Raw genomic sequence first — 56,779 nt, 5'->3', positions numbered from 1 at the left:
GCAAGTTTCTGTGGAAACCACTCAAGGTTTAGAGCGCCAGTTAACAATCACGGTTGCGGCAGACAAAATTGATACTGAAGTAAAAAGCCGTTTACGTGATCTGGCCAAGCGTCAGCGTATCGACGGTTTCCGTCCGGGTAAGGCTCCGGTTGCACTGATCCAGAAGCGTTATGGTCTGGCAGTATTACAGGAAGTGGCCGGCGAACAAATGCAGCGCCATTTTTACGAAGCCATTATCGCTAACAAGCTGACACCAGCGGGCAACCCAACTTTTGCACCAGGCCAGTTAGAACAAGGCAAAGATTTAGAATTTAAAGCCACTTTTGAAGTGTATCCGGACGTTGAAGTTAAAAATCTGGACAAAATCGAAGTGAACAAGCCAGTGGTTGAAATTGCTGACGCTGACTTAGACAAAATGCTGGAAACCTTGCGTAAGCAACACGCTAAGTGGGAAGCAAAAGCTGATAAAGCGGCAAGCGCAGATCGTGTTGTAATCGATTTTGTAGGCTCTATCGACGGTGAAGAGTTTGACGGTGGCAAAGCAACTGATTTCACTCTGGAACTGGGCCAAAACAGAATGATTCCTGGTTTTGAAGATGGCATCGTAGGTAAAAAAGCCGGTGAAGAAGTTACTGTTGACGTAACATTCCCGGAAGAGTACCACGCAGAGAACTTAAAGGGTAAGGCTGCCAGCTTTGCTGTAACAGTAAAAGCTGTTGAACAACAGGTTTTACCTGAGCTTAATGATGAATTTGCTACCTTGTTTGGCTTGGAAACCGCCACTGTTGATGCGCTAAAGGCTGAAGTGCGTAAAAACATGGAACGTGAGTTAAACCAGAATATTAAAGCTAAAGTAAAAGAGCAGGTTATTAAAGGTCTGTTGGCGAACAACGACGTTGACGTGCCACAAGCGCTGATCAAAGGCGAAGTTGAAGTGTTGCGCAAGCAAGCATTGCAGCGTTTTGGCAACAACCTGGATCCTAAGCAATTACCAGAGTTGCCAGCCTCATTGTTTGAAGAGCAGGCAAAAGATCGTGTTAAAGTAGGTTTGTTGTTGGGCGAGGTTATCAAAAATAGCGAACTGAAAGTAGATGATAAAAAAGTGCAGGCGTTAATAGAAACTGCTGCTTCTGCTTATGAAGACCCGCAAGAAGTGATTCAGTACTACAACAGTAACAAAGAGCTGCTGCAAAGCATGCGCAATGTGGCGTTGGAAGAGCAGGCCATAGACGTTATTCTGGCTTCAGCTAAAGTAACTGAACAAAAAGCGGCTTTTGATGAGATTATGAATCCTAAGGCAGCCAACTAGGATTGACTTCTGTTGGCTTGACAGCTTTAATGGCTCGAACAACTGTTCGGGCCATTTTATTTTCTGCCCCCGCAAAAACCCAGTCTGAAAGAGGGAATTCTGTAATATGTCTATGCCACATCATCTGAATGACATAGTTAATGCTCTGGTGCCTATTGTTATTGAGCAAACCGCAAAAGGTGAACGCTCTTTTGATATCTATTCACGTCTGCTAAAAGAACGGGTGATTTTTCTGACCGGTCAGGTCGAAGACCACATGGCGAACCTTATTGTGGCGCAATTATTGTTCTTAGAGTCGGAAAATCCGGAAAAAGACATCTATATTTATATTAATTCTCCAGGTGGCTCGGTAACGGCTGGTTTGTCAATATACGACACCATGCGTTATATCAAGCCGGATATTGCTACGGTGTGTGTTGGTCAGGCCGCCAGTATGGGTGCATTTTTACTATCTGGTGGTACTAAAGGTAAGCGTTACTGTCTTCCTAACGCCCGAGTAATGATTCATCAACCGTTAGGCGGTTTCCAAGGCCAGGCAACTGATTTTGAGATCCATGCGCGGGAAATTTTAAGTATAAAAGAAAAGCTAAACCGGTTAATGGCAGAGCACAGTGGTAAGAGCTATGAGCAGGTGTGTAAAGACACTGAGCGTGATAACTTCTTAAGTGCGCAGCAAGCCTTGGATTATGGCCTGGTCGATGCCATATTAACCAATAGAGAATCGAAGTAACCATATTGGCCGCTCTGCATCACAGAGTGGCAACGTAGTGAAAGAGGTAGTTACATGTCTGATCACCGCACTGACGGCGATAAGAACGGTAAACTGTTGTACTGTTCTTTTTGTGGCAAATCACAGCATGAAGTGCGTAAGTTGATTGCAGGCCCACAGGTATACATTTGTGATGAATGCGTTGATTTATGCAATGACATCATCCGTGAGGAAATTAAAGATATTTCCCCAAAACGGGATGCGGATAAATTGCCCGTGCCGCGTGAGATCCGTACTCATCTGGATGATTATGTTATCGGCCAGGAACATGCAAAAAAAGTACTGGCGGTTGCGGTATACAACCATTATAAACGCTTACGTAGTGCCCAGCATAAGCAAGACGTTGAACTGGGTAAAAGTAATATCCTGCTAATCGGGCCTACCGGTAGTGGTAAAACTTTGCTGGCAGAAACCTTAGCCCGTTTGCTGGACGTGCCTTTTACTATGGCAGATGCGACGACGTTAACTGAAGCCGGTTATGTTGGTGAGGATGTTGAAAATATCATCCAGAAGCTACTGCAAAAATGCGATTATGATGTTGAAAAAGCACAGCGTGGAATTGTCTATATCGATGAGATAGATAAGATTTCCCGTAAATCGGATAATCCGTCTATTACACGTGATGTATCGGGTGAAGGTGTGCAACAAGCGTTGCTTAAGCTGATTGAAGGCACTGTGGCATCAGTACCGCCGCAAGGTGGACGCAAGCATCCTCAGCAGGAATTCTTACAGGTTGATACCTCAAAAATTCTGTTTATTTGTGGTGGCGCTTTCGCCGGGTTGGATAAGGTTATTGAACAACGCTGCGCTAAAGGTTCAGGCATAGGTTTTGGTGCTGAAGTGCGTAGTAAAGAATCTAGTCGCAGTTTAAGCGAATCGTTTCGTGATGTTGAACCGGAAGATTTAGTAAAGTATGGCCTGATCCCTGAGTTCATTGGGCGTTTGCCGGTAGTGGCGACGCTGACAGAACTAGATTTAGATGCATTAGTGCAAATTCTAAGTCAGCCGAAAAATGCGTTAGTGAAACAGTTTGCTGCGTTGTTTGCTATGGAAGATGTGGAGCTGGAGTTCCGTGAGGATGCGTTAAAAGCTATCGGACAAAAAGCTATGGAACGCAAAACCGGTGCCCGCGGGCTGCGTTCTATTGTCGAGGGTGTACTGTTAGATACAATGTATGAGCTGCCTTCGATGCAGGACGTGTCTAAAGTCGTGATTGATGAAACTGTGATCCGTGGTGAGAGTGATCCCATTCTTATTTATCAAAGTAGTGAGCCAGTGGCGGCTGAATCACATTAAGCCGTGATTTTACTGAAAAAAGGAGCTGAATTAGCTCCTTTTTCGTATCTGCAATTGAAGTTTTTAAAACGAACCCCATATACTGAATCATATTTGCGCCTGCAGTAACTAAATTTCAAGAGAGGATCAATGACATCTGAACACGCTGAACGTTTGCATATGCCGGTGTTGGCGCTACGCGACGTTGTAGTTTACCCGCATATGGTTATTCCGCTGTTTGTCGGACGAGCTAAGTCTATCAAGTGCCTTGATGCCGCTATGGAAAATGATAAGCAGATTTTCCTGGTAGCACAAAAAGACGCTACGCTGGATGATCCCACTGCTGACGATCTGTATCAGGTTGGTACCGTTGCGACCATCTTACAACTGCTGAAATTACCGGATGGCACGGTAAAGGTGTTAGTCGAGGGCAGCCGCAGAGCGCGTCTGACTGAGTTTACAGAAACCGATAAAGCCTTCACTGCATATGTTGAGATGATTGAAACTGCTGAGATAGATAGCCGCGAGCAGGAAGTGTTTTTGCGTTCAGCTATTAACCAATTCGAAGGTTACATCAAGCTAAATAAAAAAATTCCGCCAGAAGTGCTTACAGCGCTTAGCGGTATTGATGAGCCTGCGCGTCTGGCAGACACCATGGCCGCGCATATGCCATTGAAGGTCGAAGATAAGCAAAAAGTGCTGGAAATCTTCAATGTCACTGAGCGGTTAGAATACCTGATGGCGATGATGGAGAGTGAGATAGACATCCTGCAGGTAGAGCGGCGAATTCGTAGCCGGGTTAAAAAGCAAATGGAGAAAAGCCAGCGCGAGTATTACCTGAACGAACAAATGAAAGCCATCCAACGTGAATTAGGTGAGTTGGAAGATGCGCCGGATGAGTTTGAAACCTTAAGCAAAAAGATTGCTGATGCACAGATGCCGGCAGAAGCGGCTGATAAAGCTAAAGCAGAACTGCAAAAGCTAAAGATGATGTCACCTATGTCAGCTGAGGCGACAGTAGTGCGTAGCTATATTGACTGGCTGGCGCAGGTACCCTGGAAAGCGCGTAGCAAGGTTAAAAAGAATCTGGCAGTAGCAGAGCAAATTCTGGATGCCGATCACTACGGCCTGGAAAAGGTAAAAGAGCGTATTGTTGAATATCTGGCGGTGCAGCAGCGGGTTAATAAGCTAAAAGGCCCTATTCTGTGCTTAGTAGGCCCGCCGGGCGTAGGTAAAACCTCACTGGGGCAATCGGTAGCAAAAGCAACCGGCCGTAAATATGTGCGCATGGCGTTAGGTGGTGTGCGTGATGAAGCAGAAATTCGCGGTCATCGCCGTACCTATATCGGCTCCATGCCGGGTAAAATTATTCAAAAAATGGCGAAAGTAGGGGTGCGAAACCCGCTGTTTCTGCTAGATGAGATTGACAAGATGGCGTCAGATTTCCGTGGTGATCCGGCGGCGGCGCTATTGGAAGTATTAGACCCAGAGCAAAATACGGCCTTCAGCGATCATTATCTTGAAGTGGATTATGATTTGTCAGATGTCATGTTCTTTGCGACATCAAACAGTCTGAATATTCCGGCGGCTCTGTTAGACAGGATGGAAGTTATTCGCCTGGCCGGTTATACCGAAGACGAAAAACTGAACATCGCCAGACAGCATCTGATAAACAAACAGATTGGTCGTAACGGTTTGAAAGTAGATGAAATTGCTATCGAAGACAGCGCTATTATCGGTATTATCCGTTATTACACCCGTGAAGCCGGTGTACGTAGTTTAGAGCGTGAGATTTCAAAACTGTGCCGTAAAGCGGTAAAACAAATACTGCTGACAAAAGACCTGAAGCAGGTGGTGATCAACCAACAAAACCTGGAAGAATTCTTAGGTGTACAGCGCTATGACTATGGTAAAGCCGAAGACAGCAACCGGATTGGTCAGGTAACCGGCTTAGCCTGGACTGAAGTTGGGGGGGATTTACTAACGATAGAAGCTGCATCGGTTATCGGTAAAGGTAAATTAACCTATACTGGTTCGCTTGGCGACGTGATGAAAGAGTCCATTCAAGCGGCGATGACTGTGGTTCGCAGCCGGGCAGAGTTGCTGCGCATAAATGCCGACTTCTATGAAAAACGTGATATCCATGTGCACGTGCCAGAAGGTGCTACCCCCAAAGATGGCCCCAGTGCTGGTATTGCTATGGTCACTGCATTGGTATCAAGCCTGACGGGTAACCCGGTACGAGCTGATGTAGCCATGACAGGTGAGATTACTTTGCGTGGTGAGGTGCTACCCATTGGCGGATTAAAAGAGAAGCTACTAGCGGCGCATCGTGGTGGTATTAAGCGGGTACTTATTCCGCATGATAACGTTCGTGATTTAAAAGACATCCCGGAAAATGTGAAAGGTGACATCGAAATTTGCCCGGTAAAATGGATTGACGAAGTGTTACAACTGGCGCTGCAAGAGCCGCTTGAGCGCGTTTCGCCTGTAGAAACAACAAAAAGTACTGCCAAAAGCAAAAAAACGGAAAAAAATCCGGTATAGGGGCTTTTCATTCCTGTTGGCTGTGCTAACTTATGGAAAGTTTCGACCAAGCCCTTGTTATACAAGGGCTGCAGTCAAAGCCAGAAATATTAGTTTTGTCGCTTCTTTTGCTTGCAAGCATAAAAGATGCTTGTTATAACGATCGGGCTAATTTACAGAACTAGTAAAGTGTAGTTGTTGAAAATAATAACAATTGAAGGGGATGATATTGTGAACAAGTCTCAACTTATCGACAAAATTGCTGCTGGTGCAGACATTTCTAAAGCGGCAGCTGGTCGTGCTTTAGATTCGTTCATTGACGCTGTTACTGAAGCTCTTAAAGAAGGCGACTCTGTAGCATTAGTTGGTTTTGGCACTTACAGCGTACGCGAGCGTGCAGCCCGTACCGGCCGTAACCCACAAACTGGCGCTACTATTCAAATCGCGTCTGCGAAAATTCCTTCTTTCAAGCCAGGTAAGGCGTTAAAAGACGCTTGCAACTAAGCTGTGATAGTGTCGCTTGCGGCACATACAGTTTGGGAGCGCAATAAAGATAACTTATCGGTTTCGCAATGCCTCCCAAGGCTTCTCTAAAAAAAGCGCATCTGCTAAGATGCGTTTTTTTTTACGGCAATGACCACGGCGTCAATGCCTCCTTGCCGCGTAAAGTTGAATAAAGAGATGACACTAAGATGTTAGAAAAAATCAGAGAAGGCTCACAGGGAATTATTGCCAAGTCTATTTTAGGCTTAGTGATCCTGACATTTGCCCTTGCGGGTGTTGGTAGTTATTTAAGCACGCCGGCAGAGCAAAATGTTGCTGAAGTAAACGGCGAAAAAATCAGCAGGGCGGATTTTGATCAAGCGTTTCAAAATGAGCGCGCCCGAATGCAACAGCAGTTTGGCGAAATGTATGCTGCGTTAGCTGCAGATACAGCTTATATGAACAATTTTCGCAATGATGTGCTTGAGCGTCTGATCAACGAAAGGCTTGAGCAACAACTTGCCACTAAATTGGGTTTACGCGTCAGCGACGAGCAAGTACGTGAAGCCGTGCGTGGCATGTCAGAGTTTCAGATTGATGGTGTTTTTAACAACGACCGCTATTTAGCGTTACTACGCCAAGCAGGTTATCAGCCGGACCAGTTCCGGGAATTAATGCGCTCGCAAATGACGCGTAATCAATTGCTATTAGGTATGGTTGGTAGCGAGTTTGCTACTGCGGCTGAAATGCAGTTGTTGATGAAGTTACAACAGCAGCAACGTGATATTGCCTTCTTGCGGTTTAACGCGGCTGATTTTGCAGACCAGGTGGAGCTTACCGAGCAGCTGTTGCAAGACTATTACATTACGAATTTGTCACAGTTTGAAACCGCGCAAAAGGTTGCGGTTGAATATATCGAGATCTCCTCTGCATTATTGGCGTCTGATGTTCCTGTAACAGTCGAAGAAGTTGATGCTTATTACCAGGCGAATAAAGCACGTTACAGTCGGCAAGAACGTCGTCAGGTTGCGCACATTATGCTGGAATCAGAGCAAGATGACGCTGAAGTAAAAGCACAGGCCGAGGCTTTATTAGCACAACTTAATGCCGGTGCCGATTTCGCTGAGCTGGCGAAAGAAAAGTCCGCTGATACCTTTTCTGCGGAAAATGGTGGTGTGTTGGACTGGTTAGCTGCCGGTGATATGGATCCGCAGTTTGAGCAAGCAGCGTTTGCTTTAGCGGCACAGGGCGACCTGAGCGGTGTGGTAAAAAGCGCCTATGGCTACCATATTATTAAGCTGCAGGCACTGGAGCCAGCCCAGATTACACCTCTGGCAGAAGTTGCTGACGATATTTCCCAACGGATCAAGCAAGAACGTGCTAGCAGCGCTTTCTACGAGTTGCAGCAGCGTCTGGCTGAGGTCAGCTTTGAAGTACCTGACACGTTAGAAGAGGCCGCTCAGGTTACTGGTCAAAAGGTCATCACTACACCGCTGTTTAGCCGCAGTGAAGTGACACCACCTCTGGCAACACCGGCAGTACTGAATAAGGTTTTTGATGCTGGTTTTATCGCTGAAGGTTTAAACAGTGAGCTGATTGAGCTGGATAAGGAACATGCCATAGTTGTTCGTGTTAAGGAACAGCTACCAGCACGTACGCAAAGTTTGGACGAAGTAAAAGTTCAGGTTGAAGCCGCAGTAAAAGCAGAGCAAAGCGCGTTGTTGTCGAAGCGTCAGGCTGAGAAGGTGCAGGTAGTCGCATTAGAGACAAGTTTGGCTGCGCAGGCTGAGCAATTAGGTAAGACGTTAGAAAGTGCTTTATCAACGCCGCGCTTTGGTGGTTCACTTGATGGTCAAATTCGGGCTAAAGCTTTTGCGATGCCACGGCCAAAGGCAGATCAAGCCTCAGTGGAGCTGGTTGAGCTGATTAACGGCGACGCTGTGTTAGTAACCGTAACGGCGGTGACTGATGCTGAAGTGGCCGCAGTTGCTGATGCAGCTCAGTTAGAATCGCTCGCAGATCAACAGGCGGAGAAAGTATACCGCGCAATGATAGCCGCGATAAAAGCGGATGCGGATATCAGCCGTAATCTGCGAGCAATGCAAAGTACAGAACAGTGATATCTGTCTGGTGACTAAAAAAACCGTAGCTCGCTACGGTTTTTTTATGCCTGTGAACTACTGATAAGCTTACGAGTATAGTCATATTGCGGGTTGCTAAAGACCTCATTGGCGGCGGCGTAATCAAGCATTTTACCTTGATACAGTACTAATACATCGTCGGCGATATGTCGAACCAAACGTAAATGATTCGAGATTAACAAGTAAGCCAGGCCGGATTTTTGCTGCAATTCCAGTAATAAATTTACAATTTGTGCACGTAACGAGGGATCAAGTGCGGTTAAAGCTTCATCCAGAATTAATAATTTGGGGTCCAAAATTAATGCTCGGGCCAGAGCCACACGCTGCAGTTGACCGCCGGAAAACATATGCGGATAGTAATCTGTATGTTCATTTAGTAAACCCAGCTGTTTCAGCGTCAGACGTACTTTCTGTGCGCGTTGTGTGACATCAAATACGGTATTCAACCGCAAAACATCATCCAGCATTTGGCCAATTTTCTGGTTGGGGTTAAGTGATTTAGCTGCATCCTGAAAAATAAAGCGGATAGTATGGTTGTATTGCCGGTAGTGACTGGTAGTTACCGTATCACCCGCTAACAGGATATCACCGTGGTCAGGCTTTTCTATGCCCACCAGTAAGCGCGCAAGTGTGCTTTTGCCTGAACCTGTTTCACCAACTATTGCCAGTGTTTTACCGCTATGTAATGTAAAGCTAATATCTTGCAGAGCCTGTACCGTGCGATAGCGAAATAAGCTGGTTTGCTTTCGGTAACTTTTACTCAGTTGCTGTACGTCTAATAGTGGAGTCATTATGTTTTACCAATTAATGGAAAGTGGCAACTGTAGTAATGGTTTTGTAGTCGTTCTATGGCAGGCGTTTTTACGCATTCTTTCCGGGCATTTGGGCAGCGCGGCCCCAGCCGGCACCCAATCGGTAGATGTTGTAGCACTGGTATACTGCCAGGCAAGGCATACAAAGGGGTTTTTGGTACCAGGTCTGGTTGAAACTCCGGTACACTTTTTATTAGTGCATTGGTGTATGGATGAAATGGCTGTTTAAGGATTGCGGCGGTTTCTCCGGCTTCAACTAATTGGCCGCAGTAAAGTACACTGAGAGTTTGGGTGTAACGGGCGATACTCTCTAATTCATGACTGATAAGCAGCACTGAGGTACCTTTGAGCTGATTAATGCTGCTAAGTAAACGGAACAACTGTGCTTGAGTAGTACTTTCCAGTGCAGTGGTTGGTTCGTCGGCAATCAACAGCTTTGGACTTTTGGCAACGGCCATAGCAATCATAATTTTCTGGCAAATCCCCTCAGATAGCTGATAAGGATAGCTTTGCAGCACAGCTTGGTGGTCTCGTATACCGACTTTATGCAGTAAAGCTATGGCTTTATGACGGCGCAGATAATGTCTTTTCCACCATGGCCCCTCCAGCACATGCCCCGGGATAGCCTCTTCCAGTTGTTCAAGAATAACTGCCGTTGGGTCAAGGCTGCGGCTAGGCTCCTGATAGATCATGGCGATATCTCGGCCAATAATCTTACGCTGTTGCTCGTAGGGTAGGTTGATTAAGTCTTTACCTGCCCAGTTGAAGCGGTCTGCGGTCACTTGCCAGCGCTTGTTTAGCACGCCAACAATAGCCTTAGCTATTAAACTCTTGCCAGAGCCTGACTCGCCAACCAAACCTCTGGTCTCGCCTTCGCGTAAGCTGAGATTTACCCGGTCTACTGCCCGGATCAAGCCATTAGCTGTCGACAGTTCAATGGTCAGGTTTTTTATGTCAAGTAGCAGCATTAGCTATCCCGCCGTTTCTTAATCGCATTTCGCAGCCCGTCACCCACCAGATTGACACATAATACTGCCAGGAAGATCAGCAATCCGGCCATTGCAACACCTGATGGCGCCAGATAGATTAAATCCAGTGAGTCTGCCATCATGGCGCCCCATTCTGCGGTGGGGGTTTGTGCGCCAAGACCAAGAAAACCCAAGGCGGCAATATCAAGAATGGCAGTAGACAATGCCATTGTTGCCATCAAGGTAAGTTTTTCCCATATGTTCGGCAGGACGATGCGACTAAATATTTGTAAGTTATTAGCCCCATCAAGGCTGTAAGCAATGACGTAGTCCTGATTTAACTGTTCGGCGATGGCATTGCGGATGCCATGAACAAACTGTGGCAACAGAGCCAACATGATTGCCCAGGTGGTGTTTAATAAACCTGGGCCGAGGATAGCGACGATAATGATAGCCAGCAACAACGACGGTATTGTTAGTGCTAAATCTAATATATGGTTAAATACGCTGGATTTTACCCCCCGGCTCATGCCCGCCAGAGTGCCCAACAGCAGCCCCATCAATAGTGCGCCAATTACGGTAATAACGGCTATACCAAAAGTATAACGTGCGCCTATTAGCAAACGGGAGAAAATATCCCGGCCCAGATCGTCTGTGCCAAGTGGGTATTGCACTAAACCAAGTTCTGACCATGACGGTGCTAGTAACAATAGACTGTCGTTTTGCAGGTACGGATTATGTGGCGTTAACAAAGGTGAGAGTATCGCCAGTACGAAGAAAGCTGTGAACAGCACTAAGCCAGCAACAGCACTGTGCTGAGCGGAAAAATCTCGCCACAACTGCCTGGCTGGTGAACGGGCAAGTAACTCCGCAGAAATTACACCAAATTGTGCCATTTTAGCGTTTCCTGGCTAATGGATTAAATAAAGTATGCAGTACTTCAGTAAGCATATTCACGCTGATAACCAACGTTGATATCACTAGCAAGCCGGACTGAATGGCAGGAAAGTTCCGCTGATAAATACTGTCTATCAGCCAGCGGCCAATACCGGGCCAAGAGAAAATGACTTCGGTAATCATGGCCAGCGTGAGCAAGGTACTAAACTGCAAGCCAATTTGCCGTGTTACTGGTAGTAACGCATTGCGTAGACCATGCCGGTAAAGCACCTGGATTCTGCTCAGGCCTTTCGCTCGTGCCGTTTTTATATAACTCTGCTCCCATACTTCCAGCATAGAGTCACGGGTAAACCTTATCATTACTGTGGTTGGAAATGTAGCTAGCACTATTGTTGGCAGCAATAAATGCCGTATTGCATTGAGCAATGCTTCTTGTTGATACTGACTTTGTGCCAGTAATATATCGACCAACATGAAGCCAGTGTTGTATGGGATCTCATATAGCACACCAATGCGGCCTGCGGTGGGCAACCAGCCGAGCCATAGTGAAAATATCATGATCAGCAGCAACGCCCACCAGAAAATAGGTAGTGAGTAACCGGCGAGTGCTATTGAAGATATACTTTTGCTGACAATGCCATCTGGCTTAATGGCTGCGACAATCCCCAACGGTATGCCGACAAAAAATGAAATCAATAATGCGTATGCTGCCAGCTCCAGTGTGGCGGGTAGCAGCAGCTTTATTTCAAGTAATAGGGGTTGCTGACTGGCAAAGGAAAGCCCCCAGTCACCGCTGATTATGCGTTGCAGATAAGCAATATACTGTTGTATATAGCCTTCATCCATGCGGTATTCGCTAACTAAATGCGATAACTGTTCTGCTGGAATAGTACGCAAACCCGTGAAGTTTTGTAGTGGTTCGCCAGGAAACAGATAGCCCAGGCTGAAGGCCAGGATACTTAGCGCAATGAACACGAATGCCAGTAAAAACAGACGGCGTAGTAAATACAGTATCATTTGGCGTCCTTGCTTGCGCCTGCCAGGGCAATGCCGCCGTAGGGATTAATCTGCACACCGCTAATCTGGCTGTTTAGCGCCTGAAAACGTTGTGAGTGGGCAATACTTAATAGTGGCATTTGCTCTGACAGATACTGCTGTGCTGCCATATAGTAGCTACGGCGTTGTTTTTGGTCTGCAGTTAATAAGGCCTGTGTGATCAAGCGGTCAAAGTTTTCATCACACCAGTTAGCTCTGTTGCTTCCGGTTTGCGCAGCACTGCAGCTGAGTAAAGGCCGAAAAAAGTTGTCGGGGTCGGCATTATCTGCCGACCAGCCAATCAGTACTGAGTCGTGCTCATTGTCACCTAGTTTACGGCGAAATGTATTCCATTCATATGATACGACAGAAGCCCGCACGCCAATTTGAGCCAAATCTGCTTGCATCAACTCTGCCATCTTCAGCGCGTTTGGGTTGTACAACCGTTGTACAGGCATTGCCCAAATATCCATACTAAATCCAGACGCATAGCCGGCTTCTGCTAACAATGCTTTGGCTTTAACAGGATTGTATTGCAGGGGCTCTAAGTCGGCATTATATGCCCATGAAGTGGGTGGCAGTACCGAGTTAGCTGCGGTGGCATGGCCAAAGTACACCGCCTGTAAAATAGCATCGCGGTTAATTGCCATAGCTAACGCCTGACGCACTTTAACATTGTTAAAAGGTGCTTTGGCGGTATTAAAAGCCCAGAAACCGATATTCATCGCTGTGCTTTCCTGAACGTCTACATCTGCGCGTTTGCTGATCAATTCCAGTTCGGCAATACGTGGGAATGCGACTACGTCACATTCGTGAGTAAACAATTTGGCCATTCTCCTGGCATTATTCGGCACAATATCAAACACCAGCTGGTCAGGTTTAGCCAGTTCACGCCAATAGTTGTTATGGCGATAGTAGCGGATCAGCACATCTTTTTGGTATTCACGAAATCGGAACGGACCAGTGCCTATGGGGTGGCTGTCTATTCGGTGTAACTGACCAGATTGCAAGAGTTGCTGGCCATATTCAGCAGACAAAATAGCCGCAAAGTCAGTTGCCAGGTTAGACAGAAATGAGCTGTCGGGTCGGTTCAGTTCAAACGTTACCAATAACGGCTGGTCGGCGCTTACATCAGCAACAAGTCCCGCCCAGTCAACACTTTGGAAAAAAGGATAGTTCCCGCCTCCTTGAAAATGAAACGGATGCTGCTGTTGCATAATCCGGTTAAAGGTAAATAGTACGTCGTCTGCATTAAGTGCGCGGCTGGGGCTAAAATACTCCGTCTGGTGAAACTGCACACCGTCTTGCAAGCTAAAATGATAGACTTTACCGTCGTCACTTACCCGCCAACTGCTGGCCAATGCAGGTTTTAGCTCACCAGTTTGTGGGTCGATATCCAGCAAACGGTCATATAGTTGTTGGCTGATGGCATCGATGGTGGTACCTGAGGTAACCAACTGCGGATTAAAAGACTCCGGCGAGCCTTCTGAGCAATATACCAGGCCGGCGCGCATAGTCTCTGGCAGTTGCGGTTGGCAAGCACTAAGCATCATAACGCCATACAGGAACGCGCTAGTTCTAGCTGCTCTTAACCGGCGCGCACTGGCACCTATAACAGATTTCATGTTTGCTGGCTGTCCAGTAACTGATATTTTTTCATATAACCACGTAACTGATGATAGGTCAGGTTAAGTAAATCAGCGGTTTTTTTCTGATTGTACTGGCTGGCAGCCAGTGCTTGTTTTATCAGGTTAATCTCAAAGTCTTGCGACAGGGTTTTAAAATCTTGCATCTGGGTAAAATCCAGTGACTCTGTCGCAGACGTTGCCGCACTGGCAGACGTGTTGGTTGGCACTGGCTCTGCATCGATATGCGGTATTATTGCAGTTTTCACTGCTTTAATACGTTGGGTCGGCCGAAATGGTGACTCAAATGGATCCAGTTGAATGTCATGCACTGGTACATAACCATTATTGGTGCGATACACCGAGCGTTCAACCACATTTTTTAGCTCGCGTACATTACCCGGCCAGTGATAATCGAGTAAAGTGCGTTTGGCTTTTTCACTAAAGCCGCTAAACAATTCTAAACCCAGTTCCCGCGCCATATTAATAGCAAAATGCTCCGCTAGCAGCAGTATGTCTTCGCGTCGCTCACGCATAGGCGGCAAAGTAATAACATCAAACGCTAAACGGTCTAGCAGGTCAGCACGAAATTCACCATGCTCTGCCAATGTCGGTAAATCTTCATTGGTGGCACATACCAGCCTTACGTCAGTTTTTATTGAGCGGCTGCCGCCAACCCGCTCAAATTCGCCATACTCGATAACCCGAAGTAGCTTTTCTTGCACCAAGCCGGGTGTATTGGCCAGTTCATCCAAAAACAGTGTACCACCATTAGCACGCTCAAAGCGTCCTTCGTGACGCTTACTCGCGCCGGTGAATGCACCGGCCTCATGGCCGAATAATTCGCTTTCTAACAGGTTTTCATTTAATGAGGCACAGTTCAGTGTTAAATACTGCTGATCCCAGCGCGGCGACAAAAAATGCAGGCGTGCCGCGATCAGCTCTTTGCCTGTACCTCGCTCACCGATAATTAACACCGGTTTGTCTAGAGGTGCTATTTGTGACACTTGGTCTAGTACGTTTAGAAAACTATTAGACTGGCCTATCAGATTATCTTGTTGAAATTTTCGGCTCATGGCGTGCTATTAGTTAGTTAAATTGGCTAATTAGTAGTGTATTTCATATAGTCAGCAAGCTGAAGCACTAAAGTGAAATAATTAAAAAACAATATAAATCATGGCTTTAAATTAATTTGCAAAGTTGGCAAGGAAACTGAATAAGCTAGATTGTATTTAATCAGTCAATTTAAGAGGTAAACATTATGGGTATTTTTTCACGCTTCTCAGATATTGTGAATTCAAATATTAACGCCCTGTTAGATAAAGCCGAAGATCCAGAAAAAATGGTACGGCTGATTATTCAGGAAATGGAAGATACGTTAGTTGAGGTACGCTCATCTTCTGCCAAAACTATCGCAGAGAAAAAAGAGTTGCAGCGTGTGGTTAACCGGTTGCAGGAAGAAGTGGCCGACTGGCAGGCAAAAGCCGAGCTGGCACTTAGCAAAGAGCGGGATGACTTAGCGCGTGCAGCATTAATTGAGCGGCAAAAAGCAGCAGAGCAAGCTGATACGGTTGCAGCAGACATTGCTAATCTGGACGAGCATATCGGCAAGTTGCAGGACGAGGTAGGGCAGTTGCAGGAAAAACTGGCCGATGCCAAAGCGCGGCAGAAATCGATGTTAATGCGCCAGAAAACAGTAGCGTCACGGCTGGAAGTGAAGAAGACTCTGGACAGCAATCGTATTAACGACGCGATGTACAAGTTTGAGCGTTACGAGCAAAAAATTGATACGCTGGAAGCTCAGGTTGAAGCCTATGATTTAGGTAAGAAGACCTTAAAAGACGAGTTTGCTGAGCTGGCTGCTCAGGACAAAATTGATAATGAGCTGGCGGCATTAAAGGCTAAAGTTAATCAGAAAGACAAAGACGCTTGATAAGCAGGTGTCTGGGAGTTGCAAATGGATATTCATGAGTTAATTTTTGTACCACTAATCTTGTTCATGATTTTTGTGGCACCAATTTGGGTCATAATGCATTACCGCAGTAAGAACAAGATTGGCCAGGGGTTGTCAGACCAGGAATTGTTGCAGCTAAACGATTTGGCTCATCGGGCAGAGAAAATGACCGACCGCATTAAAACACTGGAAGCGATTTTAGATGCGGAAAGTCCGAAGTGGAGGTCGCAACATGACTAAGCTCAAACGCGAGCTGTTACGTGACGATGCCAATGGCAAAATTGCCGGCGTTTGTGCCGGTATCGCCGACTACTTTGGCTGGGAATTATGGCTGGTGCGTATTATTACTGTATCTGCCTTTTTCCTTGGCGCCGGAGGTTTTGTCTTTGTACTGTACATTGCTGCTTGGGTAGTTCTGGAAAAAAAGTCGAAGGCTGCTGCGAAGTTTGACACCGCAGCTGACTTTAAACCGGCAGCGGAACGGCCAGTTGAAGTGAAAACCCGCGTTTGGCAACGCGGTGAAGCGCCAAAACAAGCGTTGCAGCATCTAAGCACACAGTTTAATAACCTGGAGCTGCGTTTACGTGATTTGGAACGCCATGTTACATCGGCGAAGTTTCAGCTAAACCGCGAGTTTAATAGCCTTTAGGGGGCTTTATAACCTGATGAGTTTATTGCAAAAAATTCAACAACAACGGCACGATCTTACCCATCGTGCCTTTGATCGTCATATTCGTTTGGGCGTTACCGGCCTTAGTGGCTCGGGTAAAACGGCCTTTATTACCTCGCTTGTACACCAATTAACGCAGGGCGACGCGTCAGCTAATTTGCCATTTTTCGATGTGGTGCGTGAGCAGCGCTATCTGGGCGGGAAGCTGGCGGCACAATTGCCCGATATGCCGCGTTTTCCGCTGGAGCAGAATCTACAATACCTGCAGCAAGAGCCACCACAATGGCCACCATCCACCCTTGGCAGCAGCCGGCTGGGTTTACAACTGCGTTATAAAGCCGCCGCCGGATTACGAGCGCGGCTGCAGTCGCACAGTGAGCTAGCGCTGGATATTATTGATTATCCCGGAGAATGGTTGCTGGACTTGCCGTTGCTGGACATGAGCTATCGGCAATGGTGTGAGTTTAGCTGGCAATTGTTTAACCGTGAGCACCGCGCTGCACTGGCTCAACCGTTTTTGCAACAACTGCAAGACGCAGATTTAGCCAACGACGGCGAGCTGTATGTACAGCAACTTACCGACAGATATAAACAGCTGTTACAGCAATATCATGATTTGCCGGGCGCCTATTTAAACCAACCCGGCCGTTTATTAGTGCCGGGCCCGCTGGCCGGCGCCCCTATGTTGCAGTTGTTTCCGCTGTTGCCGCAGCAGGCAGAACAAAACACGGCTTTGGTCGCTAAGTTAACGCGGCACTACGACAGCTACTGTAAACATGTGATTAAGCCGTTTTATCGGCGCTACTTTGCTGCGTTAGACCGTCAAGTAATCTTAGTCGATTGTTTGTCGGCGTTAAATGCCGGCTACGCTGCCACACAAGAGTTGCAGCAAGCGTTGCGGCTGATATTGCAAAGCTTTAACTATGGCCCGTCCAGTTTGTTAAGCCGGCTATTCAAACCACGAATCAGTAAGGTCTTGTTTGCTGCCAGCAAGGCTGATCATGCTACGCCAGAGCAGCACAAAGCCCTAACCTTGTTATTACAGCAATTATTGCAACAACCGCTAAAGCACAGCCAATATCAGGCTGCTACCACAGAAGCCATGGCCATTGCCGCCATTCGTGCCAGTGACAGTGGTTTTGTCCGCGTCGATAGCCTGGCGCAACCCTGCATTAGCGGTACAGGATTGGCGCAACAAGCGTTAACGTATTTCCCGGGGGAAGTGCCGGCCACTGTGCCTAACCGCGCGCTGTTTGCCACACATAAATTTGATTTTATACCGCTGCGGCCTTTGCCGTGGCACGAAGGACAAGCGCTGCCGCATGTGCGGATGGATCATGTATTGCAGTTTTTGCTGGGAGATAAACTAGGATGAGTGAATTAAAATCGGCGCAGCATTTTGACCATCAAAGCCTCACAGCAGAAACGCAGCAGGAGCCGGTAAGGTTAAAAGCCGCAGGTTACTACCATGATAACGATTTTGTCGCGGTAAATGCTGCAAAACCGCCGGTAGCGCTGCGCCAGACAAACAACTGGTGGTGGCGCCTGGCAGGTATTACGCTGTTGGCAATAGTACTGTTGTCTGTTTGGCGATGGAGTGTGCTGGTGCAACAAAGCTGGCAAAACAGTGTGCTGCACGGCGCTCTGCTAAGTGTGATTAGTGCGGCGGTGGTTGTGCTGTTAACAACAGTATTATGGCGCGAGTTAACGTTGTGGCGCCGATTAGCACGCAACCGGCAATGGCAGCAGAGTGCGCAGCGTATTCGTCATAGTGTGCAGTTTGGCGAGGCTGAACCCTTATGCCGTCAGGTTGCTGCCAGTTTGCCGTCAAGCCCGGCTATAGCCACAGCGCTGCAGCATTGGCAAGGTGCACTGCAACCGCAACATAGCGACGAAGAGCAACTGCAACTGTTTGAACATTTTGTGCTGGCTGAACTGGATAAACAGGCGCAGCAACTGGTTTACCGTGCGGCAACTGATACCAGCCTTGCCGTGGCAATCAGCCCTTTTGCCTTGGCTGACATGTTGCTGGTGCTGTGGCGTAGCAGCCGTTTACTGCGTGAATTGGCTCAGCTGTATGGCGGCGCTATAGGGCAACTGCGCAGTCTGGTGTTGCTAAAACGTTTTATGGCAGCATTGCTGTGGGCCGGTGGTTCAGAGTTGGCACTGGATATGGCGTCAGACGTTATCGGCAGCGAGCTGACGGCAAAACTATCTGCCCGTGCCGGCCAGGGCGTGATTGCAGGTTTACTGGTCGCCAGGCTAGGTAATTTAGCGCAACAACAATTACGGCCATTACCGGCCGGCAAAACGGCTAAAGTCAGTATTAAAGCGCTGAGCAGTGCGTTACTACAGCGTTTTAACGGTGCAGTGCAAACTAAAGCTGACAGTTAAACGTCAGGCTATTTAGCTGCGCCGGACTGCAAGATGTCTGGCGTGCTTCCATTAATATGTGTTTCTGCTATTTGTTACAGCGACTCTAACTTTCAGTAGCAGTAACTTTATGCATGACAATAATAAAAAAGCCGAGACCCTGTGTATTCACGCTGGTAAAGAAAAAAATCAACACGGTACTTTAGCTACACCGTTATATCAGACCTCCACCTTTATTTTTGATAACGCTGAGCAAGGCGCTGCCCGCTTTGCCGGTGAAGCTGAGGGTTATATTTACACCAGGCTGGGTAACCCTACCACCCGCGAACTGGAGCTGAAAATTGCCGCGCTGGAAGGCATGGCAGATGCTGCAGCCACGGCAACCGGCATGGGCGCCGTAGCCGCCAGTACGATGGCGTTTTTGCAACAGGGCGATCATCTTATCGCCAGTAAAGCCATTTATGGTTGTAGCTTTGCGTTGTTTAACCATATGTTTGCCCGTTATGGTATTGATGTCAGCTTTGTTGATATGACAGACCATGCGGCAGTGGAACAGGCTGTTAAACCGAACACCAAAATGTTGTTTGCTGAGACGCCGATTAACCCGAATATGGTGGTGCTGGATCTAACCTTTTTGGCGGATTTTTGCCGCCGGCACCAGCTGATTTCTGTTATCGATAATACGTTTATGACGCCGTTGCTGCAAAAGCCGGCTGACTATGGCATCGATATTGTGATCCACAGTGCCACTAAATACCTGAATGGCCATGGCGATGTTGTTGCCGGTCTTATCGTGTCTGATGCTGAAACAATAAAAACCATTAAACTCACCACGTTAAAAGACATGGGGGCGACCATTAGCCCGCATGATGCCTGGCTGATTATCCGTGGTTTAAAAACGCTGTCGGTAAGGCTCGAGCGCCATTGCAGCAATGCGCAAGCTGTCGCCGAATTTTTGCAGGCGCATAGTGCCGTGCGCGAGGTGTATTACCCGGGCTTACCGTCGCACCCGGGCTTTAAGTTTATTGGTACTCAGATGAAAGCTGCCGGCGGCGTGCTGGCATTTGAGCTCAATGCCAGCCTCGATGACAGTCGCTTTTTTATTAACCAGTGCCAGTTACTTAGCCTGGCCGTCAGCCTGGGCGACGCCGAATCGCTTATTCAGCATCCGGCGTCGATGACACACAGCCCGTACACGGCAGAAGAGCGGCAAATGGCGGGTATCAGCGATGGTTTAATACGTGTGTCTGTTGGGCTGGAGCATATCGAAGATATTATTGCTGACTTGGAGCAGGCACTCCATCGCATGATCGACAAACAGCAAAAATCAGACGAACAGCAGTAGCAATATATTGAACTTAGACTAATTTTAATGAGACGCGGCTGATTGCGTCGGTATTTGAATGCGAAGGATAACTATGAAAACGATAAAAACCTGTGTTGTATTGTCCGTGGCACTGTTGATGGGCGCCGCGAATGCTGAAACCGAGCAGGAAGTGGTGTATTCCACCGAGGCCTATTGTTTATTGAGTAATGAAGGTGCCGCGCCTAATTATTTGGCAGCTTATGCGAAAAAGCTGGGAATGACGCCATCACGCGCCATCTGTAATCATTTTAAGCAAATTGTCGAGGAAAGCCGGCCTAAAGACTGGGACTACGCTGGTGGCCGACCTTATCCGGGTAGTGTTATCCGTTTGTCGAAAAGTCAGATTGAGTTATTAAAAGCCAGTAAGACCGCCAAGCAATAACGGCAACCCCAGGCAAAGTAGCAGCCTTGTGTTGCTGCTTTGCGTTGTTTTATCCAACGCTGTAACCCATTCTTTACGCCTTGAGCCTGAACAAAATCTGATGACAGATTAACAGCTGCATCAGTATCGCTTAGTATCCGCGTTAACTAATTGTCTGCTGCTAAAAATATTACTAACAATGCGCGGATAAGCGGGACACTCCCGTACCACCAATTATTCAACAGGTTGTTTATGAGTAAGTCGAGTAAATATGTATCCCGTCAGTCTGACGAGTATGGCGTTATTGCCTGGTCAGACGAGGAAAACCAAATTTGGCATGAGCTTATTACCCGTCAGCTGAGTGTTATTGAAGGCAAAGCGTGTGATGAATATATGGCCGGCCTAGAAAAGCTGCAGTTACCCACTGACCGTATTCCGCAATTGGAAGAAGTCAGCAAGGTGTTGCGCGCTACCACCGGCTGGGAATGTGCGGAAGTGCCTGCATTGATAAGCTTTGATAAGTTTTTTGAACTGCTGGCAAATAAACGCTTTCCGGTTGCTACCTTTATTCGAAGTCGGGAAGAATTTGATTATTTGCAAGAACCGGATATTTTCCATGAAATATTTGGCCATTGCGCGATGCTTACCAATCCGGCTTTCGCCGAGTTTACCCACATTTATGGCAAGTTGGGCCTGGCAGCCAGTAAACAAGACCGGGTGTACCTGGCAAGGTTATACTGGTTTACCATTGAATTTGGCTTGCTAAACACCGACAAGGGGCTGCGTATTTATGGTGGTGGCATTTTATCGTCGCCAGGTGAAACGACCTATGCACTGGAGTCTGATGTACCTGAACGGAAAGCCTTTGATGCGGTAGACGTGCTACGCACTCCTTACCGTATCGATATTATGCAGCCAATTTACTTTATGATAGAGCGTATTGACCAGCTGTTTGATATTGCCCATCTGGATATGATGGCATTGGTTGAGCAAGCCAAAACGCTCGGATTACATGCACCGAAATTTCCCCCAAAAGAAAAACAAGCAAGTTAGGATTACAGAATGTCTGAATTAAAAGCAATGCAATGTGAAGCCTGTCGCGCCGACGCGCCTAAAGTATCTGATGCCGAATTACCTGAATTAATGCGCCAGATCCCCGACTGGACGCCAGTAGCCCGCGATGGTATTTTGCAATTGGAGCGTGAGTTTAAATTTAAAAACTTTAAGCTGGCATGGGCGTTTCACAGTAAAGTAGCTGAACTGGCTGAAGCTGAAGGCCACCATCCGGCGTTGTTGCTGGAATGGGGTAAGTTAACCGTGACTTGGTGGTCGCACTCAATTAAAGGTTTGCACAAAAATGATTTTATCTGTGCAGCGAAAACCGATTCACTGCTGGTTGGTTAAATTACGTTATTGTTGAAGCTAAGCTGCCAGCAAATGGCAGCTGTGTTGTTTTAATCTTCCCGCTATTAGTCGCACCAAGCTGCATATCACCGTATTTGTTCACATATCTTTACAAAACAGCTGGTCTGTTATTAGCATAATACCGTATTATGCTGCTCATTATTATCGTGCGGAACTTTTGCCTATATGCGATTAGAAATTCAATGTCAGAACCGGCTTGGGCTGGCGCAGGAAGTGTTAAATGTATTGGTAAGCTATCAGCTGGATCTGCGTGGGATTGAGGTTGACCCCAGTTTGGGGCGAATGTATGTATCGTTTCCGACGTTAAATTTTGAGAAGTTTCAGGAACTGATGGCAAAAATGCGTCGCATTGCCGGCGTGGAAGATGTAAAAACCACAGCCTTTATGCCGTCAGAGCGTGAACATAATGAACTGTCTACCTTGCTAAAAACCTTGCCTGATGGCCTTATTGCCATTGATATTAAAGCGAATGTTACGGTTATCAATGATGCGGCATTAGAGGTTTTGGCGGTTGCTCATGAAACCATAGCCGGACAATCCTTACAGGGAATGGTAAAGGGGTTTAATTTTCAGCGCTGGTTAGAAGGCGATGACGTATTGGCGCAGACACGAAGGTTGGAAATACACGGCAAGCGCTTTGTCGCTGATATTTTACCGGTAATGGTGCCGGATGAAACCGGCCATGAAATTCTGGCCGGTGCGGTTATCAACTTAAAATCTGAAAGCCGGTTGGGCCAGCATATGGTGGCCTTTAAAAAAGGCGATCAGGAAAGCTTTAATACTCTGCAAGCACACAGTAATTTAATGCGTAAAGTTGTGCGTGAAGCGAAAAAAATGTCACAGCTTGATGCGCCTATTCTGATTGTGGGGGAAACCGGCACCGGTAAAGAATTGCTGGCGCGCGCCTGTCATGCCGCGAGCAGCCGTTCTGGCAAACCTTTTTTAGCCCTAAACTGTGCGTCATTGCCTGATAATGTGGCCGAGTCTGAACTGTTTGGTTATGGTAGCAATGCCTTTCCTGGCAGCACCGAAGGTAAAAAGGGGATTTTCGAGCAAGCCAATGGCGGTACGGTATTTCTCGATGAAGTCGGTGAGATGTCGCATTCATTACAAACCAAGTTGATCCGCTTTTTGCAGGACGGCAGTTTTCGCCGTGTCGCCGATGAGAATGAAGTAAAAGTGGATGTGCGGGTGATATGCACCACGCAAAAAGATTTACCCGGTATGGTTCAGGAAGGCAAATTTCGTGAAGATTTATTCTACCGGCTGAATGTACTGACGTTGGCGTTGCCGGCGCTGCGAGAGCGTAAGCAGGATGTGCTGCCGCTGGCTGAGTTCTTTATCGCCCGTTTTGCGGCGCGGCTGGGCCGCAAGGCACCGAAACTGACCGACAACTGTGCGAACTTTTTACAGAATTATCCCTGGCCCGGCAATGTGCGACAGTTAGAAAATGCACTGTACCGCGCTATTACACTGCTGGAAGGCTTTGAGCTGGATAAAGAACATTTGCAATTACCAAGCTACAACAACGATTTTGGTTACTTAGAGCAGGACTTTGACGGCACTCTGGACGAAGCGGTAAAACGCTTTGAAGCTAACCTGTTGCGTAAGTTATTTCCGGCTTACCCCAGCTCGCGTCAGTTGGCGAAAAAGCTTGGTTTAAGCCATACCGCTATCGCCAATAAACTGCGTGATTACGGTATCAATCGGAAGAGTGTAAAAATTTAACTACACTTTGTGCGTAAAACTGTACTAGTGCTGGGCTGCCAAAGCGATTTGGCGGCCCTTTTTGATCGTATTTCCGCAGAAGTTGAATTTCGTAGCGCCAACTTTACAAAATCAGTTGTCAGGGGCTTCAATGCTGTCGTGTGCCGCCCTCTTCCTTTTTTTTTCCGCTGGCGCATCATAGCGCCATCGAAGACGTAGCAGGGAACAAACTGATGTTAGATAAAATAAACCCACTGGGCACTGATGGTTTTGAATTTGTTGAATATACCGCCGCAGATGCTGATGGCATTCAGAAATTAAAAGATTTATTTCATTCGCTTGGTTTTACTGAAGTGGCCAAGCACCGCTCTAAGCAAGCCTGGTTATACAAACAAGGCGATATTAATTTTATTGTTAACGCTGAGCCAAACTCGCAAGCGGAAGAATTTGCCCGTGAGCACGGCCCCAGCGTGTGTGCCATGGCCTTTCGGGTAAAAGATGCTGCCCATGCGTTAAAACATGCGGTTGCTAATGGTGCTAAAGAATATAAAAACCAGATTGGCCCGATGGAGCTAAATATTCCGGCCGTATACGGCATCGGCAGCAGCTTGCTGTACTTTGTTGACCGTTATGGTGCCAGCAGCGTATATGACATCGACTTTAAATATTACGATAACTGGCAACTGGACATGACCAAACACGGTGTTGGTCTGGAAGTGCTGGATCACTTAACTCACAACGTGATGCGCGGCAATATGAATGTCTGGGCCGGCTTCTATGAGAATATCGGTAATTTCCGTGAAATTCGTTATTTTGATATCGAAGGCAAGTTAACCGGGCTGGTGTCAAAGGCGATGACAGCGCCGTGCGGTAAAATCCGCATTCCGATTAACGAATCCTCTGATGATAAATCACAGATTGAAGAGTTCATCCGTGAATACAAAGGTGAAGGTATTCAGCATATTGCCCTGACTACGGAAAATATCTACGAAACGGTGCGCACGTTGCGGAACCGTGGTATGGATTTTATGCCAACGCCAGAGACCTACTATAACAAAGTAAACGACCGGGTAGTGGGCCATGATGAAGATTTAGACCAACTGCGTGATTTACGAATTCTGATCGACGGTGCACCGATGAAAGACGGCATTTTGCTACAAATATTTACCAAAACGGTAATTGGCCCGGTGTTCTTTGAAATTATCCAGCGTAAAGGCAACGAAGGTTTTGGCGAGGGTAACTTTAAGGCACTGTTCGAGTCTATCGAAGAAGATCAAATCCAACGCGGGGTGTTAAGTAATGCGTAAATGGGCATCGTTTCCGTTAAAGGAGGGGGATGTATCAAGACAGGCGCACGCAGATTTTCCTGAGCAGGCGATATATGAGCGTGAAACCGGCCGCAGTGGTTTTTTTGGCCCGGCCACGCACTTTCATCACCTCCATGCGCCAACCGGCTGGACCGACTGGCAAGGGCCACTGCGGCCTCACCTGTTTAACTTTAATGAGGTTGGTGCAGATAACACTAACTCGCCATGGGCAGTGCCGGATTTATTGTTTAACGCGCATTGTAAAATGCGCACCTGGCGCCTTAAAGACAATATGAGCAAGTTGGTGCGCAATGCCGACGGGGATGAGCTGTTGTTTATCCACGAAGGCAGCGCTGATTTGTATTGTGACTTCGGCCATATGACAGTGCGTGATGGCGATTACATCGTGATCCCACGCTCTACCATGTGGCGTTTAGAGCCAAAAGAACCGATGTTTATCCTGTTGATAGAAGCCACCAACGACAGCTATCAGCTGCCGGAGAAGGGCTTGGTAGGTAACCATGCTATTTTTGACCCGGCTATGCTGGATACGCCAAAAATTGATGATGTTTTCAAAGCACAATACAGCGAAAGCCAGTGGCAGGTGGAAGTAAAACGTCATGGTCAGGTGTCGGTTATAACCTATCCGTATAATCCGCTGGATGCCATTGGCTGGCACGGCGATTTAGCAGTAATGCGCATTAACTGGCGTGATATCCGCCCGTTAATGAGCCATCGCTATCATTTACCACCGTCGGCGCACACCACTTTTGTCGCGCAGCGTTTTGTGGTGTGTACCTTTGTGCCCAGGCCGATTGAAAGCGATCCGGGGGCATTAAAAGTACCGTTTTATCATAACAATGACGATTATGATGAAGTGCTGTTTTACCATGCCGGTGATTTTTTCAGCCGCGATAATATTGAAAAAGGTATGGTGACCTTCCACCCTGCCGGTTTTACCCATGGCCCGCACCCGAAAGCTTTTGCGGCCGGGCGTGAGTACAAAAAGAAGTTTACCGATGAAGTAGCGGTAATGCTGGATACCCGCGATGCGCTGGAAATGGGCGAAGCGGCGCTGGCCACAGAGAACCCGGAATACGTTAACAGTTGGAAAGTAGCTCCACAGCAGGCAAAGGAATAACCATGAAGTTAGCAAGTTTAAAAAATGGCAGCCGCGATGGCTTGCTGGTAGTCGTTAGCCGTGATTTAAGCCGCTGCGTAGCCGTGCCGGCAATAGCAAGCACTATGCAACAGCTACTGGATAACTGGGCACAGTTAAGCCCTAAGCTTAACGAAGTGTACGATGCACTGAACAGCGGTAAGGCTGATGGTGAAATGGCGTTTGAGCAAGGCCAGTGTGAATCACCTCTGCCACGTGCTTACCAGTGGGCCGACGGCAGCGCTTATGTTAATCATGTCGAGCTGGTACGCAAAGCGCGTAACGCTGAAATGCCACCAAGCTTCTGGACCGATCCGCTTATGTATCAGGGCGGCTCTGATGACTTTATCGGCCCGCGTGACAACGTCGAAGTGGTCAGCGAAGACTATGGCATTGACTTTGAAGGTGAAGTCGCGGTAATTACCGATGATGTAGCAATGGCGTGCAGTGCCGACGAAGCCCGCAGCAAAATCCGCTTGCTGATGTTGGTAAACGACGTGTCACTGCGCGGCCTTATCCCGAACGAGCTGGCCAAAGGCTTTGGGTTTTTCCAGTCCAAGCCGGCTTCTGCTTTCAGCCCGGTAGCGGTTACACCAGATGAACTGGGCGAGTACTGGCGTGATGGCCGTGTGCATCTGCCGTTGTTATCTACCTATAACGGTAAGCTGTTTGGTAAGCCCAATGCCGGTATCGATATGACGTTTGATTTTGGCCAACTGGTTGCTCACGCGGCAAAAACCCGCAATTTGGGTGCCGGTGCGGTTATCGGCTCCGGCACGGTATCGAATAAGCAGGGTACTGAGTATGGCACTGCGGTTGATGAAGGCGGCGTAGGCTACAGCTGTATTGCTGAAATCCGTATGATAGAAACCATTCGTGACGGTAAGCCGTCTACTGCTTTTATGAAGTTTGGCGATACTATCCGGATGGAAATGCTGGACGCGCAGGGCAACAGCATCTTTGGTGCTATTGACCAGCAAGTGGTGCAGTATAAAGCTTAAGCGATAGTAAGCGGATGCGGATGTACTTTTTTCTGCGACCGTTGAAGGCCCGGATGGCCTGACAAATTCGCCGGGAGCGAATTTGAACAGCGTCGCTGGCCGGAACGGTGAATTTCAGGGACGAAATTCATAAACGAGCCCCAGGGATGGGTTTACGGCGTGTCGCAGAAAAAATGTACGCAGCAGCTGCGAATTCAAAGCAGGGTATCTTAAGGATGACAATGAAACTCTACGGTTACTGGCGCTCATCTGCGGCTTATCGGGTGCGTATAGCACTGAATTTAAAACAGCTGAGCTTTGAAAATCTGCCGGTGCATCTGGTTAAAAATGGCGGAGAACAACACAGCGACAGTTATAAAGTGTTAAACCCGGCAGAGCTTGTACCAACATTTATAGATGGCGATATCAGCCTGAATCAATCACTGGCGATTATTGAATATCTGGAAGAGATGCACCCGGAACCCGCGCTACTGCCACAAGAGCCGGCTGCTAAAGCCAAAGTACGCGCATTGGCACTGGATATAGCCTGTGATATTCATCCGCTGAACAACCTGCGCGTATTGCAGTATCTTAGCGGTACGCTGGCGCTGACGGATGAGGCAAAAACCGCCTGGATCCAGCATTGGCTGCATACCGGCTTCAACGCGTTGGAACAACGCTTAACCTGCAGTGCAGGGCACTATTGCTTTGGTGATAGTCTAACCCTGGCTGATATCTGCCTGGTACCTCAGGTGTATAATGCGCAACGCTTTTCGTTGGATATGACAGCTTACCCCGTTATTGCTGCTATTCATCATCATTGTCAGCAGTTGGCTGCCTTTGCACTGGCTGCGCCTGAGCAGCAACCTGACGCACAATAGCTACTTTCAGCAGATGTCAGTCATGCGGCTGGCATTTGTCTTTCGTCATGTTTAGCTAGACGATTAGCTAATGTCACCTATGCTTATAAAAAAGTCGGGTTATCCTTGTGTGTTCTGCTAGCATCTTGGTTATACTGGCACTATTCTAATTAAGCATTTGCTCACGAAAAGGCGAGAATTATGAGTAATTTAATGGCATCGGTGAATCAGCGAACTAATCTGGTCGGACAAAACCGACTGGAGTTGCTGTTATTCAGGCTGCATGGCGATCAACGCTTTGGCATTAATGTATTCAAAGTGCGCGAGGTGATTCAGTGCCCTGAATTAACCGACATGCCTGGTTCGCACCCTTGTGTTCGTGGTATTGCTCATTTGCGGGGCGTTCCGGTTATGGTTATTGATATGAGCCAGGCTACAGGGGGCAAACCATTACAGGATCTAAAATCAGCTTATATTTTGGTAACGGAATACAACCGCAATACTCAGGGCTTTTTGGTTGGCGGTGTAGATCGTATTGTCAATCTGAACTGGGAGCAAATACAATCGCCACCTCAGGGGTCTGGCAAGTCGCATTATCTTACCGCGGTAACCGAAATTGATAAAAAGCTGGTGCAAATTCTTGATGTAGAAAAAGTCTTTGCTGAGATTTGCCCGGTTAATGAAGAAGTAAGCGAAAGTGTAAAACAGCAGGTGTCGACGGTAGACTTATCACAAATAACGGTATTGGTGGCGGATGATTCGGCAGTAGCACGTAACCAGGTAAAAAGAGCGCTGGCTGCGATAGGGGTTAAGGTAGAACTGGCTAACGATGGTAGTGAGGCGTTACAGTGGCTGATGAGAAAATCAGAGGAGCTCGGCGATAAGTTTGTACAGCAGATCCCTCTGTTGGTGTCTGATATCGAAATGCCGAAAATGGATGGTTATACTCTGTGCAGTGAAATTAAAGCTAACGAAAATTTGCGTAAAATTCATATTATTTTGCATTCGTCTTTAAGTGGCGTATTTAATCAGGCCATGGTAACTAAAGTAGGTGCTGATCAGTTTATTGCAAAATTTCACCCGGACGAACTGACGTCAGCTGTGCAAAAATGGATTAATGCCGGCTAATGCCTGCTGGTTTTTTTGCTAAGTGGTAGTTATGACGTTTGTTAGTTGTTAGTGGTACAGATGATGATATTTCGTGCTCCAAAAAGATGGTTAAATCGGGGGCTGCTTTATGCTGGCATATTTGGTGTTGTATTTCAGCTGTGTGCTGCGTTATTTATGCTATGGCATGGGGTGCCGTTTTATTCTGGTTGGTGGTTTACCTTGCTGGCTCCGGTGTTGTGTGTTGGCTCTGGTGTCGTGCCAGTGTTACAACTGCAGAAGGAACCCTTCTAGCGTCTTGGCTTAAACATGCCTTCTACTCTTACATCTTTAATACCCTTTTCGGTAAACAGAAAGCTTATTTGTCCGGGCCCTCGGCTAAAATGAAAGCGTTCGTCATTCAATTGCAAAATGAAATTACCCCTGGAGTTAGTTTCAGGATCCTGAAATAAACGCAAAGAATACTGTTCAATGTGTAGCTCGAACCCCAGCAAAGGTTCGTTAATGAAATCGGGCACCCAAACCTGTTTATCGTCTTGCAGTATCACGGACAGTGAATATTTTTTAGGGACAGTATGAACGTCAAGGCTATGACGGCCTACAATAAAACGATAAGTACCGTCCTGACGGAAAAAACTAAAGCCGAAATCGAATGCTTGCTGGCTGCCATTTTGCAGAAAAACTTTGCCTTCGCCAGCAATATCAAACTGCGCCTGCGCGGGCAATGTAAACAACAATGCTGCAAGCAGCCAGAGTTTCATTATGCTACTCCGTGTTATACCTGAGTAACGCCGACTATCAACTTCAGTTGTTGGCCCGGCTGTAGGTAGTTGTTGGTATCAATTTGATTCCATTTAACAATATCTGAAACGCTGACGCTAAAGCGTTGTGCTATGCGTGCCAGTGAGTCGCCTTTACGTACTTTGTAAGTAACAGTGCGGGAAATGCCAGCACTATGGCCGTCCGACTTGCTTTGCTCAACGATTACCAGCTTTTGCCCGGTCCGCAGAGGCGTGCGTTTTGCTATACCATTCCATTTTGTTAGTTGCTCTACGCTAACCTTATGTTCCCGGCTGATATCCCATAGGGTATCGCCTTGTTGTACAGTATAGGTCAGCTTATTGCCTGTTGTCTGTTGTTGTGCCCGTGCTACCCGATTTGCAGCACTTAGTTCATAGTCAGATTCGTCTGATGATGCGGTAGGGATAAGTAAATGCTGCCCCAAGCGAATAGTATGGCTATTTAGCTTATTTATACGCTGTATTGCATCAGTGCTGGTATTGTGTGCTTGGGCAATCTTGCCCAAAGTATCGCCTTTGGCAATAGTATAACGTTTAAAGCGTACCCAATTTTGGCTTGGCGTTTGGACCAGTTTTTGTTGGAACCCTGCCACGCTCTGTTGTGGCAGAGCAAGATAGTGAGGTCCGTCGGGATCTGTTGCCCACTGATTAAAGCCCGGGTTTAGTGCTTGTAACTCAGACACATTTAAACCTGCCATTTCTGCTGCTATAGCTAAATCAATTTGTGCCCCTACTTCAACCACGGTAATTTTGGGTTCGTTAGCAATAAATTTCCACACAATGTCAAAATCGTCAGGGCGTTTTAATATATCAACCAAAGCTAGTAATTTAGGTACATACGCGGTTGTTTCTGCTGGTAAATCCAGCGACCAGAAATCAGTAGGTAGCCGCTTTTGCTTGTTACGTTTAATCGCGGCTAATATACGACCCTCACCGGAGTTATACGCTGCTATCGCATTAAGCCAGTCACCTTCAAGCCTGTCATGTAAAAACTGCAGATAGTCTAGTGCGGCGCGGGTTGACGCTATAACATCGCGTCTGCCGTCATACCAAAAATTTTGTTTTAAACCAAAGCGCTTTCCTGTAGCTGGCATAAATTGCCACATTCCTGCAGCGGCTGCGTGAGAGTACGCAAAGGGATCAAAAGCGCTTTCTACTATCGGCAGTAGTGCCAGCTCAAGCGGCATATTACGTTTTTCTATCTCTTGTACAATGAAGTATAAAAAAGGTTGTGCGCGCCCGGCCACACGGTCCAGATAGGCCTGATGACGACTATAAAAATTTCGTTGCTCAACGATTGGCCGGGTTTGGGGCACGTCAAACGTCAGCTGTAATTGAATGCGCTGCCACAAATCTTCCAGCTCAGTTGCATCAGGTTTAGCTGCAGCGATGTCTGTAGCTTTCCCTGACCACAATCTTAAAGCAACTTGTTCTGCTGTTGCTGCGTGTTTATGAAAATCTGCCGGGGCCTTGGGGCTGGTTTCTACCGCCTGACTGGCGGCGTCTTCTTGCGTATTGGTACTAACACAGCCGGAGAGTAAAGCTACCATAACTGCAGCAGATAATCTTTTGAACATCACGTTATTCCACTTCTAAAAAACCAAATGTTACCTGTTCGGTAACTGATTGCAAGTTAACTGGTAAACTGATCTTTTGCCCGTCTGAGTGCAGTAAACAACGTCAGGGCAGAAAATTGCTGCCAGGCTTCTTGTAACGCTTTGTTATTACACCGTAAAAACGGATTAATCTGTTTTTCTTTTGCTAAAACAGCAGGCAATGTTGGCAGACCTTTCTGTCGTAAAGTCTGGCACTGTGCTGCATATTCAAGCAGATCTCTGTTATCTGGCTCTACAGTTAAAGCAAACCGGATGTTCGCTAAAGTGTATTCATGGCTGCAGTAAAGGCGGGTATCGTCCGGTAAGGCTTGCAACAATGTTAACGATTGCCACATTTGCGCCGGACTGCCTTCAAACAGACGACCACAACCAACGCTGAAAAGTGTATCGCCACAAAACAATACCGGAGCTGAATAAAACGCAATATGCCCTAAAGTATGCCCGGGAATGGCTGCAACGCTAAACTGGCTATCCAGTTTTGGTATTTTTACGATATCACCGTCACTAACGAGCTCGGTAAGGCCGGCAATTAAACCGCCTTCTGCTTTTGGTCCTATAACACGTACGCCAGGGAAGCTCTGCCGCAGTGCAGCTATACCGGCGGTGTGATCCCGATGGTGGTGCGTAATTAATATCGTGTCGAGTATTTTGTCGTTATTTGCCAGAAAATGCTGCACGGCTGCTGCATCTCCCGGGTCGATAATCAGACAATATGGCTTGTCAGGCTGACAGCAAGCCCAAATATAGTTATCCTCAAATGCTGGTATCGGTGTAATCTGAAGCATAATGATGTTCTTTATAATTAAATCTGATAACAATGTAGCATGAAACCGGCACTGAGCGAAAAAGACCATATTGTGCCCTCGGGCTGGCATCAGTTTCGCCAGGGAGACGCGCTGTCTGCCGCTATAGTGGCTCAGCTCGCACCATGGTGGCAGCAAATTTTTGGCTACTACCTGTTGAAGGTAGGCGATCTTAGTTGTGAAATTGATACCAGCGCCTGTAAGGTTCAACAGCATCTTGCTGTTGGTATTCAAAGCAAGGCGCTGACACTGCGCGCGCAGCCGGATGCATTGCCAATCAGCGATAATACTGTCGATGCAGTGCTGTTAAGTCATTGTCTTGAATTTGCGGCTGATCCGCATCATGTTGTTCGTGAAGCACACCGTGTATTGCTATCTGATGGGTATTTACTCGTTACTGGCGTTAATCCGTTTAGTGCCGTTGGCGTAATGAAGATATGGCCAGCGTGTCGCAATCGTTATCCCTGGCAAGGCCGTTTTTTCAGTGCTTCACGCGTGAAAGACTGGCTGCATCTGGTGGGCTTTGAAGTGTTGGCAGAACAACGTTTTTTTTGCTCAGCAATGTTGGCAGAACAGCATGCACAAAGCCGCTATCAAGCGTGGCTGGAGCGCTATCTTAACTTTGCTGGTAGTAGTTATTTGTTGATAGCACGTAAACGTGAGTTACCGCTTACACCCGTCAGACCTAAATGGCAACCCGAGCCTGCATTTAGCCGGTCAGTTAAAGGCGTTAGTGCACGTCAACGCTGCGATTAACGTGTTGCAGATAGCTGCTCGCCAACTTGATCGCCTGCTCTGGGCCAAGTGTCATAAAGAAAAGCCGTTTATTCTCAGCTTCTGGTTGTGTGGTAACAACAAAGCCGATATCAGTATAAAGTTTAACTGCGATAGTGTTGTGGCGGTGCACATACAGCGAGAACGTCCGTGGCAGCTGGCTCAGGGCTTTGATTATCAATTCACATATCAAGGCTTTGGCTAATCCTTGTCCGCGAAACGACGGTGCTATAATTAGACGTGCAAGATGATGGCAACCAAAACGATCGCAAATCTGGCCGAATCCAACAAGGCTGGCATTTTCTCTATTGATCAAGCTGTAACTGTCGGTCGCCGGACGACACAGCTGTGACAAAAACTGTGACGCAGAACAGGGATAGCAAAAGTTATCACCTCCCCAGCTGTGTTGTTGCCCGGCATTGTTGAACCAGCTTTGTAATTGGTGCATTTCATTGACGCTCGCCAGCACCAGTTGTACAGGTATTTGCTGTTTCATAAACACCAGTGTGCTACCACATTAAGTCGTCAGGGATCTGATAGTCTGCGTAGGGATCGTCTTCATCAACTTGTTGCTGTTTCACATTTAATACAATAATGCTTTCGCTCTGGCGTTGTTGAATTTTTTCAGCAACAGCTGTTGGAACCAGGGCATATTGTTCGTCTTGTTTGGCTATGGCCAGTAAGCCGCGGCTGAGTTCATCGTGCAGCTTACTATTAACATATAATCGTTTTACTAATTTACCATCAGTAAAGTTGTAGGCTACGTCGCCTTGAGCTCTGATGGTATTGTTATTTATCAGCTGCTTTACCTGAGCGGCGACGGCTTTTCTTTGTAGTTCAGCCTGTTTTAGCTGATTAAGCTCTTTGTCGCGCGCAACCTGCTGCTGGCGGGCCTGTTCGGCCAGTACACTGGCTTCGTTTACCAGAGCTTTATTCTTACCTGCCTGAACTTTTTCCTGATGTTTGGCTTTTTTAACTGCTTTTAACTTTTTAGCATCGGCCAAGCCGGCCTTCAGTAGCTGCTCTTTTAACGCGTTACTCATGTATTGTCCTATAGTTACTCTCTCGCTTTATGCTGTGCTTATAGTAGCGCAAAGCCTGCTGTTGGAGAAATCAAACTAACGCGATTACGCTGCATCGGTTATCATATAGCAGTTAATGCCGTTTTTTGAGGTTTACTTTGTTTACAGATTTATCGCTTGATCCGCGCTTATTGCGTTCTGTACAGCACCTTGGCTTTGTTAAGCCAACTGAGATCCAACGCGAAGCTATACCAGCAGTTATGGTAGGGCGTGATCTTATTGTGTCGTCGCAAACCGGCTCTGGTAAGACCCTGGCTTATTTGCTACCGATGATGCAACGCTTACTAAAAAGCCGGCCGCTGTCTAAGCGCGATGCGCGGGCGTTGATTTTGGCGCCAACCCGTGAGCTGGCTAAGCAAGTGTATGCCCAGCTCAGATTGTTTGTTGCTAATACGCCGTTGACCTCTGCGCTGATTGTGGGTGGTGAAAATTTCAATGATCAGGAAAAGCTGCTAAAGCGCGAGCCCGATATTATTGTTGCGACGCCCGGTCGGTTTGCCGATCACCTGGAACATAAGTCGATATTTATTAACGGCCTGGAAGTGCTGATCCTGGATGAAGCCGACCGTATGCTTGATCTGGGTTTTATGCCACAGCTAAGTATGATCAATAAAGCAGCAGATCATCGGCTGCGGCAAACTTTATTATTTTCGGCCACGCTGGATCATGCCGAAGTTAGTGAGCTGGCATTGACGTTGTTGAAAAACCCTTACCGGGTAGCGGTGGGTACCAGCTATCAGCAGCATCAGGATATTCGACAGCGCTTCTATATGGCAGATAATTTAAGCCATAAAGAGGCGTTGTTACATCATTTGCTGCAGCAGGAAAGTATTAAACAGTTGATTATTTTTACGGCCACCCGCTCCGATGCTGAGCGTTTACCTGCATTATGTGAAGGTATCGGTTTAACGGCTGTTAGTTTAAGTGGTAAGTTAAGTCAGACAGAGCGCAACAACGTAATGCAGGCATTCTCCGGGGGTAAGTATCAGGTTTTGGTAACTACTGATCTGGCGTCTCGCGGCTTAGACTTGCTGCAGGTATCGCATGTGCTGAACTTTGACTTACCTAAACATGAAGAAGAGTACATTCACCGTATTGGTCGCACCGGCAGGGCTGGGCATAAAGGTGATGCTATTTCATTAGTTGGTCCCAAAGATGCGCCGTCGTTGCAGCGGATCGAAGCGTTACTTCGCTCTGAGGTCGAGTTTAGTCAGATAGCCGGGCTGGAAGCGAAAAAGGACGTGCGTCAGGCGACACCTGTAAAAGTCGCGGTGCCGGCAAGGAAAAAAAGGCCGGCGAACAACGCTGTTATTAAAGGTGCGAAAAAATCAGTTAAAGCTAAGCCGGCTTTCTTTGAGGGCGGCGATGATGGTTTAGCACCCGTTAAGCGGAAAAAATAATTGCACTTTCTGGTTATTTTTTCAGCATTAATGCTGCTACACTAAATTTGTGTGTTCAGCCAGGCTGATTACACAGGGTTATCAGCCTTAGTGTGAGTTGGCTGATACGGCCACAGAGAAAATTTCTCTGTTCAGTTAGTTAGCTTATTGACCCCTTAGTATTGCTTAACTGATAATAAGGGCAAAATATGTACTAGCTACCTGATATGGCCGGTAATATTTAAGACGCCAGCACACTGGCAAATTTAGTTAATGTAAGAGAGTGTTATGTCACAGTTAATTTCCGGTTCAGTTAAATGGTTCAACGATGAGAAAGGCTATGGTTTTCTTGAGCGTGAAGGTGGCAAAGATGTTTTTGTTCACTTCCGTGCGATCAATGGCACCGGCCGTAAGGTGTTAGTTGAAGGTCAGAAAGTGACTTTCGAAGTCACCGAAGGCCAGAAAGGCCCTCAGGCTGAGAACGTAACTGTAATCGGATAATTCCGGTCAGGTTAGCGTAAAACCGGCTTTTAGCCGGTTTTCTGTTTTTAATTGCGGCATAATTATTTGCAGTCACTTTTTTGTATTAAAAGGGCAGTAAGAGTTGTTGCAAAGCATTGGTTCTAAAACCTATTTGCAAGCCGATAAGTCTTACACCTTGCTCAGAGCGTCTCTGCCAGGCTTCGTCCAAAAGCGGTAATAGTTTATCCAATTGCAATGGCTGCCCTTGCTTTTCTACCGTAGTTTGGCGGAAATCACTAAACTTTAGTTTAACCCCTACCTTTTGCACTGGTGTTAATCGCCCTGCAGCAGTGCTGCTGTAATACTCCAGGCGGCGTTGTAGCTGCGGCAATAACTGGCTCAGGGTTTCAACACACTCTGTATACTGCGTTAAATCATGCTCTAAGGTGCGCTCTACACCGAGAGACTTGCGTTGTTCATTGCAGCATACCGGCCTATCGTCTATACCCTGGCTGCGTTTAAGTAAATTGTCGGCTTGGGCGCCGAAATGTTTTACCAGTAGCGGCAATGGCGCTTTGGCAATGTCTGCGCAGTTGTGCAAACCAAGTTGGCTTAAACGCTCGGCTGTTTTTGTGCCTACGCCTGGCAGGCGTTTTAACGGCAGGGTGGTGACAAAATCACTGACTGCATCCGGCGTAATAACAAAAAGGCCATCGGGCTTATTTTCATCGCTGGCAATTTTGGCCAAAAATTTATTGGGTGCTACGCCAGCAGAGGCGGTCAGGCCTGTCTCTAAAAAAATATTGCGACGGATGTCGTCGGCGATCCGGGTGGCGCTGCCCTGAAACAGCGCGCAGTCGGTAACATCTAAATAGGCTTCATCTAAGGAAAGCGGCTCTATCTGATCGGTGTAACGGGCAAATATGGCGCGAATTTGCCGGCTTGCACTAACGTATTTATCCATATTTCCGCTTAGCAGTGTCAGGTGCGGACAAAGCTTTAATGCTTGCCCGGTTGGCATGGCTGAACGTACACCAAAAGCGCGGGCCGGGTAGTTACAGGTGGATATCACGCCACGGCTTTGTCTTGAACCGCCAATAGCCAATGGCCGATGTTTTAGTGCCGGGTTATCACGCATTTCTACAGCGGCAAAAAAGCAGTCCATATCAATGTGTATTATCTTGCGCATTGGTTCGCCTTGGCTGTTTATATATACAGTATATTAGGCAGCAATACTGCCATTGTAAAGTCTGCGTCACGCTGCGGCAGTAAGCGCTGCAAAGGTATTTTATGTTCAGACGTTTAGATGGCTAAATTCTGGGTGCATAAAAGCTTATTTAGCGGTAGAATAGCGGCCAATTTTACCAGCCCGTTTTGCTGTGCTGCATTTTTACTAAAAACTGTTTTTTTAAGACCGACTTTATTAAGACTAAGCGTGTTAAGCCGCGCCAGGAGAGAGCATGTTAAAGCGTGATATGAATATTGCCGATTTTGATCCGCAATTATGGCAAGCCATAACAAATGAAACTGACCGTCAGGAAGCCCATATTGAGCTTATCGCTTCAGAAAACTACGCCAGCCCACGCGTACTGCAGGCTCAAGGCTCTCAACTGACCAACAAATATGCCGAAGGTTATCCGCACAAGCGTTACTATGGCGGTTGTGAATATGTTGATGTTGCAGAAGATTTAGCCATAGCCCGCGCTAAAGAACTGTTTGGCGCCGATTATGCCAACGTGCAGCCGCATTCGGGTTCGCAAGCTAACTCGGCTGTATTTCTGGCGCTGCTAAACGCTGGCGACACTATTTTAGGTATGAGTCTGGCACACGGTGGCCACTTAACACATGGCGCCCATGTCAGCTCATCTGGCAAGCTTTACCACGCAGTGCAGTATGGCCTGCACCCTGAAACCGGCGTAATTGATTATGATCAGGCTGAAGCACTGGCGCTGGAGCACAAACCAAAGCTGATTATCGCCGGCTTCTCTGCCTATTCAGGTATTGTTGATTGGCAGCGCTTTCGTGATATCGCCGACAAAGTCGGTGCCTATCTGATGGTGGATATGGCGCACGTTGCCGGTTTAGTAGCCGCAGGCCTGTACCCTAACCCGGTAGCAGTGGCAGATGTGGTAACTACCACTACGCACAAAACGCTGGCTGGCCCGCGCGGTGGCTTAATTTTGGCGCGTAAAAACGAAGAGATTGAGAAAAAACTGAATTCTGCGGTATTCCCGGGGGGGCAGGGCGGTCCGTTAATGCATGTTATTGCCGCCAAGGCCGTGGCCTTCAAAGAAGCGCTGCAACCGGAATTTAAAACCTACCAGCAACAAGTGCTGAAAAATGCTGTGGCGATGTGCGATGCGATGATGGCGCGTGGCTATAAGATTGTTTCCGGTGGTACGCAAAACCACTTGTTTTTGATGGATTTAATCGACAAAGATATTACTGGTAAAGAAGCGGATGCCTGGTTGGGGCAGGCGCACATTACCGTGAATAAAAACTCGGTACCAAATGATCCACGTTCGCCATTTGTTACTTCTGGTTTGCGCATCGGTACGCCGGCAATTACCCGTCGTGGCTTCAACGAAGGCGAAGCCCGCGCTGTAGCAAACTTTATTTGCGATGTATTAGATAGTCGTGGCGACGCTGCTGTTATTGATAAAGTACGTAGCCAGGTATCTGAGCTGTGTGGCCGTTTCCCTGTTTATGCCTAAGCACTGATTAAGTGTTATGATGGCCGCTATTGCGGCCATTTCTTTATCCGGCCTTTTCTTTATCGCGCTTTTTGACGGTTTAGCAGGATTTTTATTATGTACTGTCCGTTTTGTAATGCTGATGATACCAAAGTAATCGACTCCCGATTGGTAGCAGACGGCCATCAGGTGCGACGTCGCCGTGAATGTCTGGCTTGCCATGAGCGTTTTACCACCTTTGAATCGGCGGAGCTGGTAATGCCGCGTATTATTAAACGTGATGGCTCGCGCGAGCCGTTTAATGAAGACAAATTACGCAGTGGTTTGCTGCGTTCACTGGAAAAACGGCCGGTATCAACCGAGCAAATTGAACAGCTGATAAATAAAATTAAATCTCAGCTGCGTGCTACCGGTGAGCGTGAAGTCGGCAGTCAGTTACTGGGTAATCTGATTATGGATGAGCTGGTTAAAGTAGATAAAGTTGCTTATGTGCGTTTTGCTTCGGTGTATCGCTCATTTAAAGATATCCGCGAATTTGGCGAAGAAATTGCCCGTTTAGGGGAAAAAGCCTGATGTTCAGTGCTGCAGATTCGGCTTTTATGGCACAAGCCATCCGGTTGGCTGAGCTTGGCTGTTATACCACCAGCCCAAACCCGAATGTAGGTGCTGTGCTGGTTAAAGATGGCGCTGTGATTGGCTGCGGCTACCATAAACAAGCCGGCGGGCCGCATGCTGAAGTGTATGCGCTGCGTGAGGCTGGCGCTGCGGCCAAAGGAGCAACCTGTTATGTTACCTTAGAGCCTTGCAGCCACTATGGCCGCACACCGCCTTGTGCAGAGGCATTAATTGCCGCTGGTGTTGCCCGTGTTGTGGTGGCGATGCAAGATCCCAATCCGCAAGTGGCCGGCCGTGGCGTGGCCATGTTACGCGCTGCCGGTATTACGGTTGAGGTTGGCTTGCTGGAGGCGCAGGCTAGGGCTGTAAACCCGGGCTTTTTAAGCCGGATGGAACGGCAGCGCCCTTATGTACAATTAAAGCTGGCTGCCAGTCTGGATGGACGCACTGCGCTGGCCAACGGCGACAGTAAATGGTTAACCGGTGATGCCGCGCGTGCCGATGTACAGCACTACCGCGCGCAAAGCTGTGCCGTTTTATCTACAGCCACCACTGTTATTGCTGACAATGCGCGGTTAAATCTGCGCGCAGAGCAGCTATTGCGTAGCGTTACACCTATGGAGAACGGCGGGCTGCGCCAACCCAAAAGGGTGATCCTCGACCGCAATGGTACTTTGGATAACAAAATGGCGATATTTGATGACGGCGGTGAAGTGTTGCTGTGTGTAAGCAAGCTTGAAAACAATCGGCAGTTGCCCAATATCGCCAGACAAATTCATTGTCCGCTGGATAACAATGCCCAATTTGATTTACCGCTGTTGCTGGAGCATCTTGCCATGCGGGAAAATATTAATACATTGTGGGTAGAAGCCGGTGCCACCCTGGCCGGTACCTTAATACAGTTGAAATTAGTAGATGAACTGATTGTTTATATAGCGCCTAAATTACTCGGCAGCATGGCGCAGCCACTGGCAGTGCTGCCACAGTTTAATACACTGGCTACAGTGCCCCAGTTGAGCTGGACCGATGTACGCATGGTTGGGCAGGATTTACGCCTTACTGCCCGACTTACCTGAATGTAACGGCTAAACGGGATAAGTATGTTTACAGGTATTATTGAAGCCACAGGTAAGCTTAATGCCATACAGCGGCGCGCAGCAGATATCAGCGTAACCATTTACAGCGACACGTTGGATTTCAGCGATGTAAAGCTGGGGGACAGCATTGCCAGCAATGGCGTTTGTTTAACGGTAACCAGGCTGGGTCCGCATAGTTTCGATGCTGATGTGTCATCTGAAACACTGGCGTATACGCTGTTTGGTCAGTATCAGACCGGCCAGCTTGTTAACCTGGAGAAAGCCATGCTGCCGACCACGCGGATGGGTGGCCATATTGTTAGTGGCCATGTTGATGGTGTGACGACAGTGGTTAAAATTGAACAAAATGGCCGGGCGTGGCAAGTTTGGTTGGCGTTGCCGAAAAATTTGGCGCATTACATTGCGCAAAAAGGCTCGGTGACAATAGATGGCATTAGTCTGACGGTGAATGAGCTGACGAAGGACGCTTTTCGGCTGACTATAGTGCCGCATACTCTGGCAAATACGACTATTGCACAATTAAAAGTGGGCACTGCAGTGCATTTGGAAGTCGATATTATTGCCCGCTATCTCGAACGTTTACTGAACAAAGACAGCGGCGCCAGCGGCGGCGGTGTCAGTATAGCGCTGCTGGCTCAGCGCGGATTTTTATAAAGAAGGCTTGCTATGCAACTGAATTCCCCAGCTGAAATAATCGAAGATATCCGTCAGGGCAAAATGGTGATCCTGATGGACGATGAAGACCGTGAAAACGAAGGTGATTTGCTCATGGCTGCCGAGTATATTACGCCAGAAGCGATAAATTTTATGGCTACCCATGGTCGCGGCCTGATTTGCTTAACACTGACCAAAAAACGCTGTAGCCAGTTGGCGCTGCCGTTGATGGTCGACGCCAATAAGTCACCTTTTTCTACTAACTTTACCGTATCGATTGAAGCGGCAGAGGGCGTAACCACCGGTATATCTGCGGCAGACCGTGCCCGCACGGTTAAGGCAGCAGTGGCCCGTGATGCCAGGCCGGGCGATATTGTGCAGCCCGGACATATTTTTCCGTTAATGGCTCAAGATGGCGGCGTGCTGGTGCGCGCCGGCCATACAGAAGCTGGCTGTGATTTAGCCCGTTTAGCAGGGCTGGAGCCTGCTGCAGTGATCGTTGAAATTTTGAATGATGACGGCACTATGGCACGCCGGCCAGATCTGGAAAGGTTTGCCAAAAAGCACGGTATTAAAATTGGCACTATCGCCGATTTGATTGAGTACCGTAACCTGAACGAAACAACTATCGAGCAGGTAGCCAGCTGCCATTTGCCGACAGAGTTTGGTGATTTTAAGCTGGTGACGTTTAGAGATACTATCGATAACCAAATCCATTTTGCGCTGGTAAAAGGCGAGATCAGTGCCGACGGGCCAACGCTGGTTCGGGTGCACTTGCACGATACGTTCAGTGATTTACTGATGGCAAACCGGGCAGCTAACCGCAGCTTTCCACTGCATACTGCAATGGAGCGCATAGCACGTGATGGAGGGGTGTTGGTGTTGCTTGGCAAGCATGAAACTGCCGAGCATCTTGTTCGCACCGTACAGGCATTTGAAGCTGAAGACAAAGGCGAGAAGCCACGCACAGCGCCCTGGAATGGTACATCGCGCAATGTGGGCGTAGGCTCACAAATTCTAGCCAGTTTAGGTGTAAAGCAAATGCGATTGTTAAGCCAGCCGAAAAAATATCACGCCTTATCTGGGTTTGGTTTGGAAGTGGTCGACTACGTCAGCGAATAGTGGTAGTTAAAACCGCAGCAGCGTTCGCACAAAGACGCTGCCGGTTTTGGTAAGCTTGTGCTATTATGCACGGCTAATTTTTAGCGGTGTTATTTTTTGAGGGTAACTCATGCAGGTGATTGAAGCGGGATATGCTGCCAACGGGAAAAAATTTGCGCTGGTTGTCGCGCGTTTTAACAGCTTTATTGTCGAAAGCCTGTTAGACGGTGCAATAGACACATTAAAGCGGATTGGTAACGTTGCTGAACAGGATATTACGGTGATCCGCGTGCCGGGCGCTTTTGAGTTGCCATTGGCAGTACAGCAGGTCGCCGCCAGTAAAAAATATGACGGTATTATCGCCTTAGGTGCGGTGATCCGTGGTGGTACGCCGCATTTTGAGTATGTCTCTGGTGAATGTACTAAAGGTATTGCGCAGGTGATGATGCAGTTTAGCCTGCCAGTTGCCTTTGGCGTGTTAACCGTTGACAGTATTGAGCAGGCTATTGAACGTGCCGGAACCAAAGCCGGTAATAAAGGCAGTGAAGCAGCGATGTCTACGCTGGAAATGGTTAACCTGCTGAACCAGCTGTAACAGGAAGAGAAACGTTAATGAAACCGAACGCCCGTCGTCAGTCACGGTCACTTGCCGTACAGGGAATTTACAGCTGGCATGTCAGCCAAAACCCTATTACTGAAATTGAACAGCAGCTGATGCTGGAAACCAATGTCAAACATCTGGATGTTGGTTATTTTCAGGATTTAGTGCGCGGTGTGGTAAAAAATCACACTACGTTAGATGACGCATTAAAGCCGTATCTGGACAGACCCTTTGAAGAAATTGATATGGTTGAAAAGGCCATTTTGCGGGTGTCAGCTTACGAGCTGAAATACCGGCTGGATGTGCCGTACAAAGTGATTATTAATGAAGCCATCGAACTGGCCAAAGCATTTGCTGCAGATGACAGCCATAAGTTCGTTAATGGCATTCTGGATAAGGCTGTGCGGGTTTTACGGCCAAGTTAAAGGAGAGCCGGCATACGCCGGCTTTTTAGTCTTATGGGCGAATTTGAGCTTATTTCCCGTTATTTTTCCTGCAGTGGCGCCAAGCGCAGTGATACCACTATAGGTGTTGGTGATGATGGGGCCGTTTTGCAGGTGCGTGACGGTTATGATCTTATTGTCACCACAGATACGATGGTGGCGGGGACGCATTTTTTTCCGGACGATGACCCAAGAGCACTGGGGCATAAACTGGTAGCTGTAAACGTTAGTGATCTGGCGGCCATGGGCGCCGAGCCAGCCTGGCTGTCGCTGGCATTGACGTTGCCTGAGGTCGATGAAAACTGGCTTAGTGCTTTTGCTGCAGGCTTGCATGAAACAGCAGAATACTATAATTGCCAGCTCATTGGTGGCGATACCACTCGTGGTCCGTTAAGCCTGACTATGGTTGCTAAAGGTATAGTGCCGCGGGGTAAGGCGATTAGCCGCAGCGGTGCCAGCGTGGGTGACTATATATACGTAACCGGAACTTTAGGTGACGCAGCCCTGGGGCTACGTTTGTGCCAAGGCGTGCATCAGGTTAGCAAAAAACACCAGACTCACATATTGCAGCGCTTTCATTATCCTTCTGCGCGCGTGGCCTTGGGCCAGGCATTACGCAATATTGCCAGCAGCGCGATGGACTTATCGGATGGCTTATACAGCGATATACAGCATATATTGGCGCGCTCCAAGGTAGGGGCCAGTATAGATGTTGCTAAGCTACCATTGTCTCAGGCGCTAAAAGACAGCTGCGATGCGGCGACAGCAATTGAGCTGGCGTTGTCAGGTGGTGAGGATTACGAACTGTTGTTTACCGTGCCAGAGGCACGACGCGGTTCTCTGGATGTACTGTTGTCGCCTTATGGCATCCCTTTGAGCTGTATCGGCCGTATTACTGGCGTCGCCGGTAAGCTGGAGCTAAAACAAGCTGAGCAGCAGTATGTTTATCAGCATCATGGTTTTACGCACTTTCCATGAGTAAGACAGCATTTAATCTGAAAAAATGGTATCAGTTCCTGGCGTTGGGGTTTGGAAGTGGCCTTGCCCCCAAAGCACCGGGTACCTTTGGTACTTTGGCTGCAGTGCCGCTGGTGGCCGTGCTGTTGTGGCTGGGGCAATACTATTTACTGACGTTTGTGCTGGCAGGCGGCGTGTTGGGTGTTTACCTTTGCGGACAGACAGCAAAAGATGTCGGCGAGCATGACCATGGCGCCATTGTCTGGGATGAAATTATCGGCTTTAGTATTACCATGTTATGGGCACCGCTGCATTGGCAAGCACTGCTGATGGGCTTTGTTTTATTCCGGCTGTTTGATATTGTAAAACCCTGGCCTATCAGCTGGCTTGACACTAAAGTGCATGGCGGTGTCGGTATTATGCTGGACGATATTGTTGCCGGCATCTTCGCGCTGATTATTTTACAGCTGCTATTGCCATTTCTGCCACTGAGTTAACCGATGAACACAGGTTGCCATTAATGAAATATCTGCTGTCGTTAATTTTATTTTGCTGCAGTTTTGGTGTCGCCTGCTATCAACAACAATCCGTCTATGATTTTGATATTAAACACTGGAACAGTGGCGACGGGCTGTCGAGCAACTCGGTAAGGTCAGTTAGTCAAGACTCGCAAGGTTTTATCTGGCTGGCAACATTATATGGTTTGAACCGGTTTGATGGTGTGCAGTTCGAGCACTTTACCATGGAGCAGCACCGCCATCTTGCAAGTAATGCGGTTACCCGCTTATTTCATGACAGCAGAGGTTACATGTGGGTGGGAACGAAAGCCGGATTATCGGGCCTGGATCCACTATCCCTGACATTTGACCGCTACCCAATATTGGCTGAGGTTACCTCGATAATTGAAGTTCGCCCGGGCGAGGTTTGGGTAGCGGCAGATCATTTGTTTCGTGTGGTCGACGGCAAGGTTAGCCGGGTTGAGCAAATAAAAGCGCAGGTGAGTCAGCTAGAATTGGTGGGCGATCAGGTGTGGGTTAGTAGCACTGAAAAGCTTTACCTGCTTAATCCTGATGGCGATGTGCAAAGTTTTAATTTACCTGCTGAGCTGATGCAAACGCCGGTATATGATTTGTATTGGAGCAAAGACCGGTTGCACATTGCGGCAGAGGCTGGTTTTTTTCATCTGCAACCCGACGGCACAGTAACTCAATGCCAATTGCCAGATAACAATAATACGGCGGTGTATAAGCTGTTAAAAGATAGTTCAGGTAACAACTGGATTTCTGCGCACCGCAAGCTGTTCCACAAACATGTCAATCAGGAATGGCAACACATTACCGGCGATGAACTCGGAAGCTATCCCTGGTTCAGTGATATTTTTGAAGACCGCGAGCAAAACATCTGGTTAGCCAGCTTTAGTGATGGCTTATATCGGGCGTCCAGCGGCAATATTCGTCGTATCGTGGCTCAAAGCGCTGATCCGGTGGTTCGCAGTGTTGCTGTGACCCCTGAGAATCATTTGTTGCTGGCCGGACAGTCTGATTTGGGTGAGCTTCGGGCTGACGGCAGCTATCATAAATTATTGGATGCGTCGGCCATCGGGGCTAACACTATACATGACGTATTTTGGCCATCAGTTGAAGAAATGTGGCTGGCTACAGATCGCGGTGTTAAGCGATTATTTCGCGGTGACACTAAGCTGTCAGCCCAATTCCCAGAGTTAAATAAATATACTGTCCGCATATTGATGCCCGATGGCCTTGATGGCCTGTGGATTGGCGGCGTAATGGGTATATTTCATTATCAGGGCGCTGGTTTGACAGCCTTTTCACATAACAATGAATTGGAGTCACGTAATATTACTGCGATGCAGCAATACCAACGATCACTGGTTTTCGGCACGACCCGGGGCTTATATCAGTACGCTGATAATCAATTAGTCCGGTTGGGTATTGGCAGCGCGCTGTACAACAGTTATATCACTGCACTGCAATTAATGCCTGACGGTACCGTTGTTGCGGCGACACTGGATGATGGTGTTTTTGTTCGCTTACCGCAGCAGCAACAGTGGCTGCAGTGGCACAGTGCTAATGGTTTACCTCATAGCCCGGTTGTCAGTTTGATCTTCGATGTTGCCAGTGAGTACTTATGGGTAAGCAGTCACAAAGGTATTTTCCGGGTACATCTTGCAGACTTAGCGCAGTTGAGTAAATCTGAGCTAATGGCGCAGCAAGTGTTAGGTCCGCACGACCGTCAGCTAGGCACAGTGCCCGGACGTTGTTGTAATGGCGCAGGGCATGCCAAAGTTGCTTTCTGGCAGCAGCAATATTGGTATCCGACGCTAAAAGGGGTAGTAGCAGTAACAGCAGATTTGTCCGCCTTGCCAAGCCGGCAATTACAACCGGTAATTAAGCAGGTACTAGGGGCAAAGAATTATGTAGTAGATAATGGTTTGCAACATCTGGTGCTGGACTTGGATGACCGTAACCTGAGCATCCAATACTCTGCCTTAGAGTTTGTTAAACCAACGGCACTGCGGTTTAGATATAAGCTGCAAGGATTCGATCAGCATTGGCACGATGTTGCCGATCGACGTGAGGCGGTATATACCAACCTGACACCCGGGCGATTTGAGTTTGTGTTGCAAACGCGATTTGACAACGAATCCTGGCAGCATGCACGTTCGGCGCGGTTAACGCTTACCGTACCAAAACGCTTTGACGAGACCCTACTCTATCGTGGTTTATGGCTGCTTCTGGCTTTATTTTGTTTGTATTGGTTAATGTGGCTGATGCGGCGTAACAGCATGTATCAGCAGCAGCAACTGGAACGTTTGGTAAAGCAACGCACGCAGGAGCTGGAAAACAGTAATGTCAAACTCAATGAGCTAAATGAGCAGCTAACCTTGCTGACGCACAAAGACAGCCTGACTGGGCTGCGCAACCGGCGGTTCTTGTTTGAACAATTGCCTAAAGACATTGAACACTTTCAGCGTAATCGTGATTCTATGCTTGCCCAGGGCAAGTGCGTCGCGTTGATCCATCTGGATCTGGATAACTTTAAGCAAACCAATGATCAGTTCGGTAACAGCGCTGGTGATAGCTGTATTCAGCAAGTTGCCGGATTATTAATTCGCGAAACCCGTGGTTCTGATTACGTAGTGCGGTTTGCCGGTGAAGAGTTTGTACTGGTATTGCGCGATATTCAAACTGAGCTGGTGGCTGAGTTCAGCCAGCGTTTAAATGAGCTGGTCGCCCGTACGGTGTTTAATTTGCCTGATGGACATCGAACCCGATTAACCTGTTCGGTTGGTTATGCTATTTATCCTCTTGAATTGTTAGGCGGTCAGTTAATTAACTGGGAAATTTCGTTGCAACTGGCAGAGATGGCGTTACATCATGTTAAGCACGCAGGTAAAAATGGTGTGGCAACGATAAGTTTTGATCAGCAAGTAGATGCCTTTGAATTTGAAGACTCGTCTCATGTTGAGGCTCAGGTTGAGCGATTGTTATCAGCCGGCCTGGCACATTTCAATATGAAGAGCCCGAGTGAGCGTTAACAAAAAACCCGCAGTTGTTGCGGGTTTTTTGTTTATATCAACGCGGATATTTTCGCCAGGATGCCGGCGCTATCCAGCCCGAGCTCAGTGTAAATTTCCTGCTGCGTGCCGTGTTTAATAAAATGGTCCGGCAAACCCAGCATGCTCAGTTTCACGTTTAACTGCTGCTGAGTAACAAATTCTGCTACGGCTGAACCAGCGCCGCCCATAACAGCGTTGTCTTCCACCGTAATAAAATGCTGATGTTGGTTTGCCAGCTCACGCAGTAAGGTTTCATCCAGCGGTTTGACAAAGCGCATGTCTACCAACGTCGCATCTAAATGCTCAGCGGCCTGTTGACAGGCGCTAAGCAGTGGGCCGAATGCCAGTATGGCCAGTTTTTTGCCCCGACGCACTACGTTAGCTTTGCCTATAGCCAATAACTGCATGTCCTGTTGAGGCGTAATGCCTGTGCCACTGCCACGCGGATAGCGCACCGCTGCCGGGCCAGGGTGCTGATAACCGGTGTATAACATTTGCCGGCATTCGTCTTCATCTGATGGCACCATCAGCAGCATATTTGGAATGCAGCGGATAAAGCTAATGTCGAATGCGCCTTGATGGGTGGGGCCGTCTGCTCCCACCACGCCGGCCCGGTCAATGGCAAACAACACATCCAGATTTTGTAATGCCACATCGTGAATTAACTGGTCGTAGCCGCGCTGTAAAAAACTGGAGTAAATGGCCACTACCGGCTTTAAGCCTTCAATTGCCATACCTGCGGCTAACGTCACCGCATGTTGTTCTGCTATGGCAACATCAAAATAGCGCTGTGGGTAGGTTTTGGAGAAGCGCACCAGATCGGAGCCTTCACGCATGGCAGGTGTAATAGCTTGCAGCCGTTCATCCTGCTGAGCCATATCGCAAATCCAGTTGCCAAAAATATTAGAAAAGCTGGCCAGGCTGGCTTTTTTGGCCGGCTGTTTTATCTCGTCAGGGTTAAATTTTGACACCGCATGGTAGCCAATAGGGTCAGCTTCGGCCGGTGCGTAACCTTTACCTTTTTTCGTGGCAATATGCAGTAGTTGCGGGCCTTTAAGGTTGCGCATATTGCGGATAGTATCGACCAGGCCGTTAACATCATGGCCATCAATCGGGCCTATGTAGTTAAAACCCAATTCTTCAAAAAAGGTGCCCGGCGTTACCATGCCTTTAAAGTGTTCTTCTGCCCGGCTGGCCAGCTCATGTAGTGGTGGTACGCCGCTTAAGATTTTTTTACCCCCCTCGCGCAGGCTGGTGTAAAAGCTGCCGGATAAAATACGGGCAAAGTAACGGTTTAATGCACCGACGTTTTCCGAAATAGACATTTCATTGTCATTCAGAATAACCAGCATGTCGGGCCTTTCTTCTCCGGCATGATTCAGTGCTTCAAACGCCATGCCTGCGGTAATAGCACCGTCGCCAATCACGGCAACCACTTTACGGTTAGAACGGGCCTGGCGAGCCGCTATTGCCATGCCCAGCGCCGCACTGATTGACGTGCTGGAATGACCAACTGACAATACGTCATACTCGCTTTCTTCCCGAAATGGAAACGGGTGCAGGCCATCTTTTTGCCGGATGGTATGCATTTTATCTGCACGGCCGGTTAAAATTTTATGCGGATAGGCCTGATGACCGACATCCCAGATAAGCCGATCGTATGGTGTGTTATAAACATAATGTAGAGCGACTGTCAGTTCCACGGTGCCAAGGCCAGAAGCAAAATGACCGCTGCTTTGGCTTACACTGCGCAGTAAATAGCTACGCAATTCATCGCTCAGTGCACTCAACTTATCCTGTGGCAGCTGTCGTAGCTGTTCTGGGAAGTTAGCTTTGGCCAGCAGTGGGTAATCGTTAATATCTAACGCCATAATGGGTGCCTGTATTAAAACTTGCGTTCGATGATGTACTGGGCAAAGCTTCGTAACTCATCGGTGTTATAAGGTAGTGCAGCCAGCGCGTCTAGCGCATCCTGATATAGCTGCAATGCTTTTTCTTTGGCTTGTATCAGCCCCAGCAACGCCGGGTATGTAGCTTTGTTCGCCTTGGTGTCTGAGCCCTGTGGTTTACCCAAAGTTTGGGTGTCACTTTCAATGTCGAGAATATCATCCTGCACCTGAAAAGCCAGCCCTAATGCTCGGGCAAAAGCCTGTAAGGCAGCAAGCTCCGCTGGCGCTTGTTTACTACTACATAGCCACGCCAGCTGCACAGCACATTCTATCAGGGCGCCTGTTTTCAGCCGGTGCATTCGCTCCAGCTGTGTCAGATCAGTACGTTGATTTGTCTGCGCCAGATCTATCGCCTGCCCGCCACACATGCCACTGTACCCAGAAGCGAGCGCTAACTGTTGCAACATGCTTACCACTGACGTACTACAGACTTGCTGATACGGGTGGCTGGCAATAATTTCAAATGCCAGTGCTTGTAACGCATCACCGGCCAGCATCGCTGTCGCCTCATCAAAAGCTTTATGGCAAGTCGGTTTGCCTCGGCGTAAATCATCGTTATCCATCGCGGGTAAATCGTCGTGAATAAGAGAGTAACTGTGGATTGCCTCAAGTGCTGCTGCCGGACCATCTAAATCATTTAGATTAGCGCCTAACAAGGTACCACAGGCATAGACCAAAAAGGGGCGCACCCGCTTGCCTCCGAGTAGCAAGCTATACGACATCGCGTTCAATAAACGTGCATCGGTGTGCGGTTTATTCGCCAGCACGTGCTGCAGGTGTGCCTCAACTCGCTGCTGGTAAAGGGGTAATTGTTGCACCAGCACCTTAATCTCCCTGCTCTGGTTCAAATGGCAGCAGGCTTTCTTGTTGTTGCTGTTGCATTAATAACTGCACTTTTTGCTCGGCCGATTGCAGCAATTGCTGACTTTGCCGGGCCAGGGTAATACCACGTTCAAACTGTTGCAATGACTGATCCAGCGACAGCTCGCCTTGTTCCAGTTGTTGCACTATCTGCTCTAGTTCGGACAACGTTTGTTCAAACTGGCTCAAGTCGGCTTTTTTTTTGCTCATACAACCCCCTGCAAAAGTGTGCGCAAAGTTACCCTAGCAGGCTATTATGGTCAATCAGAAAGCGGTTGTGAAAGGCTAAATTGATAATTTCATACAATTTATATTCAATGATCCAGCGCATTTGTCGATAAACAGCTATCGTCTAAGATAAACTGATAACATCTTTGCCGCAGCAGCAATACAGTTAAGGAGAAAACAGTGGATATAGCCACCCTGGTCGGTATGTTAGGCGCTATAGGTTTTATTATCATGGCGATGATACTAGGCAGCAACGGTGCGCCTGGTATGTTTATGGATACTGTATCAATTTTGATAGTCGTAGTGGGCTCTATTTTCGTAGTGTTATCCAAATTTACCCTTAGCCAGTTTTTTGGTTCCGGCAAAGCCGTGGCAAAGGCTTTCATGTTCAAAATTGAATCACCGGAAGAGTTGATAGAAAAAGCCGTGCAACTGGCTGACTCAGCCCGTAAAGGTGGTTTTCTTGCGCTGGAAGAAGCTGAGATCCCTAATGCCTTTATGCAAAAAGGCGTAAATATGCTGGTAGACGGCCATGATGGCGATGTAGTGCGGGCCACGTTACTCAAAGATATTAGTCTGACAGAAAAACGCCATGAAACGGCGATAGCTATCTTTAAAAACCTCGGTGATGTCGCGCCGGCTATGGGCATGATTGGTACTCTTATTGGTTTGGTGGCGATGCTATCCAACATGGACGACCCTAAAGCGATAGGGCCGGCAATGGCGGTGGCACTGTTAACCACCTTGTACGGGGCTTTTATTGCTAACGTTATTGCTATTCCGCTGGCTGACAAGCTGGCGGTGCGTAACTTACAGGAGAAGACGAATAATCAGTTAATTCTCGATGCGATACTCGGCATTCAGGATGGCCAGAACCCGAAAGTAATTGAAGGTATTTTACGTAACTATTTAGCCCAGGGTAAGCGCGAGCCTGCAGCAGCGGAGTAAGTTATGAGTGATGAAGCCGAAGAGTGTAAATGCCCACCACCAGGCTTGCCAGCCTATATGGGCACCTTTGCTGATTTAATGGCACTGCTGATGTGTTTTTTTGTGTTGTTACTGGCGTTTTCTGAGATGGACGTGCTGAAGTTTAAGCAAATAGCTGGCTCGATGAAATTTGCCTTTGGCGTGCAAAATAAAATTGAAGTAGAAGATATTCCTAAAGGCACCAGCGTGATAGCGATGGAGTTTCGGCCCGGCCGTCCAGATCCGACACCAATAGAAACCCTGCAGCAGCAAACGATGGAAATTACTCAGCAAGTGATTGAGTTTCAGGCCGGTGAGGAAGACTCAGCCGGTGGTCGGCAAGAGCAGCGTGAAGATCTTAGCGGCGGCCAATCGGTAAGTAATGCTGAAGAAATTATGGACGGTGAACAGGCTGCTGCCCAGGCTGAGGCTGAGGCTATGCAGCAACAAACCAATGAAATGGTGAAAAAGCTGGCTGAGCAGTTGGAAAAGCAAATTGTCGACGGGGCATTAGAATTGGAGTCTTTGGGCCAGCAAATAATTATCCGCATTCGGGAAAATGGCTCTTTCCCGTCAGGCTCATCATTTTTACAGCCACGGTTTAAGCCCATAGTGCAGCGCATTGGTGAGCTGTTAAACGACGTGCCGGGTGAAATTACCGTTACTGGTCACACTGACGATATTCAGGTGTCGGATGAACTACACAGCAATAACTGGCACTTGTCTGCTCAGCGTGCGGTATCGGTGGCGACCGAAATGGTAAAAGCAACGGGCTTTGATCGTAAACGGTTGGTGGTAGTAGGGCATGCTGATACTAAGCCGTTGGTGCCAAACGATTCAGAACTCAACCGGCGACGCAATCGCAGGGTAGAAGTGTCGATAATGCAAGGTAAGGCAAAAGAATCTGAACCTATCAGTCTGGAACCGGCACCACAAAACTGACTTGTTACAACGCGCAGATTAGGTCTTTAGTTTCAGATCCGCTATAATCTGCGCCACTTTTTTTTCTGCTAAATTGTGCTGCCTGCTGATGATTGAATTTCTTATTAAATTACACCCTGAAATCGCTATTAAAAGTAAATCGGTGCGTAAACGCCAGACATTACTTCTGGAGCGCAATCTAAAAACGATCCTGCTGCAGGTTGATTCTGGCGTAGAGGTTACCAATAACTTTGACCATCTTACCGTGCGCTGTGACAGCGATGATGACGCACTGCGCCAACGCTTAATTGCGCGGTTGGAGTGTATTCCCGGCATCGTGGCCTTTGCGGAGATGCAATCGAGCACTTTTAGCAGTCTGCACGATATTTTTGAACAGGTACTGACGGTATATGCGTCACAGCTGACTAATAAAACTTTTAGCGTTAGGGTGCGCCGCACTGGCAATCACGACTTCAGCTCGATTGAAGCCGAACGCTACATTGGCGGTGGTTTAAATCAACATGTTGCCAGTGCCAAAGTACAGCTTAAAAAGCCTGATCTGGTTGTTACTCTGGAAATTAAAAAAGACATGCTGATTATGGTGCGGCAGATGCACGCGGGAATGGGCGGTTTTCCGCTTCCATCTCAATCTGATGTACTGTCATTAATTTCAGGTGGTTATGATTCCGCCGTTGCCAGTTATCTTATGATCCGTAAAGGCCTGCGCACCCATTATCTGTTTTTTAATCTGGGGGGTGCGGCGCATGAAGCAGGTGTACGGGAGATGGCCTTTTATATCTGGCAGCGTTACAGCCTGTCGCATAAAGTAAAGTTTGTCAGTGTCAATTTTGCCCCCGTAGTAGAGCAAATTTTAGAGAACATCGATAGTGGCCTGATGGGGGTAGTGTTAAAACGCATGATGATGCGAGCCGGTAGCCAGATTGCTGAGAGGCTGGGTATCAAAGCGCTGGTTACGGGTGAGAGTATTGGTCAGGTTTCCAGCCAAACCATTACTAACCTTAACGTGATAGATAGAGTTACCGATACCTTGATATTGCGGCCGTTGATTTATCAGGACAAGCAGGAAATTATCGACCTGGCGCGTAAAATCGGTGCCGAAGATATTGCTAAGAGTATGCCGGAATATTGTGGCGTTATCTCAAAAAGGCCAACAGTCAACGCGGTGTTATCAGAGGTAGAGCAAACTGAACTGCAATTTGATTTCAGTGTGCTGGAGCAGGCCGTAAATGAGGCCAAAGTGTTAGATATTCGTACGGTAGATTATCAGGCTGAACAGCAAGCGCATGTAGTGACTGAACTGGCCCAGCTGCCAGCCAATGCAATAGTGTTGGATATTCGAGCCCCGGAAGAAACAGATGACAAACCGCTGACAGTTGCCGGGCACCAGGTTATTGAAATGCCGTTTTTCCGTTTAGCGTCGCAGTTTGCCAGTCTGGATCAAAGCCAGCAGTATTTTTGTTACTGCCAGCGAGGTGTAATGAGCCGGTTGCAAGCGATAGTGCTGCAAGAGCAAGGCTTTAGTAATGTTGCGGTATACCGGCCTTAACCGCCGCTTTCAAGCTGTTGCACTTGTTGCAGCAGTTTAGCATTTTGCGGCACGGCAATGCCAAAACGTGCCGCATGGCGCACAATATAGCCGCTAATGGCATCGATTTCAGTGCGTCGTTGATAGGCGATATCTTGCTGCATCGATGAAAAGTTCTGTGCAGTTGCCGTAATGACCTGGTGCACTCTGTTGAGTGTCGCCTGATACGGTAGCTCATAACCGCAAGCTGCACTTACTTTGCACACTTCCTGCGTTATAACGGCGATCTGTGATTGAAACTCTGGCTGTGTCAGCTCGCCATTGCGACAGTTGTGGATCGCAGTGAGCGGGTTAATCACGGCATTAATAGCCAGCTTTTGCCACAAATAAGGCTGAATATCATCTACGTAAAGCAGTGGCCCCAATGCCTTGTCCATGGCGTCTTCTACCTGCGTTTTATAGGGTAATGCGCCGTCACTAAGCGGTGCCAGTACACTTTGTCCGTTGCCGCTATGAATGGCGGCGGTGTGCCGGCGCAACGCACCATGCGTAGTGCTGAGAAACCACAAACCCTGCGCTGCGCCAAGCAGGGGTAAAACCTGCTCAATAGTGCCCATACCATTATGACTTAGCACCAGCTGGGCCGTTGGGCTCAGGTGTGGTAATAACTGTCTTACCGCGGAGATAACAGCATGGCTTTTCACCGGCAGTAATACTGCGGTTAACGGCGTGGTTGCGGCGGGGAAATTTAGCTGTTTTGTTTGATCGGCTTTAATAAAATCAATAGTAAGCCCTGTGCGCTGGCGTAACCACAAAGATACCGGCTCGTCGCACAGTGCCATGCGGCTTGCCGCCAGCAGGCCAATAGCGCCCTGGCCAACGACTACCCAGCTTAACGCTGACTGCGGGGGCGTAATGTGTGCCATAGTGCCCTAAGCAAGTAAAAGCTGGCAATGCCGCCAATATCGGCCAGCCAGTCCCACCAATCGCCATTACGCCGGGTAAAGTAGTGTTGGGCTAACTCTACTGCGCCGCCATAAATCCCAAGTAACAAAAATGCTGGCCAGGCGCTGAGTTTAAAGCCTTTCCACAGTAGGGCAGTGAGAACAGCAAAGATACCGAAATGGGCAATTTTGTCCATGTGGGCAAAGCCACCGCCAATCCGATGGCCGCTTAGCTCAGCCAGGAAGCCGGCAGTTGCCAGCGCAAAGCACAATACACATACCCAACGATAAAAAACCTGCGACACAGCTACCCCCTGTCAGAAACGGCGCTCGGATTGTAGCAGTTTTCTGGTTATAATCACCAGCAGACAGAATGGCTTATGCTAAGGAGATTTTAATGCCCTCATTCGATATCGTGTCAGAAATTGATATGAACCAGGCTAGAAACGCGGTAGAAAATGCTAAGCGGGAGCTTGAGACCCGCTTTGATTTTCGCGGCGTTGACGCCAAAATTGAGCTAAACAAAGAACAGATTGAACTAACCGCTGAAGCAGATCAGCAAGTGATGCAGTTGTTTGATATTTTTGCCATTAAAGCCAGTAAGCTGCAGCTTGATGTTAGTAGTTTCAAAATTGAAAAAGAAGACCGTCATGGTAAATTCGTAACGCGCTATGTCAGCATTAAGCAAGGCATTGACAAAGACATGGCGAAGAAAATCATTAAACTGGTTAAAGACAGCAATATTAAGGTACAGATAGCTATTCAGGGAGAAGAGTTGCGGGTAACGGGTAAAAAGCGTGACGATCTGCAAGCGGTAATGCAATTAGTGCGCACATCTGATCTGGGCCAGCCTTTCCAGTTTAAAAACTTTCGCGACTAACAGGTTATATTTAGCCGTCCAGACACCTGTTGACATTTTAGGTTGATTGCGTAAACTGCACGCGGCTCCAACACGGAGCCGCTTTTTCTGGTGCTGTAGGCAACTGCAGTTAAACGGGAATCTGGTGTAAATCCAGAGCTGCCCCCGCAACGGTAAACAACTGAGCTGTATTCATAGCCACTGTCGCAAGATGGGAAGGCGAGTGCAGGCGCAAGCAGGTTGTCAGCCCGGAGACCGGCCAGAAAAATCCTTCAACCATATTAAATGTGCGGCGGGCACGTTTTCGGAGCTTACATGTTTAAACCTGCTTTGGCGGCCTTGTTGGTCGCATCCTGTTTTTCAGCTGCTGCTGAGAACATCGAACATATTAGTATTTACGCTAACCGCACCGCCGTGGCACAACAAGACGTGCTGGCCAGTGTCACAGTGCTGGAGCGCGAAGATATCGTCGCGCGCCAGGCCAACGATTTACCGGCCTTACTGGCGCAACTGCCGGGTATCAATCTGGCCAGAAGTGGTGGCCGCGGCCAATTGAGCAGTCTTTTTGTACGCGGTGGCGAAACCAAGCACACTCTGGTGTTAATTGACGGCGTACGCACTGGTTCGGCTACGGCTGGCGCAAAATCACTGGCTATGCTGCCTTTAGAGCTGATTGAGCGTATCGAAGTTATCCGTGGCCCGCGTGCAGCCTGGTACGGTTCAGATGCACTGGCTGGTG

General features: G+C 47.9%; 56 protein-coding genes and 1 riboswitch (2 of these 57 running past the window's edge). Of the genes, 39 read left to right on the top strand and 17 right to left on the bottom strand.

Translation table 11 applies throughout. From position 1 onward, the window contains the following. The 6 genes from tig to ACYVIC_RS17710 all read left to right on the top strand — a co-directional run. Positions 1-1,309, top strand: partial view of a trigger factor gene (gene tig / locus ACYVIC_RS17735; RefSeq protein ID WP_460862093.1) — the 3' portion only. The gene continues 2 nt to the left of window position 1, outside the view; 1,309 of the gene's 1,311 nt are visible here — the last part of the coding sequence; only part of the start codon is in view: it crosses the left edge, with 1 base visible at position 1; it ends in the stop codon at positions 1,307-1,309. Between the two features lie 106 nt (positions 1,310-1,415). Beyond that, complete coding sequence (gene clpP, locus ACYVIC_RS17730; protein WP_460862091.1) at positions 1,416-2,039, top strand: ATP-dependent Clp endopeptidase proteolytic subunit ClpP; 624 nt, start codon at positions 1,416-1,418, stop codon at positions 2,037-2,039. 54 nt (positions 2,040-2,093) lie between these two features. After that, the gene (clpX, locus tag ACYVIC_RS17725) at positions 2,094-3,374 is read left to right on the top strand and encodes an ATP-dependent protease ATP-binding subunit ClpX (protein ID WP_460862090.1); all 1,281 of its coding nucleotides are present in this window, start codon (positions 2,094-2,096) and stop codon (positions 3,372-3,374) included. Between the two features lie 129 nt (positions 3,375-3,503). Next, positions 3,504-5,900 (top strand): endopeptidase La, encoded by a 2,397-nt coding sequence (gene lon / locus ACYVIC_RS17720; protein ID WP_460862088.1) that lies wholly within the window; start codon positions 3,504-3,506, stop codon positions 5,898-5,900. Positions 5,901-6,110: 210 nt separating this feature from the next. Then, a complete protein-coding gene (gene hupB, locus ACYVIC_RS17715) occupies positions 6,111-6,383 on the top strand; it encodes a nucleoid-associated protein HU-beta (protein ID WP_008220336.1) in 273 nt (90 codons plus the stop codon). A 188-nt stretch (positions 6,384-6,571) separates the two neighbouring features. Next, positions 6,572-8,482: a SurA N-terminal domain-containing protein gene (locus ACYVIC_RS17710; protein WP_460862087.1), complete on the top strand. Its 1,911-nt coding sequence runs from the start codon at positions 6,572-6,574 to the stop codon at positions 8,480-8,482. Between the two features lie 44 nt (positions 8,483-8,526). Here ACYVIC_RS17710 and ACYVIC_RS17705 read toward each other — a convergent pair whose 3' ends face one another. The 6 genes from ACYVIC_RS17705 to pspF are packed head-to-tail and all read right to left on the bottom strand — an operon-like array spanning position 8,527 to position 14,916. Further along, positions 8,527-9,294 carry an ATP-binding cassette domain-containing protein gene (locus tag ACYVIC_RS17705; protein WP_460862086.1) on the bottom strand — a complete coding sequence of 256 codons (768 nt, stop codon included), beginning with the start codon at positions 9,292-9,294 and terminating at the stop codon, positions 8,527-8,529. After that, complete coding sequence (locus tag ACYVIC_RS17700) at positions 9,294-10,283, bottom strand: peptide ABC transporter ATP-binding protein (RefSeq protein ID WP_460862084.1); 990 nt, start codon at positions 10,281-10,283, stop codon at positions 9,294-9,296. The genes ACYVIC_RS17705 and ACYVIC_RS17700 overlap by 1 nt, the downstream gene beginning before the upstream one ends. Then, on the bottom strand, positions 10,283-11,179 hold the full coding sequence (locus ACYVIC_RS17695) for an ABC transporter permease subunit (protein WP_460862083.1): 897 nt from the start codon (positions 11,177-11,179) through the stop codon (positions 10,283-10,285). The genes ACYVIC_RS17700 and ACYVIC_RS17695 overlap by 1 nt, the downstream gene beginning before the upstream one ends. Before the next feature lies 1 nt (position 11,180). Next, a complete protein-coding gene (locus ACYVIC_RS17690; RefSeq protein WP_460862081.1) occupies positions 11,181-12,197 on the bottom strand; it encodes an ABC transporter permease subunit in 1,017 nt (338 codons plus the stop codon). After that, the gene (locus ACYVIC_RS17685; RefSeq protein ID WP_460862080.1) at positions 12,194-13,840 is read right to left on the bottom strand and encodes an ABC transporter substrate-binding protein; all 1,647 of its coding nucleotides are present in this window, start codon (positions 13,838-13,840) and stop codon (positions 12,194-12,196) included. The genes ACYVIC_RS17690 and ACYVIC_RS17685 overlap by 4 nt, the downstream gene beginning before the upstream one ends. Continuing rightward, positions 13,837-14,916, bottom strand: a complete 1,080-nt coding sequence (pspF, locus tag ACYVIC_RS17680; RefSeq protein WP_460862078.1) for a phage shock protein operon transcriptional activator — start codon at positions 14,914-14,916, stop codon at positions 13,837-13,839. Before pspF ends, ACYVIC_RS17685 begins: the two co-directional genes overlap by 4 nt. A gap of 185 nt (positions 14,917-15,101) precedes the next feature. Between pspF and pspA the strand changes: the two genes are divergently transcribed. The 15 genes from pspA (at position 15,102) to ACYVIC_RS17605 (ending at position 29,130) form a co-directional block, all read left to right on the top strand. Then, complete coding sequence (gene pspA, locus ACYVIC_RS17675; protein WP_460862076.1) at positions 15,102-15,773, top strand: phage shock protein PspA; 672 nt, start codon at positions 15,102-15,104, stop codon at positions 15,771-15,773. Between the two features lie 24 nt (positions 15,774-15,797). Continuing rightward, complete coding sequence (pspB, locus tag ACYVIC_RS17670) at positions 15,798-16,034, top strand: envelope stress response membrane protein PspB (RefSeq protein WP_205310960.1); 237 nt, start codon at positions 15,798-15,800, stop codon at positions 16,032-16,034. Beyond that, positions 16,027-16,443 carry an envelope stress response membrane protein PspC gene (gene pspC, locus ACYVIC_RS17665; RefSeq protein ID WP_460862075.1) on the top strand — a complete coding sequence of 139 codons (417 nt, stop codon included), beginning with the start codon at positions 16,027-16,029 and terminating at the stop codon, positions 16,441-16,443. Before pspB ends, pspC begins: the two co-directional genes overlap by 8 nt. A 16-nt stretch (positions 16,444-16,459) precedes the next feature. After that, positions 16,460-17,839, top strand: a complete 1,380-nt coding sequence (locus ACYVIC_RS17660) for a YcjX family GTP-binding protein (RefSeq protein ID WP_460862073.1) — start codon at positions 16,460-16,462, stop codon at positions 17,837-17,839. Then, entirely contained in the window at positions 17,836-18,858 is a 1,023-nt protein-coding gene (locus ACYVIC_RS17655) for a TIGR01620 family protein (RefSeq protein ID WP_460862072.1), read from the top strand. The genes ACYVIC_RS17660 and ACYVIC_RS17655 overlap by 4 nt, the downstream gene beginning before the upstream one ends. Positions 18,859-18,967: 109 nt before the next feature. Beyond that, positions 18,968-20,182, top strand: coding sequence for a trans-sulfuration enzyme family protein (locus ACYVIC_RS17650; protein WP_460862070.1), 1,215 nt, complete (start codon positions 18,968-18,970; stop codon positions 20,180-20,182). A gap of 73 nt (positions 20,183-20,255) precedes the next feature. Next, on the top strand, positions 20,256-20,585 hold the full coding sequence (locus ACYVIC_RS17645) for a hypothetical protein (protein ID WP_460862068.1): 330 nt from the start codon (positions 20,256-20,258) through the stop codon (positions 20,583-20,585). 231 nt (positions 20,586-20,816) lie between these two features. Next, positions 20,817-21,617 carry a phenylalanine 4-monooxygenase gene (phhA, locus tag ACYVIC_RS17640; protein ID WP_460862066.1) on the top strand — a complete coding sequence of 267 codons (801 nt, stop codon included), beginning with the start codon at positions 20,817-20,819 and terminating at the stop codon, positions 21,615-21,617. A gap of 9 nt (positions 21,618-21,626) precedes the next feature. Then, positions 21,627-21,968: a 4a-hydroxytetrahydrobiopterin dehydratase gene (locus ACYVIC_RS17635; RefSeq protein WP_460862065.1), complete on the top strand. Its 342-nt coding sequence runs from the start codon at positions 21,627-21,629 to the stop codon at positions 21,966-21,968. A gap of 186 nt (positions 21,969-22,154) precedes the next feature. Then, entirely contained in the window at positions 22,155-23,717 is a 1,563-nt protein-coding gene (tyrR, locus tag ACYVIC_RS17630) for a transcriptional regulator TyrR (protein WP_460862064.1), read from the top strand. Between the two features lie 212 nt (positions 23,718-23,929). After that, positions 23,930-25,003 carry a 4-hydroxyphenylpyruvate dioxygenase gene (hppD, locus tag ACYVIC_RS17625; RefSeq protein WP_460862062.1) on the top strand — a complete coding sequence of 358 codons (1,074 nt, stop codon included), beginning with the start codon at positions 23,930-23,932 and terminating at the stop codon, positions 25,001-25,003. Then, a complete protein-coding gene (locus tag ACYVIC_RS17620) occupies positions 24,996-26,144 on the top strand; it encodes a homogentisate 1,2-dioxygenase (RefSeq protein ID WP_460862061.1) in 1,149 nt (382 codons plus the stop codon). The genes hppD and ACYVIC_RS17620 overlap by 8 nt, the downstream gene beginning before the upstream one ends. 2 nt (positions 26,145-26,146) lie before the next feature. After that, positions 26,147-27,163 (top strand): fumarylacetoacetate hydrolase family protein, encoded by a 1,017-nt coding sequence (locus ACYVIC_RS17615; protein ID WP_460862059.1) that lies wholly within the window; start codon positions 26,147-26,149, stop codon positions 27,161-27,163. Between the two features lie 215 nt (positions 27,164-27,378). Further along, positions 27,379-28,023, top strand: a complete 645-nt coding sequence (maiA, locus tag ACYVIC_RS17610) for a maleylacetoacetate isomerase (protein ID WP_460862057.1) — start codon at positions 27,379-27,381, stop codon at positions 28,021-28,023. Positions 28,024-28,203: 180 nt separating this feature from the next. Further along, on the top strand, positions 28,204-29,130 hold the full coding sequence (locus tag ACYVIC_RS17605; protein ID WP_460862056.1) for a chemotaxis protein: 927 nt from the start codon (positions 28,204-28,206) through the stop codon (positions 29,128-29,130). A gap of 269 nt (positions 29,131-29,399) precedes the next feature. On the opposite strand, the gene ACYVIC_RS17600 is transcribed toward ACYVIC_RS17605, so the two are convergent. The 3 genes from ACYVIC_RS17600 to gloB all read right to left on the bottom strand — a co-directional run bounded on the left by ACYVIC_RS17600 (position 29,400) and on the right by gloB (position 32,310). After that, positions 29,400-29,870 carry a hypothetical protein gene (locus ACYVIC_RS17600; RefSeq protein ID WP_460862054.1) on the bottom strand — a complete coding sequence of 157 codons (471 nt, stop codon included), beginning with the start codon at positions 29,868-29,870 and terminating at the stop codon, positions 29,400-29,402. Positions 29,871-29,884: 14 nt separating this feature from the next. Then, the gene (locus tag ACYVIC_RS17595) at positions 29,885-31,459 is read right to left on the bottom strand and encodes a LysM peptidoglycan-binding domain-containing protein (RefSeq protein WP_460862053.1); all 1,575 of its coding nucleotides are present in this window, start codon (positions 31,457-31,459) and stop codon (positions 29,885-29,887) included. 83 nt (positions 31,460-31,542) lie between these two features. Beyond that, positions 31,543-32,310, bottom strand: coding sequence for a hydroxyacylglutathione hydrolase (gloB, locus tag ACYVIC_RS17590; RefSeq protein WP_460862051.1), 768 nt, complete (start codon positions 32,308-32,310; stop codon positions 31,543-31,545). Positions 32,311-32,349: 39 nt separating this feature from the next. On the opposite strand from gloB, the gene ACYVIC_RS17585 reads away from it, so the two are divergent. After that, complete coding sequence (locus ACYVIC_RS17585) at positions 32,350-33,084, top strand: methyltransferase domain-containing protein (protein WP_460862049.1); 735 nt, start codon at positions 32,350-32,352, stop codon at positions 33,082-33,084. Here ACYVIC_RS17585 and ACYVIC_RS17580 read toward each other — a convergent pair. Together ACYVIC_RS17580 and ACYVIC_RS17575 are read right to left on the bottom strand one after the other, a co-directional pair. Continuing rightward, entirely contained in the window at positions 33,059-33,598 is a 540-nt protein-coding gene (locus tag ACYVIC_RS17580) for a GNAT family N-acetyltransferase (protein WP_460862048.1), read from the bottom strand. The two genes, ACYVIC_RS17585 and ACYVIC_RS17580, sit on opposite strands and share 26 nt — an antisense overlap. Positions 33,599-33,611: 13 nt before the next feature. Beyond that, positions 33,612-34,145 (bottom strand): DUF2058 domain-containing protein, encoded by a 534-nt coding sequence (locus tag ACYVIC_RS17575; RefSeq protein ID WP_460862046.1) that lies wholly within the window; start codon positions 34,143-34,145, stop codon positions 33,612-33,614. A 137-nt stretch (positions 34,146-34,282) separates the two neighbouring features. On the opposite strand from ACYVIC_RS17575, the gene ACYVIC_RS17570 reads away from it, so the two are divergent. After that, positions 34,283-35,584, top strand: coding sequence for a DEAD/DEAH box helicase (locus tag ACYVIC_RS17570; RefSeq protein WP_460862045.1), 1,302 nt, complete (start codon positions 34,283-34,285; stop codon positions 35,582-35,584). A gap of 267 nt (positions 35,585-35,851) precedes the next feature. After that, positions 35,852-36,064 (top strand): cold-shock protein, encoded by a 213-nt coding sequence (locus ACYVIC_RS17565; protein ID WP_335736280.1) that lies wholly within the window; start codon positions 35,852-35,854, stop codon positions 36,062-36,064. An 85-nt stretch (positions 36,065-36,149) separates the two neighbouring features. Here the strand turns inward: ACYVIC_RS17565 and dinB are convergent, their stop codons facing one another. After that, a complete protein-coding gene (gene dinB, locus ACYVIC_RS17560) occupies positions 36,150-37,214 on the bottom strand; it encodes a DNA polymerase IV (RefSeq protein ID WP_460862043.1) in 1,065 nt (354 codons plus the stop codon). 271 nt (positions 37,215-37,485) lie between these two features. Here dinB and glyA point away from each other — a divergent pair, with 271 nt between their 5' ends. The 10 genes from glyA (at position 37,486) to ACYVIC_RS17510 (ending at position 47,745) form a co-directional block, all read left to right on the top strand. Further along, the gene (gene glyA, locus ACYVIC_RS17555; protein WP_460862041.1) at positions 37,486-38,739 is read left to right on the top strand and encodes a serine hydroxymethyltransferase; all 1,254 of its coding nucleotides are present in this window, start codon (positions 37,486-37,488) and stop codon (positions 38,737-38,739) included. Positions 38,740-38,835: 96 nt separating this feature from the next. Beyond that, a complete protein-coding gene (gene nrdR / locus ACYVIC_RS17550; protein WP_068231240.1) occupies positions 38,836-39,291 on the top strand; it encodes a transcriptional regulator NrdR in 456 nt (151 codons plus the stop codon). Further along, entirely contained in the window at positions 39,291-40,409 is a 1,119-nt protein-coding gene (ribD, locus tag ACYVIC_RS17545) for a bifunctional diaminohydroxyphosphoribosylaminopyrimidine deaminase/5-amino-6-(5-phosphoribosylamino)uracil reductase RibD (RefSeq protein ID WP_460862039.1), read from the top strand. The genes nrdR and ribD overlap by 1 nt, the downstream gene beginning before the upstream one ends. Positions 40,410-40,433: 24 nt before the next feature. Further along, the gene (locus ACYVIC_RS17540; RefSeq protein ID WP_460862038.1) at positions 40,434-41,084 is read left to right on the top strand and encodes a riboflavin synthase; all 651 of its coding nucleotides are present in this window, start codon (positions 40,434-40,436) and stop codon (positions 41,082-41,084) included. Positions 41,085-41,096: 12 nt separating this feature from the next. Next, complete coding sequence (ribBA, locus tag ACYVIC_RS17535; protein ID WP_460862036.1) at positions 41,097-42,206, top strand: bifunctional 3,4-dihydroxy-2-butanone-4-phosphate synthase/GTP cyclohydrolase II; 1,110 nt, start codon at positions 41,097-41,099, stop codon at positions 42,204-42,206. Between the two features lie 109 nt (positions 42,207-42,315). Then, complete coding sequence (gene ribH, locus ACYVIC_RS17530) at positions 42,316-42,780, top strand: 6,7-dimethyl-8-ribityllumazine synthase (protein WP_460862034.1); 465 nt, start codon at positions 42,316-42,318, stop codon at positions 42,778-42,780. Positions 42,781-42,797: 17 nt separating this feature from the next. Beyond that, the gene (gene nusB, locus ACYVIC_RS17525; RefSeq protein ID WP_460862032.1) at positions 42,798-43,211 is read left to right on the top strand and encodes a transcription antitermination factor NusB; all 414 of its coding nucleotides are present in this window, start codon (positions 42,798-42,800) and stop codon (positions 43,209-43,211) included. Positions 43,212-43,244: 33 nt separating this feature from the next. After that, positions 43,245-44,207 carry a thiamine-phosphate kinase gene (gene thiL, locus ACYVIC_RS17520; protein ID WP_460862031.1) on the top strand — a complete coding sequence of 321 codons (963 nt, stop codon included), beginning with the start codon at positions 43,245-43,247 and terminating at the stop codon, positions 44,205-44,207. Further along, complete coding sequence (locus tag ACYVIC_RS17515) at positions 44,204-44,683, top strand: phosphatidylglycerophosphatase A family protein (protein WP_460862030.1); 480 nt, start codon at positions 44,204-44,206, stop codon at positions 44,681-44,683. The genes thiL and ACYVIC_RS17515 overlap by 4 nt, the downstream gene beginning before the upstream one ends. 23 nt (positions 44,684-44,706) lie before the next feature. Then, positions 44,707-47,745, top strand: coding sequence for a ligand-binding sensor domain-containing protein (locus ACYVIC_RS17510; RefSeq protein ID WP_460862028.1), 3,039 nt, complete (start codon positions 44,707-44,709; stop codon positions 47,743-47,745). Between the two features lie 32 nt (positions 47,746-47,777). On the opposite strand, the gene dxs is transcribed toward ACYVIC_RS17510, so the two are convergent. Genes dxs through xseB form a run of 3 tightly spaced genes read right to left on the bottom strand, consistent with a single transcriptional unit; the run spans position 47,778 to position 50,786 of the window. Next, positions 47,778-49,637, bottom strand: coding sequence for a 1-deoxy-D-xylulose-5-phosphate synthase (gene dxs, locus ACYVIC_RS17505; RefSeq protein WP_460862026.1), 1,860 nt, complete (start codon positions 49,635-49,637; stop codon positions 47,778-47,780). Between the two features lie 14 nt (positions 49,638-49,651). Further along, entirely contained in the window at positions 49,652-50,539 is an 888-nt protein-coding gene (ispA, locus tag ACYVIC_RS17500; protein ID WP_460862024.1) for a (2E,6E)-farnesyl diphosphate synthase, read from the bottom strand. Between the two features lies 1 nt (position 50,540). After that, positions 50,541-50,786 carry an exodeoxyribonuclease VII small subunit gene (gene xseB / locus ACYVIC_RS17495; RefSeq protein ID WP_460862022.1) on the bottom strand — a complete coding sequence of 82 codons (246 nt, stop codon included), beginning with the start codon at positions 50,784-50,786 and terminating at the stop codon, positions 50,541-50,543. 198 nt (positions 50,787-50,984) lie between these two features. Between xseB and pomA the strand changes: the two genes are divergently transcribed. The 3 genes from pomA (at position 50,985) to thiI (ending at position 54,258) form a co-directional block, all read left to right on the top strand. Continuing rightward, positions 50,985-51,752, top strand: coding sequence for a flagellar motor protein PomA (gene pomA, locus ACYVIC_RS17490; RefSeq protein ID WP_460862020.1), 768 nt, complete (start codon positions 50,985-50,987; stop codon positions 51,750-51,752). A gap of 3 nt (positions 51,753-51,755) precedes the next feature. Next, entirely contained in the window at positions 51,756-52,712 is a 957-nt protein-coding gene (locus tag ACYVIC_RS17485) for a flagellar motor protein MotB (RefSeq protein ID WP_460862018.1), read from the top strand. A gap of 88 nt (positions 52,713-52,800) precedes the next feature. Further along, on the top strand, positions 52,801-54,258 hold the full coding sequence (thiI, locus tag ACYVIC_RS17480; protein WP_460862016.1) for a tRNA uracil 4-sulfurtransferase ThiI: 1,458 nt from the start codon (positions 52,801-52,803) through the stop codon (positions 54,256-54,258). On the opposite strand, the gene ACYVIC_RS17475 is transcribed toward thiI, so the two are convergent. Then, the gene (locus tag ACYVIC_RS17475; RefSeq protein ID WP_460862015.1) at positions 54,255-55,163 is read right to left on the bottom strand and encodes a ketopantoate reductase family protein; all 909 of its coding nucleotides are present in this window, start codon (positions 55,161-55,163) and stop codon (positions 54,255-54,257) included. The two genes, thiI and ACYVIC_RS17475, sit on opposite strands and share 4 nt — an antisense overlap. Continuing rightward, positions 55,130-55,486 (bottom strand): VanZ family protein, encoded by a 357-nt coding sequence (locus ACYVIC_RS17470; RefSeq protein ID WP_460862012.1) that lies wholly within the window; start codon positions 55,484-55,486, stop codon positions 55,130-55,132. Before ACYVIC_RS17470 ends, ACYVIC_RS17475 begins: the two co-directional genes overlap by 34 nt. 92 nt (positions 55,487-55,578) lie before the next feature. On the opposite strand from ACYVIC_RS17470, the gene ACYVIC_RS17465 reads away from it, so the two are divergent. Both ACYVIC_RS17465 and ACYVIC_RS17460 read left to right on the top strand, forming a co-directional pair. Beyond that, a complete protein-coding gene (locus ACYVIC_RS17465) occupies positions 55,579-56,061 on the top strand; it encodes a YajQ family cyclic di-GMP-binding protein (RefSeq protein WP_460862010.1) in 483 nt (160 codons plus the stop codon). Positions 56,062-56,132: 71 nt separating this feature from the next. Next, positions 56,133-56,318, top strand: a riboswitch (cobalamin riboswitch). A 37-nt stretch (positions 56,319-56,355) separates the two neighbouring features. Continuing rightward, a protein-coding gene (locus tag ACYVIC_RS17460; protein ID WP_460862009.1) for a TonB-dependent receptor domain-containing protein crosses the window boundary here: on the top strand, positions 56,356-56,779 show its start. The gene runs 1,352 nt beyond the window's last position; only the first 424 of its 1,776 coding nucleotides appear in the window; it begins with the start codon at positions 56,356-56,358; its stop codon lies off the right edge, out of view.

The organism is Rheinheimera gaetbuli (assembly GCF_054781935.1).
This window is presented reverse-complemented; position numbering and strand designations above follow the sequence as displayed.

Excerpts from the sequence above, each read along its gene's own strand:
- clpP (WP_460862091.1), top strand. The coding sequence starts at position 1,416 with ATGTCTATGCCACATCATCTGAATGACATAGTTAATGCTCTGGTGCCT.
- clpX (WP_460862090.1), top strand. The coding sequence starts at position 2,094 with ATGTCTGATCACCGCACTGACGGCGATAAGAACGGTAAACTGTTGTAC.
- lon (WP_460862088.1), top strand. The coding sequence starts at position 3,504 with ATGACATCTGAACACGCTGAACGTTTGCATATGCCGGTGTTGGCGCTA.
- ACYVIC_RS17710 (WP_460862087.1), top strand. The coding sequence starts at position 6,572 with ATGTTAGAAAAAATCAGAGAAGGCTCACAGGGAATTATTGCCAAGTCT.
- ACYVIC_RS17705 (WP_460862086.1), bottom strand. The coding sequence starts at position 9,294 with ATGACTCCACTATTAGACGTACAGCAACTGAGTAAAAGTTACCGAAAG.
- ACYVIC_RS17700 (WP_460862084.1), bottom strand. The coding sequence starts at position 10,283 with ATGCTGCTACTTGACATAAAAAACCTGACCATTGAACTGTCGACAGCT.
- ACYVIC_RS17695 (WP_460862083.1), bottom strand. The coding sequence starts at position 11,179 with ATGGCACAATTTGGTGTAATTTCTGCGGAGTTACTTGCCCGTTCACCA.
- ACYVIC_RS17690 (WP_460862081.1), bottom strand. The coding sequence starts at position 12,197 with ATGATACTGTATTTACTACGCCGTCTGTTTTTACTGGCATTCGTGTTC.
- ACYVIC_RS17685 (WP_460862080.1), bottom strand. The coding sequence starts at position 13,840 with ATGAAATCTGTTATAGGTGCCAGTGCGCGCCGGTTAAGAGCAGCTAGA.
- pspF (WP_460862078.1), bottom strand. The coding sequence starts at position 14,916 with ATGAGCCGAAAATTTCAACAAGATAATCTGATAGGCCAGTCTAATAGT.
- pspA (WP_460862076.1), top strand. The coding sequence starts at position 15,102 with ATGGGTATTTTTTCACGCTTCTCAGATATTGTGAATTCAAATATTAAC.
- pspB (WP_205310960.1), top strand. The coding sequence starts at position 15,798 with ATGGATATTCATGAGTTAATTTTTGTACCACTAATCTTGTTCATGATT.
- pspC (WP_460862075.1), top strand. The coding sequence starts at position 16,027 with ATGACTAAGCTCAAACGCGAGCTGTTACGTGACGATGCCAATGGCAAA.
- ACYVIC_RS17660 (WP_460862073.1), top strand. The coding sequence starts at position 16,460 with ATGAGTTTATTGCAAAAAATTCAACAACAACGGCACGATCTTACCCAT.
- ACYVIC_RS17655 (WP_460862072.1), top strand. The coding sequence starts at position 17,836 with ATGAGTGAATTAAAATCGGCGCAGCATTTTGACCATCAAAGCCTCACA.
- ACYVIC_RS17650 (WP_460862070.1), top strand. The coding sequence starts at position 18,968 with ATGCATGACAATAATAAAAAAGCCGAGACCCTGTGTATTCACGCTGGT.
- ACYVIC_RS17645 (WP_460862068.1), top strand. The coding sequence starts at position 20,256 with ATGAAAACGATAAAAACCTGTGTTGTATTGTCCGTGGCACTGTTGATG.
- phhA (WP_460862066.1), top strand. The coding sequence starts at position 20,817 with ATGAGTAAGTCGAGTAAATATGTATCCCGTCAGTCTGACGAGTATGGC.
- ACYVIC_RS17635 (WP_460862065.1), top strand. The coding sequence starts at position 21,627 with ATGTCTGAATTAAAAGCAATGCAATGTGAAGCCTGTCGCGCCGACGCG.
- tyrR (WP_460862064.1), top strand. The coding sequence starts at position 22,155 with ATGCGATTAGAAATTCAATGTCAGAACCGGCTTGGGCTGGCGCAGGAA.
- hppD (WP_460862062.1), top strand. The coding sequence starts at position 23,930 with ATGTTAGATAAAATAAACCCACTGGGCACTGATGGTTTTGAATTTGTT.
- ACYVIC_RS17620 (WP_460862061.1), top strand. The coding sequence starts at position 24,996 with ATGCGTAAATGGGCATCGTTTCCGTTAAAGGAGGGGGATGTATCAAGA.
- ACYVIC_RS17615 (WP_460862059.1), top strand. The coding sequence starts at position 26,147 with ATGAAGTTAGCAAGTTTAAAAAATGGCAGCCGCGATGGCTTGCTGGTA.
- maiA (WP_460862057.1), top strand. The coding sequence starts at position 27,379 with ATGACAATGAAACTCTACGGTTACTGGCGCTCATCTGCGGCTTATCGG.
- ACYVIC_RS17605 (WP_460862056.1), top strand. The coding sequence starts at position 28,204 with ATGAGTAATTTAATGGCATCGGTGAATCAGCGAACTAATCTGGTCGGA.
- ACYVIC_RS17600 (WP_460862054.1), bottom strand. The coding sequence starts at position 29,870 with ATGAAACTCTGGCTGCTTGCAGCATTGTTGTTTACATTGCCCGCGCAG.
- ACYVIC_RS17595 (WP_460862053.1), bottom strand. The coding sequence starts at position 31,459 with ATGGTAGCTTTACTCTCCGGCTGTGTTAGTACCAATACGCAAGAAGAC.
- gloB (WP_460862051.1), bottom strand. The coding sequence starts at position 32,310 with ATGCTTCAGATTACACCGATACCAGCATTTGAGGATAACTATATTTGG.
- ACYVIC_RS17585 (WP_460862049.1), top strand. The coding sequence starts at position 32,350 with ATGAAACCGGCACTGAGCGAAAAAGACCATATTGTGCCCTCGGGCTGG.
- ACYVIC_RS17580 (WP_460862048.1), bottom strand. The coding sequence starts at position 33,598 with ATGAAACAGCAAATACCTGTACAACTGGTGCTGGCGAGCGTCAATGAA.
- ACYVIC_RS17575 (WP_460862046.1), bottom strand. The coding sequence starts at position 34,145 with ATGAGTAACGCGTTAAAAGAGCAGCTACTGAAGGCCGGCTTGGCCGAT.
- ACYVIC_RS17565 (WP_335736280.1), top strand. The coding sequence starts at position 35,852 with ATGTCACAGTTAATTTCCGGTTCAGTTAAATGGTTCAACGATGAGAAA.
- dinB (WP_460862043.1), bottom strand. The coding sequence starts at position 37,214 with ATGCGCAAGATAATACACATTGATATGGACTGCTTTTTTGCCGCTGTA.
- glyA (WP_460862041.1), top strand. The coding sequence starts at position 37,486 with ATGTTAAAGCGTGATATGAATATTGCCGATTTTGATCCGCAATTATGG.
- nrdR (WP_068231240.1), top strand. The coding sequence starts at position 38,836 with ATGTACTGTCCGTTTTGTAATGCTGATGATACCAAAGTAATCGACTCC.
- ribD (WP_460862039.1), top strand. The coding sequence starts at position 39,291 with ATGTTCAGTGCTGCAGATTCGGCTTTTATGGCACAAGCCATCCGGTTG.
- ACYVIC_RS17540 (WP_460862038.1), top strand. The coding sequence starts at position 40,434 with ATGTTTACAGGTATTATTGAAGCCACAGGTAAGCTTAATGCCATACAG.
- ribBA (WP_460862036.1), top strand. The coding sequence starts at position 41,097 with ATGCAACTGAATTCCCCAGCTGAAATAATCGAAGATATCCGTCAGGGC.
- ribH (WP_460862034.1), top strand. The coding sequence starts at position 42,316 with ATGCAGGTGATTGAAGCGGGATATGCTGCCAACGGGAAAAAATTTGCG.
- nusB (WP_460862032.1), top strand. The coding sequence starts at position 42,798 with ATGAAACCGAACGCCCGTCGTCAGTCACGGTCACTTGCCGTACAGGGA.
- thiL (WP_460862031.1), top strand. The coding sequence starts at position 43,245 with ATGGGCGAATTTGAGCTTATTTCCCGTTATTTTTCCTGCAGTGGCGCC.
- ACYVIC_RS17515 (WP_460862030.1), top strand. The coding sequence starts at position 44,204 with ATGAGTAAGACAGCATTTAATCTGAAAAAATGGTATCAGTTCCTGGCG.
- ACYVIC_RS17510 (WP_460862028.1), top strand. The coding sequence starts at position 44,707 with ATGAAATATCTGCTGTCGTTAATTTTATTTTGCTGCAGTTTTGGTGTC.
- dxs (WP_460862026.1), bottom strand. The coding sequence starts at position 49,637 with ATGGCGTTAGATATTAACGATTACCCACTGCTGGCCAAAGCTAACTTC.
- xseB (WP_460862022.1), bottom strand. The coding sequence starts at position 50,786 with ATGAGCAAAAAAAAAGCCGACTTGAGCCAGTTTGAACAAACGTTGTCC.
- ACYVIC_RS17485 (WP_460862018.1), top strand. The coding sequence starts at position 51,756 with ATGAGTGATGAAGCCGAAGAGTGTAAATGCCCACCACCAGGCTTGCCA.
- thiI (WP_460862016.1), top strand. The coding sequence starts at position 52,801 with ATGATTGAATTTCTTATTAAATTACACCCTGAAATCGCTATTAAAAGT.
- ACYVIC_RS17475 (WP_460862015.1), bottom strand. The coding sequence starts at position 55,163 with ATGGCACACATTACGCCCCCGCAGTCAGCGTTAAGCTGGGTAGTCGTT.
- ACYVIC_RS17465 (WP_460862010.1), top strand. The coding sequence starts at position 55,579 with ATGCCCTCATTCGATATCGTGTCAGAAATTGATATGAACCAGGCTAGA.